The sequence below is a fragment of the Lactococcus sp. S-13 genome (genome assembly GCF_004210295.1).
Lineage (GTDB): Bacteria > Bacillota > Bacilli > Lactobacillales > Streptococcaceae > Lactococcus.
In genome coordinates this window covers 1,954,519-2,012,189 of sequence record NZ_SDAK01000001.1, presented here as the reverse complement: position 1 = coordinate 2,012,189, position 57,671 = coordinate 1,954,519, and the positions used below count along the sequence as shown (strand labels likewise).

Here is a 57,671-nt window from a genome sequence, read left to right as displayed (position 1 = left end):
AAGTGAGGCTTCATAAGCTTCCTCTTTTGTTGGTGGTTTCAAGCCTTTCATTTCTTTGTTTGTCAATTTTTCAATGGCACGCAAGTAGCCCATTTCATTGTAAGAAACAAAAGTCACAGAGCGACCAGATTTACCAGCACGACCGGTACGACCGATACGGTGAACGTAGCTTTCTTGGTCTTGAGTAATATCATAGTTATAAACGTGAGTTACGCCAGATACGTCAAGTCCACGTGCTGCAACGTCAGTTGCCACCAAAACGTCAATGTGTCCTGCTTTAAAATCGCGCAAAACAGCCAAACGTTTGTTTTGATCCAAGTCGCCGTGCATTCCTTCAGCACGGTAACCACGGAGTTTAAGCCCACGAATCAATTCGTCAACACGACGTTTTGTACGACCGAAAACAATGGCAAGTTCTGGACGTTCAACATCAAGCAAACGAGTCAAAACATCAAATTTTTCAAATTCTTTTGTTTTTACAAAATATTGATCAATACGGTCAGCCGTCATTTCTTTAGCTGCAATTTTGATGTGTTCAGGATTTTTCATGAATTTCACACCAATTTTTTTGATGTCAGCAGGCATTGTTGCTGAGAAAAGCAATGTTTGACGAGCTTCTGGTGTTTTTTCAATGATAAAATGAATATCTTCCAAGAATCCCATGTTGAGCATTTCATCTGCTTCATCAAGAATCAAAGTTTCAAGTTGATCCAATTTAATTGCTTTACGTTTGATCAAGTCCACCAAACGTCCTGGTGTACCTACAACGATATGCGCACCAGCTTTGAGGCCTTTAATTTGTTTTTCAATGCTTGAACCACCGAAAACAGTGCGGACTTTAAGTCCTTTTGATTTTCCAAAACGGAAAAGCTCTTCTTGACCCTGAACGGCAAGTTCACGAGTTGGAGCAATGACAAGCGCTTGGATTGCTGGATTTGAAGCATTGATTTTTTCAATCGTTGGAAGACCAAATGCTGCTGTTTTACCAGTCCCTGTTTGTGCTTGACCAAGAACGTCACGCCCTTCAAGCGCCAATTTAATGGTTTGTTCTTGGATTGGAGTTGGTTGCTCGTAACCAATCTCTGTAAGTGTATTTACGATTCCTTCTGACAGACCGAGTTCACTAAATTTCATTATTTACCTATTTTTTCTACTGCGTGTTCCCACGCCAAAATTTTTATTACAGGGTACGAAACCCTTGTTCCAGGCGAAATTTATGTGACTCGCCTGATGTAACTTATCTATTATAACACACTTTTTTCTCTGAAAATGCTTACGCCATTTAATTTTTTTATTTTTTTTCATAAAAAAACTTACTGACGTAAATTAAAATCAATTTCAAAGCTTCCAAAAAAGCATTTTTCCAGTAAAAATTTACGTCAGCATTTTCTCTCAATAAAAATTCACTGACGCAAATGCGTCAGCGAATTCTCTGCATTTTTAAACGGAAAATTGTTCCAACAATTCAACATCGGGGTACTTATCTTTGAACCAACGCATCGCAAATTCATTTTCAAACAAGAACAACGGATGGTCAAAGCGATCACGCGCTAAAATATTGCGTGAACTTGACATTTTTTCGTCCAAATCTTCTTCTCTAATCCAACGCACCGTTTTTGAGCCCATTGGCGTCATGACTGTTTCTGAGCTGTATTCCCGCTCCATACGATCTTTAAACACTTCAAACTGCAATTGCCCCACAGCACCAAGCATGACATCGCCAGTCGTGTAAGCCTTGTAGAGCTGAATGGCTCCTTCTTGAACCAATTGCTCAATCCCTTTTTGGAAAGATTTTTGTTTCATGACATTTTTCGCTTGAACACGCATGAAAAGTTCTGGCGTGAAGGTTGGCAAAGGCTCGAAAGCTTTTTTCAATTTGCCCGTTGCCAGCGTATCACCGACCTGATAAGTCCCTGTGTCGTAAACCCCAATAATGTCCCCAGCTACCGCATTTTCCACATTTTCACGAGATTCTGCCATAAACTGTGTCACATTTGACAACTTCATTTTCTTTCCTGTACGCACCAAATTCACATCCATGCCGCGCTCAAATTCACCAGAGACAATCCGCACAAAAGCAATTCGGTCACGGTGACGCGGATCCATATTCGCTTGGATTTTGAAAATAAAACCAGAAAAATCAGGATTCAAAGGTTCAATTTCTTCCTCATCTACTGTTTTATGCGAATGTGGCTCTGGTGCATAGTCCAAGAAGGTTTCCAAGAAAGTTTGTACCCCAAAGCTTGTCAAAGCCGAGCCAAAGAAGACGGGAGTCAATTGCCCAGCAGTCACTTCTTCTTTTGAAAATTGATTTCCAGCATCCAAAAGTAATTCAGCATCTTCCAAAGCTTGAGTAAAGAAAGGATTTTTTGTCAAAGGATGACTAGCCGGCACTTCCCCATTTTCATCAAATTCCACAAAGCGCTTATCATCCTCAGGCTGATAAACTTCCACACGACCATGTGTAAAATCATAGAGTCCTTGGAAATTTTTCCCCATCCCGATTGGCCAATTCATCGGCACAGAAGCGATCCCAAGAATCTCTTCCAACTCCGACAACAAATCCAGCGGTTCACGCCCGTCACGGTCAAGTTTATTGATGAAAGTAAAGACAGGAATCCCACGGCGTTTAACAACTTGAAAAAGTTTTTTCGTTTGTGCTTCAATCCCTTTGGCGCTGTCAATTACCATCACTGCAGCGTCCACCGCCATGAGCGTCCGATAAGTATCTTCTGAGAAATCTTCGTGCCCTGGTGTATCCAAAATGTTGACACGCTTACCAGCATAGTCAAACTGCATCACTGACGAAGTAACCGAAATTCCCCGTTCTTTTTCAATGTCCATCCAGTCAGATTTAGCAAAATTTCCTGTTTTGCGGGCCTTAACCGTCCCCGCTTCACGAATTGCGCCACCAAACTTCAGCAATTGTTCTGTAATTGTCGTCTTACCAGCATCCGGGTGACTGATGATGGCGAAAGTCCGACGTTTCTGTATTTCTTCTTGTAAATTCATAGTATTCTCAATTTCTTTTCTTATTTTTCATTATTTTATTTTCATCTTACATTGGCCAAGCCTCGCAAAAATTCTTCCTTTAATTATATCAAAAATCCAATAGATTTTCGATAGTAGAAGCGAAGTCTCTGAACAACCCCCTCCTCATGCTAACAAACCCTAAAGTCATAGCCTTTCACGAAAAAAGAGAACCCCTCATTACTGACGGATTCTCAAAAATCTTTTTCGATTCAAATTTGACACTCGAAGCACGCAAAGCAAATGCGTCAGCATTTTCTCTGTGAAAATCAACTTACAAACTTACATTTTTTCTGTAAATTTCAGCTTCAGCTTCAGTTGAAAATACAAAATGCCCTGGTGTAATCTCGCGCATCTCACGTTCCTGTCCATCCAATTCAGCCGTTGGATCATAGACAATAGGTGTCCGTTCCCGCTCAGAAATTGGGTCAGGAGAAGGAATAGAACTCAGCAAGCTCTTTGTATAAGGATGGATAGGATGATTATAAACTTCATCAGAAGTCCCAACCTCTAAAATTTTCCCCCAGTGCATCACGCCAATTCGGTCAGAAATATACTTAACCATTGACAAATCGTGAGCAATAAACAAATAAGTCAGATTTTCCTTAGCTTGAATATCTTTCATCAAGTTGACAACCTGCGCCTGAATCGAAACATCCAGAGCCGAAATCGGTTCATCTGCCACAACAAACTTCGGTTTTACAGCCAAAGCTCGCGCAATCCCAATCCGTTGACGTTGTCCACCTGAAAACTCATGAGGATACCGCGTCAAATGGTCGTCATTCAAACCAACCAAGCGCAAGAGCTCTAGAACACGCGCATCACGTTCAGCCTTATTTTTGACCAAACCATTGGCATCAAGCCCTTCAGCAACAATATCTTTCACACGCATCCGGCCATTCAATGAAGCCTGTGGATCTTGGAAAATCATTTGCGCTTCAGAACGATAATCCCGCAATTCTGAACCTTTTAAGTTACGAACATCTTTACCTTCAAAAAGAATTTCTCCTCCTGTGATAAAGTTATCATAAAGTTTCAAGATAGCACGACCAATCGTTGTCTTACCAGACCCCGACTCACCAACAAGCCCAAACGTTTCTCCCTCAAAAATCTCCAAAGAAACATTGTTGATTGCTTTATTCGCTCCTTTTTTGCCTTTATTAAAAGTCAAATCAAGGTTTTTAATTTCAATTACTTTCTTACGTTCAGCCATCAAAGCTCCCCTTTCAATTCTTCCCAGCGTTTCCAGCGCGCCAAGATATTATCAGAAGGCGTCACCTTTGGTGCTCGTGGATCCAAAAGCCACGTTTTAGCGAAATGAGTAGGTGAAACTTCAAAATAAGGAGGTTCTTCTTCAAAATCAACTGCCAAAGCAAATTTATTCCGTGCCGCAAAAGCATCTCCCTTAGGCGGATTCAACAAATCTGGCGGCGTCCCTGGAATCGAAACCAAACGATCCACACTTGAATCAACCGTTGGCATAGAGTCCAAAAGTCCCCAAGTGTAAGGATGTTGCGGATTATAAAAGATTTCCTCAACCGTTCCGTACTCTACAATTTCCCCAGCATACATTACCGCTACTTTATGAGCAAAACCAGCAACAACACCGAGGTCGTGCGTAATAAACACGATTGATGAGTTAATCCGTTCTTGCAACTCTGCCATCATATGCATGATTTGAGCCTGAATCGTAACGTCCAAAGCCGTTGTAGGCTCATCCGCAATCAAAATTTCAGGATCAGCAGCAAGCGCAATAGCGATAACAGCCCGTTGGCGCATCCCGCCTGACCATTGGTGTGGGTAATCATTGATGTGTTGCTCCGCATCTGGAATTCCTACTTGTTGCATCAATTCCAAGGCACGTTTCATCGCATCATCCTTACTCATCCCTTTGTTGTGTTTCAACATCGGCTCAGCAATCTGTCTACCAATACGCATGGTTGGGTCAAGAGAAGTCATCGGATCTTGGAAAATCATCGAAATTTCATTCCCACGAATTTTTTGCCATTCTTCTTCTTTAAGGTCCAGAAGATTACGCCCCTTGAACAATAATTCTCCCTTTGGAATCACAGCATTTTTGGCATTTAAACCCATCAAAGTCTTTGTTGTTACAGACTTACCAGAACCAGACTCACCAACAATCGCCAGAGTTTGTCCTTTTTCCAAATCAAAAGAAACATCACGAATCGCTTTCACATCTCCAGCGTAAGTGTGGAAATTGACATGCAAATTTTTAACTTCTAATACTTTTTCTTTTGTCATTTCTAATCCTCACTTGCTCTAGGGTCAAATGCATCACGCAAACCATCTCCAAAGAAGATGAATGTTAATGAAAGCACAGACAAGACAATAGCTGGAATAATTAATTGGAAAGGATAAAATTGCAAACTTGCAATCCCATCATTAATCAATGATCCCAAAGAAGATGTTGGTGGCTTAACCCCAAGGTTAATCGCCGACAAAACAGCTTCATACATAATCATACTTGGAATATCAAACATGATTTGAACAACAATAACACCAGAAACATTTGGAAGCAAGTGTTTCACAGCAATTTTCCATGTGGATTGCCCCAATGTTTTGGAAGCCAAGACAAAATCACGCTCTTTATAGGAAAGAACCATATTCCTTACCTGCCTTGCCATCCCTGTCCAAGCAAACAAACCAATCGCAATGATGATTGATGAAATCCCTTGTCCTAAAAGCAAAGCAAGCATCGTAACCACAACCAAGTTTGGCACTGATTGGATGATTTCAATAATCCGTTGCATGACCAGATCGACTTTTCCGCCCATCCAGCCAGAAATAATCCCATAAGTTACCCCAATAATTAAGTCAATCAAGGCGGCAGCCAAAGCAATAATCAAAGAAATACGCAAACCAACGATCGTTCGTTTAGCCAAAGAGCGACCGTATTTATCCGTACCAAAGATATAGTTTTTACCCTTTTCAACACCTTGTTCCTCATAAACATTAGAGCGTGTGCTAGAACCTGGTGCTTTAAATTCACCATTCCAGAAAGGCAAATCACCTGAAAGCTTAGGCGGAAGATTACCGTATACTTGTGTTTTGTTTGGATTGAAATAATTCGCTTTAGATTGAGGAACAACCACTGCCGAAATAACAGAGAAAGTTAAGGTAATAACAATAACCCACATTGCAACAAGTGCTACTCTATTTTTCTTAAAACGACGCCAAGCATCTTGGAAAAAGCTCAAGGCTGGTTTCGCAATTTTTTCTGTTGAATCTGAACCCTTTGAACCAACAAGGGTGAAGTCTTTATTTATATTTTCCATTTTCTTCAAACCCTCTCTATAAACGAACCCGTGGATCGACAATTGCCGTCAAAATGTCTGTAACTAAGATGAAAAGCATCAAGATTACAGCATAAACAATCGTTGTTGCCATAATGACCGGGAAATCTTTCGCTGGAATAGAATCAACAAACTGAGAACCAATCCCAGGAATTGAGAAAATTTTCTCAATCAAGACCGAACCTGTCAAGAGATTCGCTGCCATTGGACCAATCAAAGTCAACATTGGAATCAGTGAATTACGTACCGCGTGTTTGTTAACCACTTCTTTTTCAGACAATCCTTTAGCACGCGCCAGAAGAATATAATCTGAAGAAAGCGACTCAATCATTTCAGAACGGACAAAACGTGTTACTACTGCCATTGGAGCCAATGACAATGCCAAAGTTGGCATTACCGTTTGTGAGAAAGTACCCCAACCTGAAATTGGGAAAAGATTCAAATTGAATCCGAGGTAAAGAAGAATCAAAGTACCTATAACAAATGAAGGCACGGAAATCCCAAGTACTGATACGAATCCAAAAATCCCATCAAGCCATCCATTTTTACGACGAGCAGACGCTTTCCCCATGAAAGCTCCCAAGATTGTACCAACAATTAAAGCTTGAACACCAAGCTGCATAGAAACAGGGAGGCGTTGGGCAATCATTGTAATTACAGGTTGATTGGTATACACAAATGAAGTTCCGAAATTACCCGTAAACATATGACCGATATAGATAAGATATTGTTGCCAGAGTGGCTTATCAAGACCATAAGCGTGTTTCAAAATTTCCAGCTGATCTGGCGTTAATTTTGGATTGGAGAAAGGTGTTCCGGGCATGACTTGCATCATAAAGAAAGTCAATGTCACAATCAAGAATAAGGTTAGAAGCAACAGCCCCAAACGTTTAAGAATATATTTAACCATAAAAAATTTCCTAATCTAAGCGAAAAGATAGGGTTGGCAATCTGCCAATCCTAACTTTCCTGCTCTAAATATCTGTTATTATTTGAGGTAAGCCGTTTTGAAATCGTACATCAAACCAGTTGAACCGAAATGAACCCCTTTGAGGTTAGGATTGCGAAGAACTGGTGTGGTACGGAAATAAAGCGGATTGAGGTTTGATTCATTGTAGAGCGCTTCTTCAGCCGCTTTATAATCTGCATAGTGTTTTGCAGGGTCAAGGGCGTCTGTTGTTTCTGCTGCTTTAACGGCATTGTCGTAAGTTACGTTATTGATTTTACCGTTATTGTTTGGCCCATCTTTCACAAACAAATCAAGGAATGTTGAAGGTTCAGCGTAGTCACCGCCCCAGAGTGAGATGACCATGTCAAAGTTACCTGTTGTAGAGTCATTCAAACGTTGTTTGAATGGTACCGACTTGATATTGAGTGTCAAACCTGGAAGTTGTTTTTCCCAAGCTTGCTTAAGGAAAGTTGCTGAGTCCTTAGAGGCCGAGCTGTCATCAGTTGTCAACGTCACTGTGAGGTTTGTTTCACCGATTTCGCTCAACCCTTTTGCCCAAGCCGCTTTCGCTGCTGCTGCATCGTATTTGTATGGTTGAGCCGCATATTTTGCAAAGTCTTCACCAGTGTTGGTTTGGGCCATTCCTGCTGGTGTCAAGCCTGTAGCAGGATTAGAAGCTGGTGTTACTGTATCAACATATTGTTGACGGTCAGTAGCAAGGTTGAAAGCTTCACGGATATTTTTGTTAGCAAGTGCTTTATTTTTTCCAGATTGGTTATATTGGATATAAGCTGTTGTGGCTTCATGTAGTGAAGTAACATTTTTGTTATCTTTATTCGCTTTGAAGAGGTCTGGGTCACCAATACTTGCTTGGTCAATCTTACCTTGTTTGTAAAGGTTAAATGAAGTCTTGACATCTTGAACAACTTGGAAGTCAATGGCTTTTGTCTTCACATCCTTTTTATCCCAGTAGTCATCATTTTTAACGATTGAGAAAGTTTGATTTGAACCGTTCCAGCCTTTTGATTTTTCAAATTTATAAGGACCTGAGTAAACCATCTTTTCTGATGATGTACCATATTGTTTACCATATTTTTCAACAACTTTTTGGTTGAGTGGGTAGTAAACACCATTAGCAGTCAAATATTCAAAGTACGGTGTTGGTTGAGCAAGTGTTACAACAAGCGTTTTATCATCTGTTGCTTTAACACCAAGCGTTGATTTGTCCCCTTTACCAGAGTTAATATCATTCGCATTTTTAATTGCACCAAGAAGGTAACCATATTCTGATGCTGTCGCTGGGTCAACTGCACGTTGCCATGAGTAAACAAAATCTTTAGCTGTCAATTTATCGCCATTTGACCATTTCAAGCCATCACGAAGGTGGAAAGTATAAGTCAAGCCATCAGATGATACATCCACTGATTTTGCCAATTCTGGTTTTGCTTTACCATTTTTATCCACACGAGTCAAACCAGCATTAGTATTACCAATGATGATATTTGAGTATGTATCTGTAGCCAATGATGAGTCCAATGTTTGAATTGGTGATGACAAATTCCATTGAATGTCTTTTGACGATGATGATGAGTCACTGTTTCCACAAGCCGCGAGTACGGCTACTGAACCAAGCGCAACGGTACCTAAGGTAACCTTTTTCCAAGTCTTCATGTAATTTTCCCTCTTTCATGAATGATCTCTGACTTTGTAATTTTTAGTATTGTCAGAAAATTTATTATATTGGTATTATACTTAATTCAATCTAAATTGTAAAGTATAATGGCTAGATTTTCTCAAAATTATCATTTAAAAATTTTATAACGGAAATAATTCACAAATTTTCATCCAGATAAATTTTCTTGAAAACGCAATTTGATTTTTTACAGAAAACATTATTTTCAGAAAATTCTGCACTTCTATATTATACCTTCTCTTACAGCGAAATGTCAATAGAAAAAGATGAATTTTCAGAAAATCCATCTTTTTGTCATTTATTTAATATAAGCTGTTTTTAAATCAAAAGCTAGGCCTGTAGAATGGAAATCAAGTCCTTTGATTGCTGGATTCATTAAAGCTGGGTTAGCTTGAAAATCAATCGGATTAATATAAGAACCTTGATAGAGGAACGTTTCTGCAGCTTTGTAATGCGCATCAACTTTCGCTGGATTCAAGACGTCTGGAACTGTTGTTGCTTGTTTAAATGCTGTATCATAATCGGTACTTGAAAATTTCCCATCATTGTAAGATTGCCCTGTGGTGAAAAGTTGCAAGAAAGTTGAAGGTTCAGCGTAATCACCGCCCCAACCTGAAATTACCATATCGAAATTACCATTTTGTGCATCATTGAGACGTTGTTTAAAAGGCACAAGTTTCAAATTGATTTTCAATCCTGGTAGATTTTGCTCATAGGCCGTCTGCAAGAAATTCGCAGTTGCTTGTGAAGGCGCTAGGTCTCCTGCTGCTTCAAGACCAAGTGTAACTTTACTCAAGCCAACTTCCTCCATACCTTTTTTCCAAAGTGCTTTCGCTTTTGCTGGATCGTAAGTATAGCCCTGTTTTGCGTAAGTCGCAAAATCTTCCCCACTTGCTGTTTTGCTCATTCCAACTGGGGTGAAGCTCGTGGCAACACTAGAACCTGGCAGAGCAGCATCGACGACAGCTGAACGGTTAGTCGCCAAATTGATTGCTTCACGGATATTTGGGTTGGCCAGTGCTTTTTGCGCAGCGGGGCTAGAGGCATTTTTACCAGATTGATTGTATTCAATGTAATCCGTCCGGGCTTGTTTAAAAGTCGTGTAGCCTTTAGTTTTCTTATTAGCTTCAATCAAGTCTGTACTAGACAACAGCGTAAAATCGAGTTTCCCTTGTTTATAAAGTTGAGCTCCTGTGTTAGCATTCGAAACCACTTGAAAATCAATTTCTTTAGACTTAACTGCTGCTTTGTCATAATAGTTTGGATTCGCATAAATTGAGAAGGTTTTATTAGTGCCTGTCCATGCTTTTTCTTTCTTGAACATATAAGGACCGTTATAAACGGTTTTATCTGATGATGTTCCGTATTGTTTCCCATATTTTTCCACAACTTTTTGGTCTAGCGGATAGTAAACTGCTTGTGACAGGAGGAATTTGAAATAAGGCGTTGGTGACGCCAACGTAACAGTTAACTTGCTTTCACTATCAGCTTTGACACCTAGGCTATCAACAGCTGCTTTTCCAGCAATGATATCATTGGCTTTAGAAATAGCTCCCAAAAGGTAAGCGTATTCTGAACCAGTCTTAGGGTCAACGGCACGTTGCCAAGCATAAACAAAGTCTTTTGCTGTCAACTTATCTCCATTCGACCATTTTAAATCGCTCTTGAGGTTAATCGTATAAGTCAGTCCATCTTTTGACACATCAATAGATTTCGCCAACGCCAAATCTGGAACCCCTTTGTTGTTCACTCGTGTCAATCCTTCTTCAACATTCCCTGCCACATCATAAGAATACTGGTCAACTATAATCGTTGAGTCCAATGAGGCAATGTCTGTTGGAACTGAAAATTGAATATTTTTTTGTTGGCTCTCCTTAGCTCCGCACGCTACCAAAAGTAAACCTGATAGGACGGCGGTTGTAGTCAAAGCTACTGCTTTTCTCTTTTTCATGTTAAACTCCTTCAATAATTTCACAAAAAACGAATTTTCTTAGTTTTCTGAAAATTCATTATGGCGACTATTATACTATGCTGACCTTAAATTGTCAAGTGAAATTATATATTTTCTGATAATTTAACAAAAGAAAAAATCCTGATACTTACATCAGCATTTTCTCTTAATATCAAATCAATTTTTCGACAACTTCAGACAGTTTCATACTATTAGAACCCTTAAATAGGACTTGGTCTGTCGGTTGAAGATTTGCTGACAAGATTTCCGTCAGCATTTTTAAATCTGAAAAATGACTGACGGGCTTATCCGCAGCAACTTTTTCAAGGTTTTTCATCAGTGGACCATAGAGGTAAACCGCATCGAGTTTGGTAAAATCAAGGCTTTCCAAGACTTGCTCGTGCAGCTGCACTGCTGTTGGTCCAAGCTCCAGCATATCAGCAAGCACAGCAATTTTGCGCCCGTTTTTGTTTTTAGGAATGGCTTGGAAAGTTTCCAAAATCAAGCGCATAGCAGTTGGATTGGCATTATAAACATCACTGAGCAAGTCTGCACCATTTTTAGCTTTTTTCCACTCGGTGCGATTTCTAGTCAGCTCAACTTGTCCTAAAGCACTGCGAATTTCTGGCTCACTCAAGCTATAATGGCAGCCAACATAGGCTGCTAGCATCGCGTTCGTTGCATTATATTTTCCTGGAACAGGGATACTGATTTCGTCATTCAAAAAGTTAGTTTCAAAAGTCAAACAATCTTTGTGTTCAATCAATTTTGTGATGTACAATTCTTCGCCAGAAGCACCGAATCGCGTAATTTTTTGATTTTCTGGAATAAAAGTATTGATAATCGGATCAGCAGGTGCAATTAATTCGCCGTGTAGACCTGCTGTAATCCCCATTTTACCTTTGGCAATATTTTCCCGGCTTCCCATAAATTCGAGGTGAGCTTCACCAATCAGTGTGATGACAGCGAGCTCTGGTCGGGCGAGCTTTGATAGAAAATCAATGTCTCCTGGATGATCCATTCCCATTTCCAAAACCAATTTTTCTGTGTCGTCCGGCATATGCAAAACGGTATAAGGTAGCCCAATTTCGTTGTTATGATTGCCTTGTGTTTTATAGGTTTTGTATTTTTTAGACAATACAGCTGCAATCATATCTTTAGTCGTTGTCTTACCGTTCGATCCTGTCACAGCAACAACTGGAACTTGCGTTTTCTCAAGATAATACTGAGCAAGTTTTTGGAAAGCTTTGAGATTGTTCTCGACCAAAAGATGAGGCTGCTCAACTGTTTTTTCTGAAAAGGTCATGATTGCCCCTTTTTCAAAAGCAGTCGGGATAAAATCATGGCCGTCGCGCGCACCATGCAAGGGTAAAAAAATGTCGCCAGCCGTGATTAAACGGCTGTCAAATTCAATATTATTTACTGACGCATTTGTCAGCTGTGACCAATCATTTTTTGCGCCAATGACCTGAGCGATTTCGTGAATTGTGAGTTTCATAATAGCTCCATTATAACATTTTTACTGACAAAAAAGTCCGTCAGTAAAATGACAGACTTCTTGTCTTTAGGCAAGATGTGCTTCTCTGATTTCAAAGGCTGATTTTGCCAAATCCACCAATTTTTCAATCAAATCAGAATAGCTCAAGCCCATATTTTCCCAAAGTAATGGATACATTGACCATTGAGTAAATCCTGGAATAGCATTAATCTCATTGAGATAGACATTGCCGTTTTTGGTCACAAAGAAATCACAACGCGACAAACCAGCACCGTTCACTGCTTTGTAGGCTTGTGTTGCAAAATCTTGAATTTTTTGTGCCAAATCTGCTGGAATTTTTGCCGGAATATCCATTTGAATTTTATTATCAATGTACTTAGAGTTGTAGTCATAAAAAGCTACATCTTTGACTACTTCACCTGGTAAAGTCGCTGCAACTTCACCACCATTACCAAGAACAGCACACTCAATCTCACGCGCATCAACTCCTTGTTCAATAACAACACGGTTATCGTATTTATAAGCTTCCAATAGTGCAGGTTCCAGCCCAGTTAAATCATCAACTTTCGAAATCCCAACACTTGACCCCATATTTGCCGGTTTAACAAAAACTGGAAATTCAAGTTTTTCAACGACTTCTTCAGCAATTTCAGCCTGATTTTCGTCAGCAAATGCCGCTACATAAGGCACTTGAGGCACACCAACAGCTTCAAAAACGTGTTTTGCCAAAAGTTTATCCATCGTGCTTGATGCTGACAAAATGTTTGGCCCAACATAAGCCAAACGTAAAATTTCTAAGAAACCTTGGATAGAGCCATCTTCTCCCATTGGGCCATGCAACACTGGGAAAACGACCGCATCTTTTTCATAAATTGCCGCTGGTGAAATTTTTGGTTCAGCAGCTGCTTGATCATTAGACATCAATTTTTCATCGGCTGCTGGTAATTCTGTAAATTCTTGCGTTTTTACAAAATCGCCTGATTTGGTAATGAAATAAGTTTTAACTATAAAACGTTCATAATTGACCGCACGCATCACTGATTCTGCAGACAGAACAGAAACCTCATGTTCAGCTGAACGACCACCATATAACAAAATTAATGTTTCTTTTGACATAATCCATCCTTTTTTACTGACAGAACTGCCAGTAGCTTTTTCCTCATACGAATATTTTGTAACTTACAAAAAGCATCCGTATCGTCTTGTCCATTTTACCACAGTAAAATTTAAATTTCCAACCGGTTCTCTACCGCCTTAGACAATGTAACTTCATCAGCGTACTCAATATCTGAGCCAACAGCTAAGCCCCGCGCTAATCTCGTTACCTTAATACCTGCTGGTTTAATCATCCGTGCCAGGTACATTGCTGTCGCTTCACCATCAGAAGTGGCATTTGTCGCAATGATAATCTCTGTCACCTCTGAGTCCATGAGTCGTGTAATCAATGATTTAACATTGATTTCATCTGGAGAAATGCCATTCATTGGACTAATCGTTCCGTGCAAGACATGATAAAGACCACGATATTCTCGTATTTTCTCCATAGCAAGCACATCTTTTGATTCTTCAACAACCAAAATGGTTGACTTATCCCGTGTTGAATCCGTACACACGGCACAAGGATCATTTTCTGTTAAATTGCCACAAATCGTGCAAAAACGCAGATCTCGCTTTGCCGACAACAAATTTTTAGCAAACTCATTGACTTCTTGGTCGTCCATGCCAATCGTATAAAAAGCCAGTCGAGTAGCCGTTTTTTGTCCAATTCCAGGCAATTTTGAAAACGACTCAATCAACTTGGCAATAGGTTCTGGATAATACATAATTCACCAATTCTTCACTTGTTAATATTTTCTCTAGTTCATCCATTTTACTATAAAACATTTAAAATGAAAAGAAAACAAAACAGGGAAATTTTTCGTGATTCCCCTGTTCTCTTATCCTACTGTGCTTGATAGACTGGATTAGAATAATAAAGATTTGTTATTTCTGTCACGATATTCTGATTGGCCTTTGTTCCGCTGCTTGCGTTAGCTTCCGTGTTATCTGGTAAGACAACTGCAATCGCAATTTGTGGATCATCTGATGGCGCATAAGCCACAGCATTATTAGCTGTTACTGTGACTGTTGTTCCGTCCGGAAGCAGTTTATCTGCTTCGGAAGTCCCTGTTTTCGCTGAGATTGATACATTAGCAACACTCATTCCTCTACCTGTTGTATAACCTCCGCTACCGTGAACGACAGCATACATCCCTTGATGAAGGACATCCATATTATCTGGCGTAATGTTCACCTTGTCCATAATTTTAGGTGTGATATTTTTAACTAAATTTTTCATCGAACCATCTGAACTTCCTTCGTAGATTCCTTGGACGATGTGAGGGGATAGACGCGTTCCGTTATTCCCAATAGTCGCTGCATAAACTGCTAACTGTAAAGGAGTGTAGTTATCATACTGGCCAAATGCTTCAAACAAGACATTGACTCCCGCAGCAGCATCAGATTTTGCAGAGGGAAGATAACCTGTGGATTCCCCAGGGATGTCAAATCCTGTCGAAGCTCCTAGTCCATATGAAGCATAAGCCTTTCTGAGTTCCTCATAGGCTTTTTCTCGATTACTGTTATCAAAATATTGACCGGCTGCTGTGTAAGGTGCCCCCATCATTCTCATCGCTAGTTGAATCATGTAGGTATTGGATGAATATTGCAAGGCTTGAACTGCGGTCAAAGGCATTGGTGAGTAATCCCCCCACCAGTCATTGATTGGTGGAGAACCTTTAAATTGAATGGACTGAGCAGTCAAAGTATCATTTCCAGAAATCACTCCCGCATTCCAGGCGGCCGTCAATGTTCCCATCTTGACTACAGATCCTGGGACGAAGATATTTTGGAAAGTCCCTAAAACATCGGAAGTGATCACCCCTGTACTTGCATCACGATTGTAACCAGACATCGCAAGGACTGCTCCTGTCTTGGCATTCAAGACTACCGCATATGCCCCACGGTTGTACTGACCATAACCTTGTTGAATCAATTGTTGGAGTTGATTTTGGACAATATTGTTGACCCCATCTTCAAAGTCCATATTGATCGTTAATTTTAAATCATCCCCACGTTTACCCGCTTGGATTGTTTTTGTGCCTGAAACATCACCATTTTTGTCAAATTTGACTTTTTTGATGCTATGGGTTCCTTGAAGATCACTTTCATAACCTTTTTCTAAGAGCCCTGTTCCGACACGGTCATTACGCTGATAGCCTTTTTTCAGATAACTATCTAAATCTTCAGCCGGAATCCCTGCCTTAGAGCTTGTGATTTTACCCATAAGTGGCGTTAATGAATTTTGGGCATATGTACGATCCCAAGATGTTCCAATACTAATTCCAGGAAGTTCACTTTCTCGTTCAGCTATGGTCGCTTGTTGCTCTGCCGTGATACTACCAGATGCAATCATTGTGCTGTTATAAACCATTGTGCTGTTCATTTCTTTGAAAAGTTTAGCTGCAAATTCTTGCTCTGGTGTGAAATTCAAGTCGCTGTCTTTTACTTTAGACAATTCGACCTCATAAATATCGGTTCCTGATAAATCATTTCCTTGTTTATCGGTTTTTTCTTTTTTGGTTAAGCTTTCCGAAATCTTTTCAAGATTGGTAGCATCAGCTAAAAAATAGTCCTTTTTATCACGAGTTGTCAAAGTTCCAGCATCAATTGTATTTGACAATATGGTTGCTAACTTATCTGCAACTTCTCGCATCTCACTCGCTGTGGCATTTTGACTGCGGGTAAATTCAACGGCTTGCACAGGCACTGTACTTGCCAAGGGTTTTCCTGTCGCATCATAAATGCTCCCACGCGGTGCACCGCTAATAATTTGAACATTTCCTCCAGCGCTCACTGCTTTCTCTGCATAGTAATGAGGGTTCAGAACTTGCATATTAAAAAGTTTCCCAATCAAAATCATAAATAGAACAAAAATAACAAAGAATAGCAGATTGATTCTTGTTGGAATAGATTTTGTTGGATTTTTTAAGACTTTAGGTGCTTTAGTTGAAGGTTTGGTTTTATTTTGCTTATCGTTTTTTCTTTTATTTGACATTTCGTCTCCAAGAGCTTTGCTTACTCAAAATTTATACTTAAACATTTTAACATATTTATGCTCAGTTTACCTTACAATTTTTGTTACTTTAAGTTTAATCAAGAAAAAATATTTTAGCAAGTAAAATACAACAAAAAAAGGAAAAACTTTAAGTATTTCCTTTTACTCGTTTTTTTAATTTCGAATCAAATAATCAAAGGCACTAAGTGCAGCGGTTGCTCCACTTCCCATCGAGATAATGATTTGTTTATAGCGACTATCGGTGCAATCTCCTGCGGCAAACACACCATCAAGGACTGTACTTTCCGCTTTATCTGTAATGATTTCACCACGTGAGTTGAGTTCGAGGGTATCTGCCAACCAGTCTGTATTGGGAACTAAGCCAATCTGTATAAAAACCCCAGCTACTTCTAGATGAGTAAGGTCACTTTGACCACGCACTTGATAATCCAGTCCTGTCACTCTGTCTGTCCCTCTAATGGCTTTGGTTTCAACATTGGTCAAGACGGTCACATTTTTCAGACGAGCCAGACGTTCTTGCAACACTTTATCCGCCTTAAGTTCAGGTAAAAACTCAAGAACGGTAACATGAGCAACCACGCCGGCTAAGTCAATAGCAGCTTCAATACCTGAATTTCCTCCGCCAACTACCGCAATATTTTTTCCAGCAAATAAGGGGCCGTCGCAGTGCGGGCAATAAGCCACCCCTTTAGTCTTGAACTCTGCTTCACCTGGAACGCCTAAATCACGCCAGTGCGCACCAGTAGCTAGGATGATTGCTTTGGTTTTTAAAACCGCACCATTTTCTAAACTTAACTCGACGAGCTCTTTTTTTTCTAGTTTGACTGCTCGGTGTAAGTTCATGATATCAACAGGGTATTTTTTGAGATGTTCTTTAAGTTGTTGAGCAAGCTGTGTTCCTTCGATATAGGGTGTTCCAATCAGGTTTTCAATACCCAAAGTTTCTAAAGGTTGACCACCGAAGCGCTCAGCAACAAGTCCTGTGCGTATTCCTTTACGGGCAGCATAAATGGCTGCACTTACTCCAGCAGGGCCACCACCAACAACTAAAATATCATATGGGGCTTTGTCAGCGAATATATTATTTGTCTCTGGTCCACTAATCTTTTCAACTAATTCTTCGAGACTGGATCTGCCACTGTGAAATTCTTTCCCATTTTTAAAGACTGCTGGCACTGCCATGATGCCTTTGGCTTCAACCTCTTCTTGGAACATTCCGCCTTCAATCATTGTGTGGCTGATGTTAGGGTTGAGCAGGCTCATAATATTGAGTGCTTGAACAACGTCAGGGCAATTATGGCAAGTGAGACTGACATAGGTGTCAAAATGCATGGGTTCTTTAATTGCCCTGATTTTTTCAATGGTTTGCTCGTCAATACGTGGCGGGCGTCCACTCACTTGGACAAGCGCCAAGACAAGGGAAGTTAATTCATGACCTAGAGGCAATCCTGAGAATAGAATTCCCTCACTGCCTTCACGTTCAACGCTAAAAGCTGGTGTGCGACTTAATTTCCCTTCGGTTATCGAAAGTTCTGGTGACAGGTCTGCTAACTCTGTGACGAAATCTCGGATTTTTTTACCTTGTTCGCTCTCATCTGCATCTACCTTTAGAAAAATTGGATTTTCCAATAGTTCAAGGTAGGGGAGGAGTTGAGCGCGTGTTGTTTCATCTAAAAGCATCTGATTTCCCTCTATTTTTCTTAATCAAAAATAAAGTGAGTAAACACTCACTTTTAGTTATTAAATTTTACCGACGAGGTCAATGCCTACGTGGAGACTTTCTGCTCCTTCTTTCCATTTGGCTGGACAAACTTCGCCTGGATGGTTACGAATGTATTGGGCAGCTTTGATTTTATCAATCAATTGGCTGGCATCTCGACCAATGCCGTCAGCTGTGATTTCAACGGCTTGGATGATTCCATCTGGATCAATAATGAAAGTGCCACGTTGAGCAAGTCCTGATTCTTCATCCAAAACATCGAAAGCGCGTGAAATTTTTTGAGAAGGATCGGCAAGCATGGTGTAAGTGATTTTTGAAATGGCATCGCTATGTTCGTGCCAAGCAGCATGGACATAGTGGGTATCTGTTGATGCAGAGTAAACTTCTACACCAAGTGTTTTCAAAGTTGAATAGCTTTCCTCTAGGTCTTCTAGTTCAGTAGGACAAACAAATGAAAAGTCTGCTGGATAGAAGCAAAGGACATTCCATTTTCCATAGAAATCTTGATCTGTAACAGTGATGAATTTTCCACCAAGATAGGCGTCTGTTGAAAATTCTTCGATTTTTTTACCAACTAATGACATCGCATTCTCCTTTTGTGTCGCAATTTTACTCTTATATTATCTCAATATTTGAAAGCGTGGTCAAATTTTTTGATTAAAAGTATGAAAAAATAGCAAAAAAGGCACAAAAAATCACAGTTTCTACGAAATCTGTGATTTTAGGGTAATTATTTTGCTTTCAAGTAGTATTCGTCTTTAACGTTCAAGTTGTCATCAAATTCAAATACGAGTGGTGGGAAGTTAGGGATTTCAACGTCCATGATTTCGTCATCTGACAATTTTTTGATTTGTTTAACGAGGGCGCGGATTGAGTTACCGTGCGCACCAACGAAGACGTCTTTGCCTTCTTTCAAAGCTGGAGCGATTTGATCTTCCCAGAATGGAAGCGCGCGTTCCAATGTAACTTTGAGGTTTTCAGCGTTAGGGATGAGTGAGTCTTCAAGACCAGCATAACGACGGTCGCCGTGTGCTGAGTATTGGTCATCATGAGCCATTTCTGGTGGCAATGTATCGTATGAACGACGCCAGATGTGGACTTGGTCATCACCGTATTGAGCTGCAGCGTCAGCTTTGTTCAAGCCTGTCAAACCACCGTAGTGACGTTCGTTCAAGCGCCATGATTTTACAACTGGTACCCAAAGTTGATCTGAGTATTCAAGAACAAGGTTTGTTGTTTTAATTGCACGTTTCAAAACTGATGTGTAAGCAATATCAAATTCGATTCCTGCTTCTTTGATCAATTTACCAGCGTCAATCGCTTGTTGTGTTCCGTTTTCTGAAAGGTCAACGTCAGCCCAACCTGTGAAAAGGTTAGCAAGGTTCCATTCAGATTCACCGTGACGTGCAAATACTAATTTAGGCATTTTGTGAATTCTCCGTTTATTTTTTACTGAGCGAAATTGAGTTCGTTCGTTTACAAATTTAATTTTACTATAAATTTTGTTTTTTTTCTAGCCTTGATTTTCTGTAAGCCCTTTTATTTACTGACAAAATTGTCTTTTTTTACGTCAGTAAATTTTCGTCAGCATTTTCTCTGTTCTTTTTTTCTTTGGGTGTATTTTATGGATGCTTTTTTCTGACTCTTTTATTTCGTTCATGTAAAAAACATCTCTGTGAGATATATTTGAAAAGTTATTTTTTACAAAAATTTCGTATAATATAACAAGGAGCTTTGAATACGATATGAAAAAAACTTATTTATTTTTAATTGTGAATATTTGCTTATGGCTTTACAGTCTTTGCAGCCTTTTTAAAGTGCTGAGCGCACCAGCTAATTCGTTTGATTTGAGTCTGAAAAAAGGACTTACCTCTATCCGTTCTGCAGTGGGACTTCAGTGGTTTAATTTACGTCATTTTATTTTTAGTTGGCAGACAATCGTTTTCCTTTTAGGAGTGGCCGCTCTCGTTTTTGTGGTCTTTCGCTTATGGAGTATCACTTTTATCTTTCTTGCCATTCTGACGGTAATGACTGGACTTTGGACGGCTTATTATGTGGTCAATAATCAGTATATCCTGACGAATTATTTTACTTTGATTGTTTTGGCTATTTCTTTAGGAAATATCTGGCTATCAGCAAAAGCCTCTAATCTTTAAATTTAATAACAGAAAGTTGACGAAATGAAATCAGCTCAGGAAATGCAAGATTTTGCAAAACAATACAAACTCGGTCGCCATTTGCTCCCCATTTTGGGAAATTGGCTAGGAAATAAGCACTTCAAATTATTGGAACAGGCCTTGCTGGATGATGAGGAAGTTAAAATTTCATTTCTCATCCGTTTTCAATCAGCAGAATCCGCTTTAGACGAAGAGGGCAAAGAGCAGCCCAGCAAAATCAAATGGCGAACCACGCAAGGTTATTATGCCTTTGGTCTAACTAGCCTCAATCGCTTGATTTACGCACATTGGCAGCCTTTTAGACACACGAGCGAAAGTTTGATGTTCGACCGCTTAACAGATGTGAAAATTGCCACAAATTTATTCATGGGCTACGTCCACGTTGGCTCGATGAAAGAAGATTATTATCTTTATTACTTTTCAGGGGCCATCAAACGAATTGGAAAAATCCTTCAAACCGCAGCTATTGAGCATCGAATCATTGATTTTGCACCGGATGATGAGCTTGACGAAAGTGATGACGGAGAAAATGCTGACGACCCTGCAACAACCGATAATTTTGCTGATGACGAAGAAATTGAGCAGAATTTTTACTGACGGATTTCCTTTTTGAACTGAAAAGCCAGAGAATTTACTGACGGATTTCTTTTTTTGAAGAGGAAATCCTTTTTTTGTAGCCTTAATTTTCGTCAGCAAAAAAATCACTGTTTCGTCAGTGATTTCTCTATATTTTTACCTAAAACTTATAATTTTCAAAATAAACTTCCAGACTCCGTTTGTAAGAAGCTGCGGCGTTGGACAATAAATGACCGCGATGTTTGACCAAAATCAAACTATTGCCGTTGTCTCCGTCCATTGGCACGACGGTCACATTGTGCACACTCGCATCATCAATGAAGCCCAAACCAGTCGCATAAGCATCTGTCCGCTCCAAAATCCCGTTTAGACTGGCCCGGTCAGTCACATTGTAAATCAAAGTATTTTCAAAAGTCTCAACCAAATCCTCTGAGTAATACAAGAATTGTTCATTTTCCTGCGTAAACCGTACCCGGTCAAGTGGCTTCAAATCATTTGCCGAGATAGATTCTCGTTGAGCCAAAGGATGCCCCTTACGAATATAGATATGCGTTTGCGACAAGAAAATTTCTTCGTAATCCAGCTCCAACTTATTAAGCATCCGCAAAATTCCTGAGCGATTTTGCTTATTCAGATAAACCACGCCAAGCTCGCTGTGTCCTTGCGCTACTTCTTGCAAAATATTATAAGTCGTAGACTCAAAAATCCGAAAATTCTTGATTTCACGATTTTTTTTTCGCAAATTCTACCGCCACAGGTGCCAAGAAATCATAGTGCTGACTAGCAACAGAAAAAATCTTGTCTGATTCCTTCGGTTTAGAGTATTTTGACTCAAAAGATTCAAAATTTCGCAAAACCGTTTGCGCCTGCTCGTAAAAACGTTCTCCCTCAATCGTTAATGTAGCCCCCGTATTCGTACGCTCGAAAATCTGAAAACCAAGCTCTTGTTCCAAATCCTTAACAGCGATTGACATGGAAGGTTGGCTCACAAAAAGTTGCTCAGAAGCTTCTCGAAAAGTACCACTATTGGCGATTGCCACCACATAACGTAATTGTTTAATATTCATTTCATCAATCCTTCATATTGTATCAAAAAAAGTGTATAGCCTGATTATACACTTTTTTTCTTTTATTTTGTAGCATTGATGATAGCATCCGTATAAAGTGACAACTCCTTTTGTGACGCTGTTGGCCCACCAAAGAAATAAACTTTATCGTAGTCCATTGTCACAACATGACCCTCTTTAACAGCTTTAAGATTTTTCCAAGCTGGATTATTTTCTAAGGCTGCAAATTGCGCTTTATCTTTCTCAGCAAAATCAACAAAGAGATAATCAGCATCAAAAGCCGCTAAACTCTCTGCATTGACCTCAGCATAACCTGTTCCTTTAGACAATTCCGCCATCTTTTTCGATTGTTTAAAACCTAATCCTGTCGTCAAAGCTTGCCCGCCTCGCGCAAAATTATCACCAAAAGCATAAATCTTATCCCCTTGAAGCTCTAACAAAGAAATCGTATTTTCGCTTGGTTTTATATCAACTTTCTCCAACTTTGCTTTTTGAGCCGCTGCTGTTTTCTTGAAAGACTTCAAGAAATTCTCCTTCTCCGTTTCGCGATTGAGCAATTTTGCAAAATAATCCAAAGATTGGTTCATTCCTGAAAGTTTTTTATAATTCACAAGCACAGTTGGGGCAATTTTCTCATAATCTGCCACCTGATCCTTATCCACAGTGATGATTAAATCAGGGCTTTGCGCAATTAATTTTTCCAAATTAAATTTTGGCGCTCCCAAATCTATCATATTTTTCTTTTGATTTTTTGTCAAAAATGGATTAGGATAAGCCCACGAATCTGTCCCAACGACATTGCTACCAAGTGAAGCAACCTCATCAGGATAATTTTGCACAGCAATCCGCTTAGGATTAGCCGGCACCTTGACCTCCCCATTTAAAGCATGAAAAGTCACTGTTTTGTCATCAGAAGACGACTTTGAAGTGGAAGATGAACAAGCAGCTAAAGTCAATAAGGCCGCTCCTGCGATAAGAGTTGTGAGTACTTTTTTCATGTTTTCTCCTTAAGATGTGAGTTCAGTTGCCCAGAAACGACGAAACTTAGAAAAAATAGTGTGCTTGAAAAGATGCAAATTGCATTTTTTCTCTTTTTCATCAGTCTCTAGCCACTTGAACGCTGTTAAGTAACTTTGCCTTGGCAAATCACTGTTTTTAAGTTTAAAAGCTAAACTTTTTGAATGAGGTAAATATAATAAGGGGCGCCAATGAAGGCAACAACAAAGCCCAAAGGTAGACTTGACGGAGCGATAATCATCTGTGATACAAGGTCTGCAAAACATAGAATTATCATTCCAGAGAGTGCGGTTGCAAGCAATCTTCGTCGTGGTTTAAAACCCATGATTTCACGCGCAATATGTGGTGCAATCAAGCCCACAAAAGCCAATCCTCCAACCAGAAGAACACCTACAGCAGCAAAGAGCAAAGCTAGCAAATAAAGTTGAAGCTTCGTTTTTCTAACTTCCAAGCCGAGCGCTGTCGCCATCTCTTCTCCCAAAGTCAAAATCTCCAACTTTTTGAGAAAAAACGGTAAAACAGCCAATCCACCGAGCAATAACACCAAGCAAACTAGAAGGTAAGAACTTCCTGTTTGCCACACATCGCCCGACAACCAAACTGCAACCTTTTGAAAATCAAAAGCATTAACCGACAGTTGCCCTAAAGTAATCAACGCTTGAAAAAAAGCTGTAATCGCAATTCCCGTCAGAAGGACACGCACCGAGCTAACATTTTTTCGCAAAGCAAAGAGGTAAATCATTGCAAAAGCAACAAGCGCGCCAAGCAGAGCGAAAATAGGATAAGAAAAATTCCACATTCCTGTCAGATCAAAGCGATCCGCAATTAAAAGAAAAGCGACACTCCCCGCCGAAGCGCCTGACGTGATACCAATTGTGCCGCTATCTGCCAGTGGATTTTCAGTGATACTTTGGATGATAAATCCAGCAACGGATAAGGCCACACCAGCCGCTAAAACCGTCAATAAACGTGGCAATCGAAACTCAGGAATCAAAAGCGCTAAAATTTTTGCGTTCAGTGAGAACTGAGTCAAATTCATGATAATGAGCCAAATAAGAGCCAAGATCAATAAGGCAAAACGTTTTTTCATTTATTTCGCCTCCTTTGAAATCACCCAAAGAAAAAAGGGTGCACCAAGAAGCATTGTCACACTTCCTGCTGGAAATTCATAAGGTTTAAAAAGATTACGAGCAATCAAATCAGCACCAACAAGCAAAAACATTCCCACCAAAACCGATAAAAAAATGTTTTGCCAGAAGTTAGTCCGCGCGATTTTTTTGACGATATGCGGAGCAATCAGACCAACAAAACTCACCACCCCAACGGAAGCTACTGTCACACCCGAGGCTAAAGCGACCAAAGTCATAATCAACAAACGCACCTGATTGACCGACACACCAAGTGATCTTGCCAGTTCATCTCCAAAAACCAAAAGTCTGATTTGACTGGAAAAGATAAAAAGCAACAAAAGAAAAATTAAGCTAACAAGTGCCATTAACCACACTTTTACCTGAGTAATCCCTGAGAAAGAACCAACAATCCACCGAAAGTAAGCCTGAGTATCATGACTAGCAAAAGTCAAAGAACTTGCCAAACTCGTCGTAAAAAGTCCAACAGACGTGCCGACCAACACCACTTTGAGAGGTTGGAAATGAGTGCGCGCCGTCAATAGCATTACCAAACAAAGTGCCACAAAGGCACCAATTGCAGAGATAAGTACGGAAATCCCATCATTTGTCGATAAGCCCAACGTTAGCACAATTGATAAAGCAAGACTTGACCCACCAGAAATACCTAGCGTCGCCATTTCAGCGATAGGGTTACGCGTCATCAATTGAACCAGAAAACCACTAACAGCGAGCAAAAAACCCGTTAAATATAAGCTTAGGAGTCTTGGAAGGCGAAGTTGTGTGACCATCTTATTCGTAAAAAGCTGGTCTAGCGGAACATTTTGATTTCCCAACATCAGATAGAGTAGGGATAAAATGAGTAAAGAAAAAACGAGGCTTAACAAGACCGTCAAAAAACGTTTTTTAGGCATCTTTCACCCCAGTAATCATCAGACTTTTCGTAAAGGTATCACAGCCCAAAGTGACATCTAGGCCAAAGCAATCTTTCAAGGTTTTCTCGGTAAATAGTTCTTCTACTGTTCCCTGCCCCACAACTTGTCCATCTTTGACCAAAATAAGACAATCAGCAAAGCGAGCCGCTTGATTTAAATCATGAATTACATAAACGATTGTTTTATGCCGCTTGGTCGCCAAATCTTTGAGCAAACACAAGATATCTAACTGATGTGCCAAGTCCAAATAAGTGGTCGGTTCATCAAGCAAAATAATTTCGCTGTCTTGCGCCAAAATCATGGTAATAAAAACGCGCTGCCTTTGCCCACCTGAAAGTTCTGAAACCTTACTGTCTTTGATTTCCCACACAGAAGTTTCTTTCATCAGTAGTTCTACAAAAAGTTCATCTTTTTTTGATAAATGTTGTTGCATTAACTTTTGGTGAGGAAAACGCCCCAGACTGACTAATTCCAAAACCGTAATGTCCTCTGGTGCTGTGATGCCTTGAGGAAGAAGGGCTAAGATGCGAGCAATTTCACGATTGGTAAATTTTGTTAATTTTTGATTATCAAAAATTACCTCTCCTTCTATCTTAATCAAACGACCTAGTGCTTTTAAAATTGTTGATTTTCCAGAACCATTGACTCCAATAATCGCTGTCGTTTTTCCTTTTTCAATCGACAACGTTACGTTTTTCAATACCTGCTCTTTTCCATAAGACACATTGATATTTTTCGCACCAAAATACATCGTTTTCTTTCCTTTTTATGACTGCTGGTTGATAGCTAAATAGCTCATTAACCGTTGTCCCCAAAGTTTCTGCCAATTTGAAAGCTAGTAGTAATTCTGGGTCATACTTATCATTTTCAATAGCGTTGATTGTTTGCCTTGAAACATGAGCAATATGGGCAATGTCTTCTTGTGATAGATGTTTTTGACGACGCAATTCACGGATTCTATTTTCCATAATTATCCCTTCTAGTTGAGCTGAGAAAAATCATTTTCTCCCTCTTTTTCGTTAATTTTTAAATTTTATTTTTTTATAAATCATTTTTTGTAAAAAGTTTTTTACACTCCCTATTATGCCATTTTCCGGTCATTTTTGCAAGACAACAAAAAGCAGATTACTCTGCTTTCAGTGTGTAGACAAATTTAGTCTGCTCTATTTCACTTAAAGAAAAATGTTTCACGTCATCTTGACTATGGTAAGGAAATTTTTGGCTCTATTTTTAACGAAAAGGATTGAAAAATCGACCTTGATTGACAAAGAAAAGGGCAATCACTGTTAAAACGCCTAAAATTGCGATAAAGATTACAAAATAATCTTTTGCCTGCAATGGTTGATAGCTGTACCAGCTTCTTTTTTTCTTTTTACCAAATCGTCGGAGTTCCATTGCCGTTGAAATGCTATCAATTTGCTCCAAGCTTGAAAAAATGAGAGGGAGCAAAAGTTGTACGTTCAGCTTAATTCGTAAAAACAAGTTGACCTTTTTAGATAAATCCATTCCTCGAGCCTCTTGCGCATTACGAATTGCTATAAACTTTTCTTGCATATCTGGAATATAGCGCAAGGCCAGTGAAACAGAATATGAAGAACGATAAGGTAAGCCAATCTTATTCAGACTGCTTGCAAATTGGCTAGGATTTGTGGTCAAAATGAATAAAAGAGCAAGAGGAATCGTACAGAGATATTTAAGAACGAGATTGAAAAGATAGAAGAGCTCTTCACTACTCAATGGCCCAACCAACATCGTTTGAGAGCCATAAAGTCGTACACCATAACCAGCATCGAAAATAAAAACAAACAACAGGTTAAGTAGTGCAAAGAGAGCTGCAAATTGGGCTACCCGTTTAACTGAGGCAAACGGAATTTTTGAAAAACGGAATAAAATAAGTGAGAAAATAGCAACAAAAGCAAGGTATCTGGTGTCATAAGTAATCATGCTACTGATGGATATCAAAAGAAAAAACAAAAGTTTTGCTGTGGCATTTATTTCATAAATAACACCTGTTCCGGCCTTGAATCCCAAGACTTTAAGTTGATTATTCATGGACTGTCCTTTCTTTAGATTGATAGTTGATAAAAGCAGTTGTCAGCGCTATTGGATCAATAGCAGTCTGTTTTGCAAGCTCATACAGACTCGGTTGGGTGAGATTGCCGCTCATCACAAACTTCTCATTTTTAAGAATTTCGTAAGGTGTATCATCGGCGAGAATTGTTCCATCTGCAAAAACAAGCGTGCGATTGGTATATTCTGTGATGAGATACATATCGTGTGTAATCATAATCATGGTCAGATGGAGTTTTTGGTTCAGTTCATCCAAAAAATCCATGATTTCACGGTAGGATGTCAAATCTTGAGCAGCTGTCGGCTCATCTAGGAGTAAAATTTCTGGCTCTAAAATTAAAATGCTAGCAATGGTCACTCTTTTTTTCTGACCATAACTTAAAGAGCTGATGGGCCAATTTCTAAAGGGATAAAGTCCACAGACTTTCAGAATTTTTTCGACCTTTTCGCTGATGATTTCTTCGCTTATCCCACGCAAGCGAAGTCCTGAGGCGACTTCGTCACTGACGATATTTTGTGAAATCATCAGATTTGGATTTTGCATGATATAGCCAATTTTGGCAGCACGTTCTGAAATACTATCTGCTTTTATAGATTTTTGCCGGTAAAAAATCTCCCCCTCAGCCTCGACAAAATGACAGAGGGCATTGGCAAAGGTTGATTTTCCTACTCCGTTTTTACCGACAATCGAAATTTTTTCTCCCTGTTGAATTTTGAGGTCAATATTCTTTAAAACTTCACGCTGATCAAATTTGACCGTCAGATTTTGTACTGATAGAAGTTCATTTTCACTGGCAGCGACCATTGGTGTTTGATATTGCTTAGAAAAATTAAGAAGAGCTTGCTGGACTCCTTGATGATCTAAACTTTGGATATCAGAGAAATCGGTCAATGAATTAGCGCAATTCACGGCTTTGAGCGCCGAGAGATAAAGGGGTTCACGCAAACTGTTTTCTTCAAAAACAGTGGTGCGTAAAAGCTCATCTGGACTACCGATTGCCACAATCTCCCCCTCATTTACCACAACAATCTTGTCAATTCCTAAGCTGAGGACTTCTTCAATTCGATGTTCAATAACAATTGTTGTTACTTTATTTTCGGCATGAATTTTTTTGATTAGCTGCATGGTGTCCTTGCAGGTTTGGGGATCAAGATTGGCAAGAGGTTCATCAAAAAGCAAAATTGGAGATTCGTCAATCAAGACGCCCGCTAGAGAAACACGCTGCTTTTGCCCTCCTGATAAATCTTGTGGCCGTTGGGCCAAGAGCTTCTTGCTTTCAGTGACTTCTGCCCAATAATTCACAGCTGTGACCATGTCGGCTGGCTCTTTTCCATCATTTTCAAGCGCAAAAGCGATGTCTTCTGCCACAGTAAGCCCTATAAATTGGCCATCCGTATCTTGTAAAATCGTTGAAACTTTAGTTGATAACTCTGAAATCGAGCTTCCAAAGGGGAGACCATCAATAGATAAATGACCGCTCGCTTCGCCTTTATACAGGTGGGGTAAAATGCCGTTGAGGCACTGTCCAATTGTGGATTTGCCAGAGCCTGAAGGTCCGACAATGAGGACTTTTTCGCCAGCAAAAATATCTAAATTTATGTTTTTTAGTGTTGGATTTTTTTGTAAATCGTATTTGAATGTAAAATCTTTGAATGAGATGAGTGGTTCCATTTTTTTCCTTATGTTGAAGCTTTTTTTATTTCAGAATTATTCTAAAAAACACATCTGATAGTAACGCAAAAGCAGCAAATAATTGCTGCTTTTATTTTAGCATATCTTTGCTCTAAATGGATTTATTCTTTATCCAATGAGCCTGATTTTGTGCGTGTTGCGGCATAAAGTTTGAGCAATAAAGTTCCAGCGACCGCAATTGTCACGGCATTGACTAGGCCAGCAACAACCCCTTGAGTGAAAACTTTGTTGGCTGGTTCACTATAGACCAAAACATCTCCAATCGGAGCGATAATTCCCCAAACAACAAGGTTTGCAATGAGTTGGACGGCATTAAAACGAATCATTTCTTTATTTCCAAAAATTCCTTGGGTCAAACGAGCTCGATTGACACCAAATCCAAGAAAAAGCCCCATCAAGCCTGAGCCTAAAACCCAAGTCCACCAAGGAGAACCGTACAAAAACGAGTCTTTCAGGGCGTGACCAATAAAGCCAATCAAAAAACCAGCGAGCGGGCCAAATAAGGCTGAAAAAAGTGCTAAAACCGCATATTGAAGTTGAATGCTGGTGTTTGGGATAGGGGTCGGAATATTGATTAACCATCCAATAATGACAAAGAGCGCTGCACCAATTCCTGTGGCGACAACAACTTTTACAGAATTATTTTTCATTTTTTCTCTTTTCTAGCGACTCAATCACTTTAAATTTTAGTTTTTAAAATTAACGGTGTGAAACACGTTTAGCTAAGAAATCGCCAATGAGCTGGACTAACAGGACAAAGATAAGAATCAAAATTGTCGCAAACCAAGTCACATCATTAGCAAAGCGGTTGTAGCCGTATGATATAGCTGTGTTTCCTAAACCACCGGCACCGATAGCTCCAGCCATTGCGGTCAGACCAATCAAAGAAATCAAAGTGACAGTTGAAACACGAATCAAACTTGATAATTCTTCACGTAGATAGACGGTGAAGACAATGTCCAAGAAGTCTGCACCAACGGTTTGAGCGGCTTCAACTTTGCCGTGATCTACTGATTCTAGTGAGGCTTGAACTTGGCGAGCATAAAATGGAGCGACACCAAGTGACAAAGGGACGAGGGCTGCGGTCACACCGATTTGCGTACCAACCAAAATTTTGGTGAAAGGAGCAATCGCTGCAAGCAAGATGATAAAGGGAAAAGCACGACCAATGGAGACAATTTTGTCCAAAATCCAGAAGATTGGGCGATTTGGTGTGATGCCATCTTCGGCAGTCACAACAACTCCAATACCAAAAATCAAGCCTAAAAGACCTCCAACAATTGCTGAAATGAGGGTCATATAGAAGGTTTGGAAGATTGCTGTTCCCCAGCCTGTCTCACCTCCCCAACCAAGATATACCACGTTTGGAAATGTATGTGCAAACCATGCTATCATTATTTCACCGCCTTTCCGATTTTACCTAAAACTTCATATTGTAAATGGCGTTCTGCCAAGTAAGCTTTGGCTGCTTGCCGATGTTCTGTGGTTCCTTTAATGGTCAAAACGAGTGATCCAAAAGGTTGTCCTTGTAAAAGCTCAACGTTACCATAGAAAATATTCGTGGTCACGTCAAATTTTTTGGTAATGTCTGAAACAACAGGGTCAGCAAGTTCTGTGCCTGAATAGTCTAAGTGGATCAATTCTTCGTCGTCTTCTAGTTGTGCTAATAAATCTGTCTTCGAAAGTCCTGCAATGAAGCGGTTGACTGAGCTAGTCGTCTCGATAAATTGTTTAGTCAGGACTTCTTTAGGTTGGGCAAAAATATCAATGAGGCTATTTTGCTCAATGATTTCCCCATTTTGCATGACAGCAACTTTATTGGCAATCTCTTTGACGACTTGCATTTCATGGGTAATCAAAACCACAGTGATTCCTAGTTTTTCGTGTAAAGATTTGAGTAAATCAAGAATTTGATTGGTTGTTTTTGGATCAAGTGCCGATGTGCCTTCATCAGAAATCAAAATTTCTGGGTCATTTGCCAAGGCGCGTGCGATAGCAACCCGTTGTTTTTGTCCGCCTGAAAGTTGGGCAGGATATTTGTCGGCGAGGTCAGCCAAGTCTACCAAAGTCAAGAGATGATTGACTTTTTCAGCTTTTTCTTGCTTGGTCAGATAACGTTTTTTGCCGTTTTCCTCTTGGGTTTGCGTGTGTTGAAGAGCGAAAACAACATTTTCAAAAACGGTTTTTTCACTCAAAAGGTTGAAATGTTGAAAAATCATTCCAATTTTTTGACGAAATTCGCGGAGTTTTTGACCAGTGAATTGAACAGGATTTTCGCTGTCAAAAATAACTTCTCCGTTGACTACGATTTGCCCCGTTGTTGGTTTTTGAAGGAGGTTGATGGTGCGTACAAGTGTTGATTTCCCAGCACCTGAGTAGCCAATCACTCCGTAAATATCTCCTTTTTCAATATGCAATGTGGCATCTTTGACTGCTGTAATCAGCCGTCCTTTCTGGTGAAATTGCACAGAAAGATTGTTTAATTCAATAATTGCTGTCATATTTTATTTCCTTTATTTTTTTCTTCTCTGTCAATACTGACAAAATTTCCGTCAGTAATTTCTCTGAGAAAAATGATTTTCGTCAGTATTTTCTCTGGGAGTTTTGTTAGCATTGACAGAGAATCTCGCAATGGCGAGAACTCTGGTTTATAATTTTAGATTCCATGCGGGCAATTCGCCTGCGTCTGGATATTCTTTTTTGATGAGCGCTGAAATGTTGGCTTGCTCATAGGCTTTGACAACTTTTTTGTAAGTTTTGTTATTTTTGTCTGCTTTATTGGCGGCAATGAAATTGATCCATTGCGCAGAATCAGCGTTCAAAGGTTCAGCAAAAATTGAGGCATGAGCGGGAATTTTCGCCGAAATTGCAAAATTATAGTTGATGACTGAAGCCGCAACGGAACTGAGTGCACGCGCTGTTTGCGACGCATCAAGTTCTTTGACTTGCAGTTTTTTCGGATTGGCTACGATATCTTTGACTGTCGCCAAAGCACCGCGCGAAGTGTCAAGCTTAATCAAACCAGCATTTTTCAGCAGATAAAGCGCCCGACTTTCGTTGGTCACGTCGCTCGGAATCGCAATTGTACTTCCGTCAGGAATATCCGCCACTTTTTTGTATTTTGTCGAATATAAATGAATCGGTGTAATTATTGTATCACCAATGGACACAATATTTCCATTATTAACTTTATTCCATGATTTTAAATATGCATAATGTTGGAAAGCATTGAGGTCAATTTCGTGATTAACTAGCGCTTTATTGGGCTGATCTCCATCTGTGAAATTCACAAATTTTATCGTGATTCCATATTGATCTTTAGCATTTTTTTGAACTTGCTTCCAGATGATGTCTTCTTGTTTTCCCCCAGGCATCAGGCCCAATTTGACCGTATTGCTGGCTGCTGATTTTTTCGCCCCTTCCTGTCTTGAGACGAAAAGACCAACTGCCCCACCAACGATGACCAAAAGTGCAAGTCCCACAATGATTTTTCGAACTTTAGGATTCATCATTGTCTCCTTTTATCATTTTCTTCGACTTTTTTACTGACGAAATTTACGTCAGCATTTTTTCTGGCTCAAAGCATTTACGTCAGCAATTTCTCTTGCTCACAACTTCAAGTTCCATGCTGGAATTTCTCCGCCATCTGGATATTGAACTTTCATTTCTTTGGCTGTGGCTTTTGTGGCATAAGCTTTGGCGACTTCTTTGAAAGTTTTGTTGTTTTTTTGCTTACTTGTTGTGGCAATGAAGTTGATGTATTGCGCAGAGGCTTTGTTCAAAGGCTCCATGAAGATTGATTCTGATTTTGGCAAGCTGGCAGCTGTGGCATAATTGTAATTGACCACAGAAATAGCTACTGAATCAAGAGCACGTGGCGTTTGGCTAGCGTCCACTTCTTTGACTTTCAATTGGTGCGGATTTTCCGTAATATCCGTCAAGCTGACCAATTTGCTGACGTCTGTCGTGTTCAATTTGAGCAGACCAGCACTTTGTAAAACAAACAAAGCTCGGCTTTCATTTGAAGGATCGTTTGGAATAGCTACGGTTGAACCTGCTTTTAAATCAGCCAATTTTGTGAGTTGCTTCGAATAAATATGCATTGGCGTAATGAACGTATTTCCAACCGATACAATATCACTCTTATGCGCTTTATTCCATGTTTCAACGTAATTATAAGATTGGAAAGCATTCACATCAATATCGCCAGAAAGTAGGGCCTCATTGGGCTGATTATAATCCGTGAAATAAACAAATTTGAGCTTCAAATCATATTTTGCTTTGGCTGTGGCCGCCACAGTTTTCCAGATGCTTTGTTCTTGTTTATTACCGCTCATAATCCCTACGGTAACCGTTTTTTGCGTTGCTGCTTGGTTTGATTTGCCTTTATGATTTAGTGCGAAGAAACCACCCACCGCTACAATGACGACAACAATAATTGCAATAAGTAAATTCCGATTCCTAGGATTCATCTTTTTTCCTACTTTCCGTATTTTTTATACAACATTTTTGCTACTTAGGGCAAAAGTCCCTAAAACTAGGGACTTTTGTTTAAAATTTTACATGCTTATTTCAAATCCAAACCCCAAGCTGGGATTTTGCTTTTATCTGGATAAGCTTTTTCAATTGCTTTTTTCGTTGCGCTTGTTTCATAAGCTTTCACAACGTCTTTGTAAACTTTATTGTTGACATCTTTTTTGTTGGCAACGATAATGTTAATCCACTGTTGGCTATCTTTGTTGACAGGCTCAGTGAAAATCGCTTCTTTTGCAGTTAAATTAGCCGTTGTTGCAAAGTCATCATTGATGACAGCGCCAGCGACAGAATCAAGTGCGCGTGGTGTTTGAGCTGCATCAAGTTCTTTGATATTCAAGTTTTTTGGATTTGAGCTAATATCTTTAACCGTAGCCAATGTGCTTCCAGAAACATCCAGTTTGATCAAACCAGCTGCTTTCAACACGTAAAGTGAGCGGCTTTCATTTGACGCATCATTTGGTACTGCAATGGTATCACCATCTTTGATCTGATCCAAAGAAGTTAATTTTTTTGAATAAAGACGAATTGGTGAAATAACTGTGTCCCCAATCGCTGTCAAAGTTCCTTTGTTTGCTTTATTCCAAGCGTTCAAGAAAGCATAATGTTGGAAAGCATTCAAGTCAATTTCGCCATTTTTAAGGGCTGTATTTGGTTGTGTGTAATCTGTAAAATGCGTGAATTTCAAAGTGATACCATATTTGTCTTTCGCTGTTTTAGCCACAGTGTTCCAAATTGTATCATCTTCTTTTGTTCCAGTCATCACACCAATTTTGACTGTTTTATCAGCGCTTGTCGCCGTTTTGTTCGTTGATTTATGGCTCAAGCCAAAGAAAGCAGCAACCGCAATGATGACAACAACAACGGCAGCAATCAAAATATTTCGATTTCTTGGATTCATGTTTTTTCTCCCTTGATAATGCCTCGCACTATCATTTCCTATAATAAATTCTTATTTTCAAGAGCAACTGACCCTGCAGTTGTCAGCTTCTCTCCTACAAATCTCGTTAAGCAAAAGCAATCCACTGAATAAAAATAGCCCATTTCTAAATAAGAAACGAGCTAAATCGTGGTACCATTCTTGATTCCAGCACTTTGTCACTCACAAGCTGAATATTCGGTTGAACAACGGAAGTTCCCAACATTCATTTACTCGTAAAGCCAAACCATCACTGGAACAAAGGCAACTTTCAAGTTCAATAACGAGAACCAACCGTCGAAAATTTAGTATAAAACCTCATCTCCGCTGCGAAAATCAAGCCATTTTCACGATTTCCATTGTGCCTGTTTTCACCACCACAAGCTCTCTGTACCAATTTTCATCATTACTCACTCGATCGCATTTGCTATCCGAATTTGTCTATAAAGTAATTTTACCAAACTTTATAGACTTTTGAATTACGGATTTTTTATGTTGCCTTAAATATTTTTTAAGTTTAAAAAAAGAAAAGAAAAAAACAATAAAAATCTTAGAAAAAGTGATTTTTATTGTTTTTTCACCTCTTATATTTCAAGTTAAACAACCACTGTTATTCCACTGTAATCTATAACATAATAATTAAAAAGTTTTCCAGAGCGCTTTTCCGCAAAAAATATGCTAAACTTAAAAAGTAACCAAAACATTTGCACAATGGGTCTATTAACCAGGCAGTTAGCCAGTTAATAGCGAGAAATACCATCTGACCTGATCTGGGTAATGCCAGCGTAGGAATGTGTCAAGACAATTGTCTAATCTCAAACCCCTCCTTTTGTGCGCATCAAAAAGGAGTTTTTTTGACTTTTCGTCAGTATTTTCTCTACTGACAAAAAAGTTAAAAGCTCTAGGAGGAACTTATGTCTAATTCTAAATTCAACATCCGCCTACTGACGGAAATTGCTTTCATGGCAGCACTCGCCTTCGTGATCAGCCTGATTCCCAACACGGTTTATGGCTGGATTATCATTGAGATTGCCTGTATTCCGATTTTGCTTTTAAGCTTGCGGCGAGGCCTCGCGGCTGGAGCGTTCGGTGGCTTAATCTGGGGAATTTTAGCCCTTATTACTGGTCATGCTTATATTTTGACGCTCACTCAAGCCGGACTGGAATATCTTATTGCTCCAGTTTGCCTTGGATTAGCGGGACTTTTCGCTCAAAAAACTACAAAGCTCAAACTTTTTCCTGTCCTCAGCGGAATCTTCATCGCTGTTCTGGTCAAATATTTTTTCCATTTTTTGGCAGGGATTATTTTTTGGAGCCAGTACGCTTGGAAAGGCTGGGGAGCCGTTGCTTATTCTCTTGCTGTCAATGGAATCAGTGGCATCTTGACCGCAGTCGCAGCCGGTATCATCTTGAGTATTTTCGTCAAAAAATTTCCTAAAATCTTTCAAACAAAATAAATTGCGTCAGCATTTTCTCGAGCAAAAAATCTAGGAAACTTGTCAGCATCAGCAAAATCTTCTATAATAAAACTATGGCAAAAAAGCAAAAATTAAAGAAAACCCTTGTTGATCAAATTCTAGACAAAGCTAAAATTGAACACAGCAGTCTTGCAATCAATGCGCTAGAAGAAGGCGGATTACCCTTAAACATTGAACGCAGCGACATTTACAAAACGCTGGCGCTCATTGGCGACAAGACTGGCCCCATCATCGGCATTTTGCCTCTGACCGAACACCTCTCTGAAAAAAAATTGGCGAAAGTTTCCGGCAATAAAAAAGTCAGCATGATTCCGCAAAAAGACTTGCAAAAAACAACCGGCTATGTTCACGGCGCCAATAATCCTGTCGGCATCTGGCAGAACAAAAAATTTCCTATTTTTATTGATAATATCGCTCTTGAACACGATCTTATCATCTGCTCCGCAGGCGAAATCGGACGGAGTATCCAGATAGCACCACGCCTGTTAGGTGATTTTGTTCACGCCCAATTTGTTGAGATTCGCGAAATAAACTAAAAACATTACTGACCAAATTACTGACGGATTTAAGAAATCAATTTCGTCAGCATTTTCTCTATTCCCAAGAGCTTTTTTTAGCTCTTTTTTATTAAAAACACTCGGAAATTTGCAAAAAAAATAAATTTTTAGTATATTTTATTTCAACTATAAAATAAAGGAAAAACGAAATGAAAACTCAAACCCTCACTATCATTGCTCTTGGCACGGCAATTATTGCTGCCCTCTCGCCCTTAGCGATTCCTATTGGTATCGTCCCTGTCACTCTCCAAACCCTAGCCATTGGGCTTGTCGCCACTGTTCTCAAGCCTCGCGAGACTTTTCTTTCGATTCTCCTTTATCTCCTCCTTGGCTTCATTGGCCTGCCGGTCTTCACTGGAGGTGCTTCTGGGATTGCTGTTCTTTTTGGGCCAACTGGAGGTTTTCTGGTTGCTTTTCTCCTCATGGGAACCTTTATTTCTTGGGCGCTCCACAAAGTTCATTATAGCCCTCTGCCCGCTTTGATAATCAATATCATTGGTCACCTCCTCATGCTGGTTATTGGCACGATGTGGCTCAAATATTTCACCCAAGTAGACTGGACAATTGCTCTGAAACTTGGCTTTACACCGTTCATCATCGTTGAGATTGTCAAAGCCATTCTCGTCACAGTCTTTGGTCTAGCCCTGATTCGTGCCCTCTCACACACCAACAAATACTTTACAAACTAGCCCAAAACCGCTACAATTAAGCTATGTTTACAAAAGTTCTCATGGCGCTTTATCCTTTTATCACGTTTATTGCGCTCGTTTTCATCTTCAAATTTTTTCGGCTCCGTCGTTTGACGAATCGAAAATTGAAAATTCCAGACGTTTTGACCCTTTTTCTCATCTTAGGTATCCATCTTTTTTCTAAAAATATAACCAGCATTAGCATTTTGCCCTACTATATCCTCATCATTTCTGGCTTAGCACTGACCTTGCTGCTGCTTGATTTATTTTATTACAAACGGTTCACCTATCGCAGATTTCTCAAACTCTGGTGGCGCCTAACATTTATCATTACCCTGATCATCTATATTGTTCTCACCGTGATGATTTTTGTCTAAAAAATACTCCTGAAATCAGGAGTATTTTTTAATTCTTATTTATTTCCCAGCTCTTTCAAAAGCACAGCAAATTCCTCATCAGACAAAGTGATTCCCTTGCCCATTTTTTCGTGATCTGGTGACCAAGTGCGCAAATCATACTTCGGCTCAGCGTCATTCCAAGACACCCGGTTCAACTCTTTACGCCAACCTTTAGCATTCTCCGAAAGCACAATCAATTCTTCGATAATTTCAAATTTTAATTTATCAGCCATCTTTTTCTCCTTCACTTTTATATACGAAAAAATATTTACTTTGTCACAAATCAACCAGTTGAATATCCACACCAACCGCAGTTAATTTTTCAATAATATGATCATAACCACGCAAAATGAACTCAATATTCGTAATTTCCGTTTTACCCTGTGCAATCACACCAGCAGTTACTAAAGCTGCACCGGCTCGCAAATCCGTAGCTTTTACTTGATTACCTGTCAACTCATTTGGGGCTTCATAAATAATACGATCTTCCAAGACAGAAATATCGGCTCCCATACGTGCTAATTCTGGCACATGATTCACTCGTTTTTCATAGATCGTATCAACAATCCAACCACGACCCTTTGTTTGCAACAAAAGCGGTGTGATTGGCTGTTGTAAATCTGTCGCAAATCCAGGATAAGGCACCGTAGTGATATTTACCGCTTTAAGATTTTCTGACTTGTGAACTTCAATACTATCCTCACGAATCGTCATCCGCACACCCATCTCTTCCAACTTAGCAATGAAAGATTCCAAATGTTCATAGATGATATTCTCAATCACCACACCATCTCCCATTGCCGCAGCAAGTGCCAAATAAGTCCCTGCCTCAATGCGGTCTGGAATAACGGTATGTTGCGCGCCATGCATCGTATCTGTTCCAAGGATACGGATTGTATCTGTTCCCGCTCCTCGAACTTGAGCGCCCATATTATTAAGTAAAGTCGCCACATCAATGATTTCTGGCTCGCGCGCCGCATTCTCAATCACAGTCAATCCCTTAGCACGACTGGCTGCAAGCATGGTATTGATTGTTGCTCCCACCGATACCATATCCATATAAATCGTCGTTCCGACCAAATGATCGCCAATGACTTCCAAATGCTCCGCTTCTTCTTGTTGAAGTTTTCTTGCTCCCAAAGCTTTAAAAGCTTTATCATGCAAATCCGTTGGACGCGGCCCCAAATCACATCCGCCAGGTAACCCAACTGTCGCCTGACCAAAGCGTCCCAAAAGCGCACCATTGAAATAATAAGATGCCCGTAACGAATTGATTTTACCATAAGGCAAAGGACGTGAAACGACAGACCGTGTATCAATGACAAGCCGTCCTTCTTCACGATGTCGCTCAACTTTTGCCCCCATGATTTCCATGATTTCAATCAAGCTTTCCACATCAGAAATATCTGGAACACCTTCCAAAGTCACCACATCATTTGCCAAGATGGTTGCTGGAATCAGTGCAACCACTGAATTTTTCGCTCCAGAAATGGTTATTTTTCCCGAGATTCGCTTTCCGCCGTTAATTACTATTTTTTTCATTTTTTCATTACTTTTCAATTTTTTTCATGCAAGTGTAATTGCACCGCCCTTTATTTTATCAATTTTCAGGTCTTTTGACAAACTTCTTTATCAAAAAAGTGAAATAAATCCTATAAAAAAGCAATTTTTGAAGTTTTTCCCCTAAAATCAAACATCTGCTCTCGATATTTGAGCAAAAAAAAGACGCCGGAGCGCCTCTTTCTTATTCAAAGACAAACTGATTATGATAGAGTTCCGAGTAGAATCCACCTTGTGCAACAAGCTCATGGTGATTTCCTTCTTCGATAACTTCACCATCTTTAAGGACAACAATCTTATCTGCATTAAGAATTGTTTTCAAACGGTGGGCAATAACAAATGAAGTACGACCAGCAATAGCCGCTTCCATCGCCCATTGGATTTGTTGCTCAGTCACCGTATCCACATTTGAAGTTGCTTCGTCCAAAATCAAAAGTTCTGGATTCGTCAAAATCGTCCGTGCGATAGAGATTTGTTGTTTTTGACCCACTGAGAAGACAGATTCATCATCAGAAACGTGTGTGTTATAACCTTCTGGCAAGCTTTCAATAAACTCATGAATATGCGTTGTTTTTGCGACTGTTTCAATTTCTTCTTGCGTCGCATTGGGTTTACCAAACTTGATGTTGTCGGCAATCGTTCCATCAAAGAGGACGGACTCTTGCAAAACAATCCCTACGTTTGAGCGAAGGCTATCCAAATCAAATTCACGAATATCTGTACCGTCAAACTTAATCGCACCACCATTGACGTCGTAAAAACGATTCATCAAGTTCATGACAGTGGTTTTACCAGAACCAGTAGGACCAACAAGGGCAACCATTTGACCTTTTTTCACGTCAATATTAACATTCTTAAGGATTGGTTTTCCTGGCAGATACTCAAAGTCAAGGTTTTCAATTTGAATGCCTTGATTGATTGTTTCAAATTTCTTACCATTTTCAGGACGTACTTCTTCAGGCTCATCAAACATAACATTCAAGCGAGTCGCCCCAGTAATAGCAAGTTGAAGTTGACCAAAGTTTGATGAAATTTGCATGATTGGGTTGTAGTAACTTTGAACGTATTGAACAAAGGCAACCAAGAGCCCTAAACCTGTGGCGATTGACATCTTGTCATCATTAAGCACATAAGCTGTACCACCAAAGATAACAATGGCGATTGACAAGAGTTGGAAACCATTCATCAGTGGGAAAATCATACCAGACCATGCTTGCGCAGCAAAAGTACGTTTTTTCACGCTTTCGTTATGGCTCAAGAAACCATTGATTGAATCTTCTTGCAAACCTTCAACGATAATCGCTTTTTGGCCTGAAATTTTCTCATCCATGTAGGCATTAAGCTGCGAAACTTCTTCTTGTTGGGCATCTGTGGCTTTTTTCGATTGACGAATAATGATAATCGCAGACAAAATCGCAACTGGTGAAGCAGCAACCGTCAACCAAGCAAAAGTGATATCTTTATTGAAAATTTGGATAATCACACCGACAAAGACAGCGGCATTAGAAACGACGGAAACAAGGGCTTGGTTCAAGGTATTTTGAATGTTATCCAAGTCGGAAGTAAAACGAGCAAGGATGTCACCATCTTGATGACGGTCAAAATATGAAATAGTCAAACGTTCAAGTTTACCAAACAAACCTTTACGCATACGGTTTGTTGAATGCGCTACGATACGGCTAAAGAGCAATGTATAAAGCAACATTGATACACCAGTTGCGACGTAAACCGCAAGCAATTGCCACATTCCATTCATGAAGGTTGCTGTGCTTGCAGGTTTTGCTGCTGCAACGGCTCTAGCTTGATCAAGCGTCATCCCAGCTAATTGATTAAATTTGTCAGCCGAGAGGTGCATACTGCTGGCTGTTTGATGGGCCATTTGGAAAATTTCTGACATCTTTGTTGAGCCTGGCAAATGCGCTTGGTTAATCAAAGGCGCAAAACCTTCCAGCATTTTCTTGGTGCCGGCTGCGGCTTGATGAGTGAAGAACTCTCCAACATATTTACTCAGGTTTGTAATGGCATCTCCCAAAAGTGAAGGTGCGATAACTTGTAGCCAAGTTGCCAAGATGATGAAAATCATGATGACAAAGAATTGGAGTTTATATTTTTTCAGATAGAGGTAGAAAAAGCGAATGGCACGTGTGGTGTCAGACATTTTCTTTGTTGTTTTTGTATTTTCCATGTCTTAATCCTCCTGTGCTTTCTGTGTGGCGTAGATTTCTTGATAAATCGCGTTGTTTTCGACTAACTCTTGGTGAGTCCCTTGACCGACTAATTTTCCTTGGTCAAGCACGAGGATGTTATCCGCATGGACAACTGATGAAATCTTTTGAGCGATGATGATGGTTGTGGTATCTTTAAGGTCTTTGTTAAGCGCTTCTTGAACCAATTTTTCTGATTTGGCATCGAGTGCTGAGGTTGAGTCATCAAGAATCAAGACGTTGGGATTTTTTACAACACCACGTGTAATAGACAGACGTTGTTTTTGACCACCAGAGAAGTTATTTCCACGTTCTTCGACTTCAGATTCGTACTGACCGTCTTTAGTAGTGATAAATTCTGCGGCTTGGGCAATGCGTGCTGCACGAGTCATTTCTTCTTCGGTTGCATCAGCTTTACCTTGTTTGATATTTCCAGCGATTGTTCCTGAGAACAAAATAGCTTTTTGCAAGACAATAGAGATGTTTTGTTTCAAAGTGCCACGGCTGACTGTTTTGAGGTCTTTGCCACCGACTGAAACCGAACCTTCTGTTGGGTCAAACAGACGAGGAATAAGTTGAGCAAGCGTTGATTTACCAGCACCTGTCGCTCCAACGATACCAACCATTTGTCCGGGTTGAATCTCAAAGCTAATGTCTTTGAGCGTTGCTTCTTCATCATTAGGATAGCTAAATGAAACATGGTCAAATTTGACTGAACCTGAGAGAACTTCGTCTTGGGCATTCTCATCAAATTTCATGGCTGGATCAGTATTTAAAACTTCATTGATCCGACCGATTGACACCATACCACGTGAAGCAAACATGGAAATCATCCCACCCATGATAATAGCAAACATAATCATTCCCATGTAGGTCATGAATGTGGCAATTCCGCCGATGCTATCTTGTGCGACCGTTGGTGAATCAGTTACATAGGTTGAAACGAAATAAATCGCCAGCCAGATTGCGCCTTGGGCGATGACTGTAAAGAGGGGAATCATAGCTGAGAAGAGTTTCCCAACTGCCCAGTTGTGATCATAGAGTTCATCAGAGGTGTCATCAAAATCTTTGATTTGATTTTGTTCTTGAACGAAAGATTTAACGACACGTGCGCCACGCAAGTTTTGTTTAGCAATAGCATTGATACGATCCATCAATTTTTGGAAGGCCATGAAGTGAGGGCCCATGCGTCCCATCAAAAGTGCTGTCACAAGAAGAATGGCAACAATCAAAATCAGGGTAATCCACCAAAGTTTTGGCATTGTTGTGATTGAGAGAACCACAGCACCAATGAGGAGGACAGGGATTCGCATCAAAATTTGGAAAACCATCATCATCAAGTTTTGAATTTGAGTGACGTCGTTGGTCATACGGACAACGAGGTTTCCGGCATTGAATTTTTCGACATTTTCATAAGAAAATGAGTTGATTTTTTTGTAAGTTGCTTCACGGACATCAGCACCAATTTCTTGGGCAATGCGTGCTGCTGACAGGGTACTGAAAATGGCAAAGATAATCCCAATTCCCGCAACAACGAGCAATTGAACACCGTAGCCTGATACTTTGTCTGCCATCTCATGACGGCTATAAGTAGTAGAGGACATCACGGTCATGATGTGTTTCATGATTTGTGGCTGATAGAGTTGAACTCCGGCATAAATGAATGTTGAAATGATTGAAAAAAGTGCAATCCATTTATGTTTCATGATTGATTTGAAAATCATAAAATTCCTTTCTAAGTCTTAAATGTAAATTTTGTTTACATTCGTTAGTTTTTGATTTAATTAAGTGATAAATCATTAAGCAAATTATTATAACATTATTTTTTTAGTAAACAAGTAGTATTTACTAACACTGTTAAACATTATGGTTAGTTTTCTTTTGAACAAACTAATTAAAACAAGCTAATCTTTTTTACTGTCAAGCCCCTCTTTTTGAGCTTTGATATTTTCAATAATTTGATCAACTTTGGCCCATGATTCAAAGGCTAACTGTAATTTTTCCCGACCAAGTTTGGTCAAACAATAGTATTTGCGGCGACCGCCTTGGCTTTCATCACCCCAATATGAACTGATGATTCCGTCTTTTTCTAAGCGATGAAAGGTGGTGTAGAGTGTCGCTTCGTTGATTTCAAAAGCGCCATTTGAAGCATCTCGCACTTGCTTGATAATGCCATATACATAGTTGTCACCGGCTTCAAGAATGTTCAGCACAATCACATTGGTCTGCGCACGCAACATTTCCTTGGGTATTTCTGCCATTATTTGTCCTTTCTCTTATTTTTAACAAAGTATATTGTACTTCATATTACTATGTAAGTCAAGGTACTTGATTAAATTTAATAGTTTTTATTTTCGTCAGCATTTTCTCTCTATAAAAATGTCTTTTTTGAAAAGGCTGACTTCTGGAATGTGTTATAATTAAGGGATGAAAAGTCTGGAGGATCAAAATGACGAGTTCAAGTACACAAAATTTGAAACTTGCAGAAAGAGGCGTTTGGGTCTCCATTTTTGCTTATATTATCCTGTCAATCGGCCAAATTGCTTTTGCTACTATCGTACATTCGAGTGCGCTTCAAGCCAATGGTTTCAATAATTTGACTGATATTTTGGGAAATATTGCAATTTTGATTGGGCTTAGAATTGCACGGATTCCAGCCGACAGTGATCATGTCTATGGCCATTGGAAAATTGAATCCATTGCCAGTTTGATTTCAAGTTTTATCATGTTTTTTGTTGGTTTTGAAGTGCTACGCGAAACAGTGATGTCCCTTCTTTCTAATAAAACAGAAACGATTGAACCGCTCGGTGCTGTCGTGGGTCTGCTTTCAGCTTTTGTCATGGTTGGTGTTTATCTTTACAATCGTGACTTGGCGAAAAAGACAAATTCGCAGGCGCTATCTGCTGCGAGCAAAGACAATTTATCTGATGCGGTGACCTCGATTGGTACTGCGATTGCCATTGTTGCCAGCTGTATTGGTTGGAGTTGGCTTGATCCGATTATGGCCCTGATTATTTGTTTTTTCATCCTGAAAACGGCTTACGAAATTTTCCGCGACTCTGTTTTTAGCCTGTCTGATGGTTTTGATGAAAATCTTATTACACAATATAAGGAAGCCATCTGCCTTGTCCCTAAGGTCAAAGGTGTGAAAATGGTGCGCGGGCGAACTTACGGAAGTAATGTTTTTCTCGATGTTGTCGTTGAAATGTCGCCTGACTTGAGCGTTTTTGAGAGTCATGAGGCGACCGAATCCATTGAAAAACTTCTGATTGAAAATTTTGGTGTTTATGATGTGGATGTCCACGTCGAACCTGCGGCTCTGCCTGAAGAGGAACATTTCGCTAGCCGGGCTTTAGAGCTTTTGGCAAAAGAAGAGCAATTTTTGAACCGGGAAAACCTAGCCGCGTTGACCGAGCGAGATTTCCAAGAAATTTTACCTGACGGACGGCTGGTCACTGCGCAAGAGTCAGAGAATTTGCTGACGGATTCAGAAAAAATGCTGACGAAAAATACGTCAGCAATTCCTCTGGCGATTAAAAATTACAAATCACGTCAGGTCAGCAAAAAAACGTTTATTTTGACTTATAACTATTGGCAAAATGAACAAAATTTCATCGTGACAAGTATTTGGCGTCGTAATGATGTCTGGCGTTGCCTTTACCGCCAAACCACACCGAAGGCGGAGGACAAAACGCATGACTAAACAAGCACAAATCATGGCGAGTTTGACTGATTTATTCAATAAAATCAATGCCCACTATCGCCCGCAAATGGAGGCTGAATTTACAAATATTTCCCTCTCAGAGATTGAAACGATCGAATACATCGCCAAAAACCCGCAGGTCAACGTCACTCGTCTGGCGCAGCATCTCTACATGACCCGCGGCGCAGCAAGCAAAATCACCCAAAAATTGCTCAAAAAAGGGCTCATTGAACGTTTTCAACTTCCTGAAAATAAAAAAGAAATTTATTTTCGCCTGACTTCTGAGGGACAAAAAATCAATACACGTCATGAAAATTTACACCAAAAATTTTCTGAAAATGACCAAATTGTCTTTGACCAATTGACTGATGAATCCGTCAGCAATATTTTGGATTTTCTTGAGCAATACAATGCTCATCTGGATCAATCCATCAGAAAAAATTTGGAAAAATAATTTTCGTCAGTAAAATCTCTGACAGAATCACAAGTTTGACTTGTGGTTCTTTTATTTTGGACCCAGTCATCCCCTCCTTTTTTACTGACGAAAATTATTTCATTTATTTTTGTTGACAAAGAAACAAAAATGAGTTATACTAGTTTTTGTTTCCAAGGAAACTCAAAACAAGCAACAAAAAAACTTCTACGAAAACAACATTCCACCTCTCAGATTAGAAAGGAGAGCGTTCGTCCTAAAAATGAGCGAACGCATCACTTCATCATGAATACTACTAAAAAGAGCTTGGCCTTCGGGCTTATCACAACATTTTTGACTGGGCTTGGTTTTACAATCATCTCTCCTGTCGTCCCCGTTATAGTTGCGCCTTTCACCACTGCTCACAATCAAGCACTGATTGTGACTGCGCTTATGGCGACTTATGGCCTATGTACCTTCTTTTGCGCTGCTGGTCTTGGCTCACTTTCTGACCGCTTTGGTCGCAAACCAATCTTGCTCATTTCTCTGGCAGGCTCAAGCATTGGCTACCTCGTCTTTGGGCTAGCTGGTAGTCTTTGGATGCTTTTTTTGGGGCGCATCATTGATGGCTTAACTGCTGGCAACATCGTGGCCCTCTTTGCCTATTTTGCTGATATCACGAACGAAGAAAATCGCACCAAAGTTTTCGGTTGGGCAGCTGCTGCCGTTGGCATTGGAACCATTTCTGGTCCGACCATCAGTGGACTTCTCGCCCACTTTGGAAATAGTGTCCCCTTCTACTTCGGCGCTGTACTTTCTCTGGCAAATCTTTTATATGGCCACTTTGCCATGCACGAAAGTTTGCCTAGGACAGACCGGGTTTCTAGTCTTTCCCTCAAACAACTCAATCCCTTCAGTCAAATTTTTCAACTTTTGCGCCTAAAAAATCTGAGCCGTCTGCTCTTTCTAGGCCTCTTGCTCTGGTTGCCAAATGCTGCCCTTCAAGCAATCATCAGTCAGTTTTCATTAGATAACTTTGCTTGGACGCCTGTCTTTATCGGACTTGCCTTATCCATAATGGGCCTTATGGACATCCTCACCCAACTCTTTATTATGCCAAAACTCTTGACCGTTTTTAATGACACTCAACTCATCTCCTTGAGTGTCATCTGCGAAATCGCTGCTTATGCGCTTTTTGCCCTCACAGGTTTTCTTAAAATCTGGCCAATCTTTATTCTTGCCATGTTCATCTTTGCTTTTGGTGACAGTATTTTCGGTACGGCCTTCAATGGCAAACTCTCAAAAACTGCACGCCCATCTGAACAAGGAAAACTTCAGGGAGGAAGTCAAGCACTTCAAGCGCTCACGCGCGTTGTTGGCCCTTTGATCAGCGGACAAATTTACATTAGTCTGGGACACGCCGCTCCCGCCATAATGGGTGTGATTTTCCTTACCCTCGCCCTAGGTGTTCTTGCCTCCTCCCGTGAAAAAGTGACTCCTGCCAATTTATAACAAAAAACTCAACGCCCCTAAGAGGTGTTGAGTTTTTATCTCTGCATTTTAAGCGATTAGAGTTTTGTTGCAATATCAGCAATAGCTGATTCAACCGCTGATTTTTGGCTATCAATCAAAGCAACACGCGCTGTGATTTGTTTAATTGCCATTTCGATTGAACGTTTCAAACCTTGATTTTCAAGTTTTGGTTCAAAGAATGCTTTGTATTCAGCCAATTTCTCGGCAGTTTTGAAAACATTTCCTGGGTAAATGACAAATTTGTCATAGCTCATATCACCACCCAATTTTTCTTCAAGGAAGGCCCAATTCGCTTTTTCCCAAGCCCAAGCCGCATCTTGTGAAAAGTCTGTGCGCAAGAGATAGAACCAAGAAAATGCAATGTCTTGTGGTTTCACAATGTCCGCATTTTTGAAACTTTCCAGCAATTCGGCAATGACTTTTTCATCCTTAATCAAAGCCACAGCGCCTTCAAGTTCACGCTTAAGCTCTTGCAAACTTGTCTTGACATAAGTTTCACGATATTTTTTAACCAGTTCTGCTGAATTAGTCGTCTTGATTTCATTATTTAATACAATCGGACGAATATCAGCTGGAATGCTGGCAAGATTTTCTTTGTGTGCCACAAAAATTTCACTTGCTTTGGCTTTGGCATCCGCATTTTCAGCGTATAAAGTCTTGCTCAAAACAATTCCACGAAGACTCTCATCACCAGCAGATTCGCCAGCAACCTTATCCCAGCCCAAGCGTGCATAATTTTTTGCAAAAAGTTTTCCAACTAAGCTTTGGAACGCTTTTTCCGTTTCAGAATCTTCATCAACGAAAAGTTCCAATTCGCTAATAAGTTGGCTCAAACCAGTATTAACAATGTAAGACGCTTCATTAGCAAATGCTGGCAAGATATTCACCACATCTGCAAATGAAATCACACCTGCTTTAGCAAGCAATTTACGGTCTTGCAAGATTTGGAATTTTGTTACATCTTCCAAAGTATCAATTTCTGAAAGGAGGGCAGTCATCAACTCACCCTTGTAGTCAATGATATAATGCGCCATGTTTGCATCGTTCAAGAAAAGTGCTTTACCTTGATTTTTAGCTTTTAAAGCAGCAAATCCTGGAATTTCAACTTTTTCATCAGAAAGTAAATCTGGCAGACCTGTCCAATTTGTATTCAAAGGAACATTCCACAAACGTCCTTTATCCGCACCTTCACCGACAAAGAATTGTTTTTGGCTCAAAACTAAAGTATCATCAATCACTTCAGCAGTTACGACTGGATAGCCTGGTTGGTTAACCCATGAATGCATGAAACCAGCTACATCTTTACCAGAAACTTCAGCCAAAGCATCCCAAAGGTTGTCCCCGACAGTATTGCCATATTGATGACGTTCAAAGTAAAGGGCAAGACCAGCCGCAAAGTCTTTGTCGCCGAGCCATTTACGGAGCATCACCATCAAACGTGAGCCTTTGGCGTAGACAATCGCCGCATCAAAGAGGGTAGCGATTTCGTCTGGATGAGTTACTTCCACATGGACAGATTGGACACCGTCTGTGGCGTCACGGTTGAGCGCCATATTGGCTTCGGCGATTGAGAAGGATTCCCAAACATTCCAGCTCGGCTCCAAAGCATCCATACATACATATTCCATGTTGTTGGCAAATGATTCATTGAGCCAGAGGTCATCCCACCATTCCATCGTTACTAAGTCACCAAACCATTGGTGAGCGAGTTCATGGGCGATAACTGTCGCCACATATTGCTTGCTTTGTACTGTGGCATTTTCTGGGTCAACCAACATACAAACTTCACGATAAGTGATACAACCCCAGTTTTCCATTGCTCCAGCAGAGAAATCTGGCAGTGCAATGTGGTAGCTATGAGCCAATGGATAAGGTGTTTTATAATAGTCTTCATAAAATTCGATAGAACGAATGGCGATATCCAGTGGGAAATCAAGTGCAGCTTCACTATGTGCTTTGGTAGAGAAAGCACCTACTTCAACGCCTGATTTTGTTTTACCTTTTTTATATTGCATCTCACCAAAGACGAAGGCTAAAAGGTAAGAACTCATTTTAACTGTTCGTTCAAAAACGTGGATCCCGTCAATGTTCAGAAGTTCTGGCATATTGGATACAATGATGTCGCCTTCTTCTTCGTCAAATTTAACGGATAAATCAAAGGTTGCTTTTGCTTCTGGCTCATCAATAGATGGGAAGGCTTGACGCGCAAAATGGCTCTCAAACTGTGTTCCAATCAGCATTTTCTTTTCGCCGTTGACTTCATAATATGATGGGTAAATCCCCATCATATTATCTGTAAGCTCAGCTTCGTAGTCAAACGAAATTGTGACACGACCTGTTTCGCCTATTTTAACTACAATTTCTTCATCTTCTTCGTTTTCAATGAAGTTTGTATCAACGCTGAAGGCGCGAACTTTATTAAAATGCAAACCTTTAGCGTGGAAAGTCACTACTGTATCTTTTGCCTCACCAGTAATTGCGACTTGACCTTTGAATTTCTTTGCTTTACGGTCGATGTCAAGGAAAATTTTATAATTTTCTGGAACAAATGTTTCAATTAAACGTTTTACAGCCATAATTTCTCCTAATTTTCAGTATTGATATAATTATATCAAATTGAATAGAAAATTTCGAGTACTAAGAAGGTTTACATTGGTCAGTACTCAAAAAAACCGTCATGGACGGTCGATGTTTCATTTTTAACGGGTTGCTGCTAGCGCAGCAGCGTAGTTTGGTTCTTGAGTCAGCTCCGTTAAAATCTCTTCGTAAACAATTTCACCATTTTTGACGACAAAAACTGAGCGTGCCAAGCGTTGAGCAAGGGGGCCTCCGTCTAAAACTAAACCATAAGCTTGTCCAAAAGTCCCATCATCACTGAGAATGGTCATCTCGACACCTTCGGCAGCACACCAGTCGCGTTGCTCATCAGCGCTGTTATTAGAGATGCTCAAAAAATCAATTTCTGAATGTTGAGCAGCTTCTTGATTAAAATGTTTCGTTTGTAAGGAACAAACGGAGGTATGGATATCAGGAAAAACACTAATTAAGACTGGTTTTGTGAGTTTTGATAGTGTGATTTTATTGCCCTTCAAATCCGACAAAGTAAAATCTGGAGCTGCTCCTTTGGGAACTGGGTTGATTGTTGCTACTTTAGTACCGTGAGCAGAAATTTCAATAGGCATGGCTTTCCTCCTTTTTATTTGGATATTGTAATTTCATTTTATCATAGTTTTCTCATCTGACGAATCCTTTTGGCTTATTTTTCTGCGGGCTTTGAGTAAGTGAATTCGGAGTAGGGATGACGGCATTCTGCGGCTGATTTAAGGAATTGATAGTTGATATTTTTAATTTTAAATGTTGTTTTCATGAATACATCCTCTTTTCTTTTACGATGTACAAAGTATAACAAGCTTTTCTTGCAGAAATCTTAGCGCCTACTCAAATTAAACTTAAGTTCTTGGAAAGTTTACAAAATTCCATGGGCTGAACCTAAAGTATTGTTGTTTTCGCTTTCAGAGGTTATAATTAAAGTATGAAAAAAACAAAATTTACAGTGACTTTGATAGATAAAAATTTAGAAATTGCTCTTGCTTCTGGTGCCGTTCTACAACTTTTGGAGCAAAATCATCCGCGTTTTACCTTGCAAAAAGACGAGCTTTTCTTATTGCTCAAAAAAGGCCAGGTTAAAATGATTGGAGCTGATTTGGCGAGCATTCCTCAGCTGGAATTTGATCGAATTTTGATTATCAATAGTGCGGCATATGATTTAGAAGTCCTTTATTTGTGCCAATTTTTGACAAATTTGGCGCAGGAAAATGGCATCACACTGCGTGAAACGACAGATTCAGTGAAAATTCCCAAAAATATAGTTGGAGTTTGCTCGCGAGCAGTTGAGGAATTTCTGCCTGTCTTGTCTGCTTTTGGAATTAAATTTGAAAAGAAGAAAATTGTCTTGCCTAAGGCGCAACATCGCTGGAAAAAGGCATTGGCCGATGTGGAATTTTTCGTTGACTATCAAGGTAGTAAAGCGACAGTCATTTGGCAGAAATCAAACCAATTGGTCATCAAAGCTGGGGCAAAAATGCTGGAAAATGGTGGTATGAAAGCTGACGGAACACCTGGTTTAGCCTATCGTTTCACGCAAAGTTTACGCGAAGAACAACTGGAAAATTGGGACGCCAAGACCTTTGTGACCACCTCTGATATTATCTTGAAATCCGTCAATGAAGTTGGGCATTTTCTGTATTTTGCGGGAACAAATAGCTGGCTTGTGCTGACGGATGCTGACGGACGCTCGCTACATGAGCGGTCAGTTGTTTAGGGATTTTCACATTTACGTCAGTAAATTCTCTAGGTAAAAAACGTAAAAACGCTTACTTTTTCTTGCAAATTTATTTTCTTAAGTTTATAATGAAGGCATGAGAAGGAGGCGGTTATATGACAATCGCATATGTACTTTATGGTAATGACAAATCCTTAGAAACTCCTGCTGGAGCGCCGATTGGACAAATGTTTGGCTATAGTGAGATCGAGAAACCTTGGCTGAAAAAAGCTCAAAAGCTTGTTGGAGCTGATGTCAAACTCGAGAAAGTTTATCTTTCAGAACTCTTGACTAAAAAATCGGAAGCAATAGATTACATCTTTTGTTATCCTGCGCTTAAATTTCATCATTCCGAACTACAAAAAGATTTTCCTCAAGCAAAAATTTTAATGATTAACGAACTTTAAATCAAAAAAATTTACTGACGCATTTGCCAGTAAATTTTTTTATTGTTTTATCAATTTATCGTACAGTTGACCAACATTTCCAGTAAAGTCAACTTTTTCATCATTGATTATCAAGCTTTCAACCAGTATTTCATCAGCAATGACGTCGTAGTCACTTTGTTGAAGCGCCAAAAAATCGTTAATGCCGTCAAATTCCTCGGTGAAAGTAATGCCGTTTGACAACTTTCCAGTCAATTTCATCATTTTATAACTCCTCAAAAACTAAGCTCGGTTGAGCATTCAAGTCCAATCCCGCCGAACAATTTTCTAATCCTTTTTTCCATTCAACATAAGCTGCTGCTGCAATCATTCCAGCATTATCACCGCAAAGACGCAAAGGAGGAACAATCAATTTTTGCTCTGTAATCTCTGTGTTCAAGCGTTCGCGCAAGCCCCGATTAGCCGAAACGCCCCCGCCAATAATCAGCGTTTTGACAGGATATTTTTCCATGGCCAGTTTCGTTTTGGCAACCAGAACATCAATAACTGCCGCCTGAAATGATGCAGCTAAGTTTTCTAAATCATTGGCGACAACATCATTTCCTTTTTGATTTTCATTGTAGACAAGATTGATGAAGGCCGATTTCAAGCCAGAAAAGCTAAATTCAACCTCATGTGTTGCCATCATTGCCCGCGGAAAATGGTAAGTATCTTGACCCTCGTGCGCCAAATCATCGATCATTTTTCCACTGGGATAAGTCAATCCCATGACCCGTCCGACCTTATCGTAAGCTTCTCCAGCCGCATCATCACGGGTTTCACCAACTTTTTTGTAGCTGCCTTCTTTTTCAACATAAACCAGCTCACTATGACCACCCGAAACCAAAAGCGCCATAGCAGGGTATTCAATCGTATCCACCAAGCCCGCAGCCATCAAGTGTCCAGCCATGTGATTAACAGGAATTAGTGGCAAATGATTGGCCCAAGCGAAAGTTTTTGCCGCCATAATTCCCACCAGCAAAGCCCCATTAAGCCCCGGACCTTGCGTCACGGCAACGGCTGTCAAATCGCTTGCCGAAAGTTCTGCTTCTTCCAAAGCAGCTTCGATACAAACGGTGATTTGTTCCACATGATGCCGACTAGCAATCTCAGGAACCACTCCACCAAAACGCTTGTGGCTATTGATTTGACTTGCAATAATATTGCACAAAAGCTCTTGACCATTTTTCAAAATCGCCACTGAAGTCTCATCACATGAAGTTTCAAAGGCTAATATATAATTATCTTTCATTTTAAAATTGCTCTTTTCTCATTAACAATGCATCCTCAACCGGCTTTTCATAATAATTTTTGCGCCGGTGATAAATCACAAAGCCAAATTTTTCATAACATTTTTGGGCAGGCAAATTAGACGCACGGACTTCTAAAAATAAGCTCCCAGTGAAATTTTCTAATTCCGTCAGTAAATTCGTCGCAAAACCTTGCCCTTGAACATCGGGATGAACCGCCAAATTCGTAACTTCCAGCTCATCCATCAGCGTAGAAATTGCCAAAAATCCCAGCAATTTATCTCCCTCTTCAAGCACAAAATAATCCGAATGTTGCTGACGTAAATCCGCCAAAATATAAGCTTCTGACCAAGGCGACTGCCCGTAAACCACCGTCAGCAGCTCAAAAATCTGCTTGGACAAATCCGTCAGCATTTTCTCTGGCTCCGTCAGTGAATTTTCCACTTTCGTCAGCATTTTCTCTGATTTTGGTATGCGTTTAATTCTCATTTTGCAAATTTTTGACCATCCAAATCGCATCGCCACCGTCTTCATAGTAATGCGGCAACAGCTTATCTGTCGCAAAACCTTGACGACGGTAGAGTCCTTGAGCTTTCGTGTTATCCCGTCGAACCTCAAGTGTCATCTCATGTTTGCCCAGCGCTCCCATCAGTACAACCAACTGCTCAATCAAAGTCGAAGCAATTCGTTGCCCTTGAAAGGCCTTAAAAACAGCTAGATTCGTGATGTGAGCGTCCTGACCATGATGATTGATTCGCGTGCCAATAAAACCAACCACACGCTCCGAAATTTCCGCCACAATGAAAAAAGCATCATTATTTTTGACAATTTCATGTTCAAAATGCGAAAAAGTCCACGGAATATCACCATCATAAACATCACGCTCAATTGCTAAAAGCGCCACAATATCCGCACGTTCCGCCAACCGATAATGCACACCGTCTCTGTCATGTTCCAATTCCACGTCAGCCATTTCTAAATAACGACGTGGGTTAAATTTTTGACTACTAAACCCTTTGAACGTAGTCGTCAGCAGTGTTTTCAGCTTTTTCATGAGTTTCTAACCACTTTTCTTCAGCCTCTACTTTTTTGAGGTATTTTGGCACAAAAGCGTGCACATTTTCTGCGACCAAATCCTGAGCCAACTTTGCAAGTTCATAAGCTGACGGTAATTTAGTCAAACTGTCCGTGACAATTTGGCGACTAGAAAATCCAGCGGCCTCAATTTCTGCCACAAAATTTTCCGTCTCCCCTGTGAAAATCACTTGATCAAAAGTTGTCACTTTCTCAGATAAATCCACCAAGAATTCACTAAAATTACAGTGCTGATCCGCAATAATTTGCTGACCACCTTGATAGACTGCCGCATAAGCATTTCCCCGACGGGCATCCAAGACAGGCACAACAAAAGCCTCCTTATCCTGTACTCGACAAGCAATCGCAAGCAAGCTCGACAGGCCAACAAGTTCCTTATTCAAACTAAACGCCAAAGTTTTACCAACCGTTGCTGCAAGCCGCAAGCCTGTATAAGAACCGGGCCCTTGTGCCACAGCAATCCGATCCAAGGCGCTCGGTTCAAGTCCAGCCTGCGCCAATAAGAAATCAATCGTTGTCATCAAAGTAATACTGTGGTTTTTTTTCAAGTTTAAAGTCAGCTCACCAAGCAAGACCCCATCCGCAACCAAGGCTACCGATAAAGCTTTTGACGAACTATCAAATGCTAATATTTTCATTTTTTACCTATTTAATTTTCTCTAACATTTCTTAGCTACTTCCTTATATTTTACCACGCTTGGACGGCAAGTTCCACCCCTGCAAATTATGTAAGCGTTCCAAAAGTAAAAATAATAGCCCAACTTTCCATTTTCAATCATTTATGCTAAAATGATAGTAATTGCAAAGAACAGCAAACACGAACCACTAAGAAAGGAACGAGCCAAAGCTCGTACATACAAAAATGATTTTTAAAGTTTTTTACCAAAAAGATAAAAGCCGCTCACCACGTCGTGAAACGACTGAAACACTCTATCTCGACCTTGATGTAGAAACAAAAGAAGCAGGGATTATTGCCGCACGGACATTACTCGCTGAAAACACAGAATACCATGTTGAATTTATTGATTCACTTTCAGATGAATCTGTTGAATATGAAAAAGAAACTGGCGTATTTGAAATCACAAGTTTCTAATCCCCAATTAACTCATAAAAGCCACTTTAGGTTCTTGTCAAAGCTGACAATAATCTAAAGTGATTTTGTCGTACCTAAACGTATTATAAAAATTCCAAAGAACAGGAGAAATATGCCAAAGCAACTTAAAATAAAAGCTGATGAAGTCGCAGTTTACGCCATAGGCGGACTCGGCGAAATCGGTAAAAATACTTACGGCGTTGAGTATAAAGATGAAATTATCATCATTGACGCCGGAATTAAATTCCCAGAAGACGATTTATTAGGTGTAGATTACGTCATCCCTGATTATACTTACATCGTTGAAAACATCGATCGTATCAAAGGTCTCTTCATCACTCACGGACACGAAGACCATATCGGAGGAATTCCATTCCTCTTGAAACAAGCCAATATTCCTATCTATGCTGGCCCATTGTCACTTGCGCTCATTCGTGGGAAACTCGAAGAACACGGACTTTTACGTGATGCTAAACTTTATGAAATCCATGCCGATTCAGTCATTAAATTTAATCACTTAAGCCTTGATTTCTTCCGCACGACTCACTCAATTCCAGAGCCTCTAGGAATTGTTGTAAATACCCCTCAAGGTAAAATTGTCGCTACTGGTGACTTTAAGTTTGACTTCACCCCAGTGGGTGAACCTGCTGACCTTCACCGTATGGCTGAACTCGGAACAGAAGGCGTCTTGCTTCTCCTTTCCGACTCAACCAATGCTGAAATTCCAACTTTTTCACATTCTGAAAAAGTCGTTGGTGCAAGCATCATGAAAATTTTTGAACGCATTGAAGGGCGAATTATTTTCGCCTCATTTGCCTCAAATATTTTCCGTCTCCAACAAGCCGTTGATGGAGCCGTAAAAACAGGACGTAAAATCGTCGTGTTCGGTCGTTCAATGGAAAAAGCCATTGTTAATGGTTTGGAACTCGGTTATATTAAAGCTCCTAAAGGAACCTTTATTGAGCCAAACGAAGTCAATCAATACGCTTCACACGAACTTTTGATCATGTGTACAGGTTCGCAAGGTGAACCAATGGCTGCACTTTCAAGAATTGCCAACGGAATGCACCGTCACATTACCTTACAAATGGGTGATACAGTTGTCTTCTCATCAAATGCCATTCCTGGAAATACCCACGGCGTTAACCAACTGATTAACAAAATCGCTGAAGCTGGCGTTGAAGTTATTTATGGTAAGATGAACAACATCCACACCTCTGGTCACGGTGGACAACAAGAGCAAAAACTCATGTTGCGGCTCATCAAACCGAAATACTTTATGCCTGTTCACGGTGAATATCGAATGCTCAAAATTCACGCTGGACTCGCCCAAGACACAGGTGTTCCTAAAGAAAATTGCTTCATTCAAGAAAATGGTGATGTCCTTGCTTTGACCGCCGACAGTGCTAGATATGCTGATCATTTCCCAGCCGCTGATACTTACGTTGACGGCTCAGGAATCGGGGACGTCGGTAATGCTGTCTTGCATGACCGTCATGAACTTTCCGAAGATGGTATCGTTCTAGCCGTAGCCACAGTCGATTTTGAAAATAAAACCGTGCTGGCTGGTCCTGATATGCTTTCACGTGGATTCATCTACATGCGTGAGTCTGGTGATTTAATACGCTCTGGCCAACGTGTCCTCTTCAATGCGATTCGTGAAGCCATGTTAGAGGAAAATGCCAACGAAGCCTCAGTCGCTCGTGCGATGCGTGAAGCCCTCTCACCATTCCTTTACAAACAAACAGAACGCTCTCCATTGGTTGTCCCAATGATTATGACACCGGATAAAAAATAATAAAATAAAAAATCTCTGGCTAATCAGAGATTTTTTGATATTCCTTTGAGAATCGCTCATGTAGCGCTTCTTTTTCTACTTGTCCAATGAAGGCCCCATCAATCGCATAATGATTGATTTTTTCAAAATCAGCAAGAGAAAACTCTGGATACCAAGCTGAGATTTTCTCATATTCTTTCTGCAGAGTTGTCGCTGAAACACAGCGATTATCGGTATTTAATGTCACGTGTATTCCTTTGTCATAAAGTTCTTTAAAAGGATATTGCGCAAGCTCTGTCACCGCTTTTGTTTGAAAATTACTAGTCGGAGCCATTTCTAGAACGATTTGTTTTTCAATCATCATTTCTTGTTCGGCTTTGGACAGATTTTTGGTCATAATGCCATGACCAATGCGACTCGCTCCCATTTTGATTGAATCAAGTATATTTCGTTCACAATCTGGACATTCTCCAGCGTGCAAAGTAACCTGAACACCACGCATGGTAATTTTTCCTAACAAATCTCTAAACTTAATCTGCGGAAAATTCATTTCATCTCCAGCCATATCAAAACCAACCAGATGCTCATCTCTGACTTTGTCAAACACTGAAACTAGTTTATTTAATTTTTCCAATGGCTCTTGTTTAAGACCACAGACTAGCGCATTTGCTTTTAAATCAAAATCTTTTTCAGCTCGTGCCAAGCCAGCAACCACTGCCTCAACGGCTTCTTCAAGGCTCAACCCTTCTAATAAATGTTGGCTCGGTGCGAAACGAATTTCAATATATTT

The 57,671-nt window shown here is 40.0% G+C and carries 54 protein-coding genes, 1 pseudogene and 1 riboswitch (2 of these 56 only partly in view); of the genes and pseudogenes, 13 read left to right on the top strand and 42 right to left on the bottom strand.

The features are described 5' to 3' along the window. From EQJ87_RS10080 to EQJ87_RS10010, 15 genes are all read right to left on the bottom strand, one after another. On the bottom strand, positions 1–1,134 hold the 5' portion of the coding sequence (locus EQJ87_RS10080; RefSeq protein ID WP_130124461.1) for a DEAD/DEAH box helicase. The gene continues 510 nt to the left of window position 1, outside the view; only the first 1,134 of its 1,644 coding nucleotides appear in the window; its start codon is at positions 1,132–1,134; its stop codon lies off the left edge, out of view. A gap of 306 nt (positions 1,135–1,440) precedes the next feature. Next, entirely contained in the window at positions 1,441–3,012 is a 1,572-nt protein-coding gene (locus tag EQJ87_RS10075; protein WP_130124460.1) for a peptide chain release factor 3, read from the bottom strand. 292 nt (positions 3,013–3,304) lie between these two features. Continuing rightward, positions 3,305–4,243, bottom strand: a complete 939-nt coding sequence (locus EQJ87_RS10070; RefSeq protein ID WP_190289075.1) for an ABC transporter ATP-binding protein — start codon at positions 4,241–4,243, stop codon at positions 3,305–3,307. Further along, positions 4,243–5,292, bottom strand: coding sequence for an ABC transporter ATP-binding protein (locus tag EQJ87_RS10065; protein ID WP_130124458.1), 1,050 nt, complete (start codon positions 5,290–5,292; stop codon positions 4,243–4,245). The genes EQJ87_RS10070 and EQJ87_RS10065 overlap by 1 nt, the downstream gene beginning before the upstream one ends. A 2-nt stretch (positions 5,293–5,294) precedes the next feature. Beyond that, positions 5,295–6,326 (bottom strand): ABC transporter permease, encoded by a 1,032-nt coding sequence (locus tag EQJ87_RS10060; protein ID WP_130124457.1) that lies wholly within the window; start codon positions 6,324–6,326, stop codon positions 5,295–5,297. A 16-nt stretch (positions 6,327–6,342) separates the two neighbouring features. After that, the gene (locus tag EQJ87_RS10055) at positions 6,343–7,254 is read right to left on the bottom strand and encodes an ABC transporter permease (protein WP_130124456.1); all 912 of its coding nucleotides are present in this window, start codon (positions 7,252–7,254) and stop codon (positions 6,343–6,345) included. Between the two features lie 78 nt (positions 7,255–7,332). After that, on the bottom strand, positions 7,333–8,964 hold the full coding sequence (locus EQJ87_RS10050) for a peptide ABC transporter substrate-binding protein (protein WP_130124455.1): 1,632 nt from the start codon (positions 8,962–8,964) through the stop codon (positions 7,333–7,335). 320 nt (positions 8,965–9,284) lie between these two features. Continuing rightward, positions 9,285–10,937: a peptide ABC transporter substrate-binding protein gene (locus EQJ87_RS10045; protein ID WP_130124454.1), complete on the bottom strand. Its 1,653-nt coding sequence runs from the start codon at positions 10,935–10,937 to the stop codon at positions 9,285–9,287. 172 nt (positions 10,938–11,109) lie between these two features. Continuing rightward, positions 11,110–12,435, bottom strand: a complete 1,326-nt coding sequence (locus EQJ87_RS10040) for a UDP-N-acetylmuramoyl-tripeptide--D-alanyl-D-alanine ligase (protein WP_130124453.1) — start codon at positions 12,433–12,435, stop codon at positions 11,110–11,112. A 66-nt stretch (positions 12,436–12,501) separates the two neighbouring features. Continuing rightward, positions 12,502–13,551 (bottom strand): D-alanine--D-alanine ligase, encoded by a 1,050-nt coding sequence (locus tag EQJ87_RS10035; protein WP_130124452.1) that lies wholly within the window; start codon positions 13,549–13,551, stop codon positions 12,502–12,504. Between the two features lie 110 nt (positions 13,552–13,661). Beyond that, positions 13,662–14,258: a recombination mediator RecR gene (recR, locus tag EQJ87_RS10030; RefSeq protein ID WP_130124451.1), complete on the bottom strand. Its 597-nt coding sequence runs from the start codon at positions 14,256–14,258 to the stop codon at positions 13,662–13,664. A 119-nt stretch (positions 14,259–14,377) separates the two neighbouring features. After that, positions 14,378–16,531: a penicillin-binding transpeptidase domain-containing protein gene (locus EQJ87_RS10025; RefSeq protein ID WP_130124450.1), complete on the bottom strand. Its 2,154-nt coding sequence runs from the start codon at positions 16,529–16,531 to the stop codon at positions 14,378–14,380. A 174-nt stretch (positions 16,532–16,705) separates the two neighbouring features. After that, positions 16,706–18,232: an alkyl hydroperoxide reductase subunit F gene (gene ahpF, locus EQJ87_RS10020; protein ID WP_130124449.1), complete on the bottom strand. Its 1,527-nt coding sequence runs from the start codon at positions 18,230–18,232 to the stop codon at positions 16,706–16,708. A 60-nt stretch (positions 18,233–18,292) separates the two neighbouring features. Next, positions 18,293–18,856 carry an alkyl hydroperoxide reductase subunit C gene (ahpC, locus tag EQJ87_RS10015; RefSeq protein ID WP_130124448.1) on the bottom strand — a complete coding sequence of 188 codons (564 nt, stop codon included), beginning with the start codon at positions 18,854–18,856 and terminating at the stop codon, positions 18,293–18,295. 146 nt (positions 18,857–19,002) lie between these two features. Beyond that, a complete protein-coding gene (locus tag EQJ87_RS10010; protein ID WP_130124447.1) occupies positions 19,003–19,698 on the bottom strand; it encodes a phosphoglycerate mutase in 696 nt (231 codons plus the stop codon). Between the two features lie 319 nt (positions 19,699–20,017). Here EQJ87_RS10010 and EQJ87_RS10005 point away from each other — a divergent pair, with 319 nt between their 5' ends. After that, positions 20,018–20,428 (top strand): hypothetical protein, encoded by a 411-nt coding sequence (locus EQJ87_RS10005; protein WP_130124446.1) that lies wholly within the window; start codon positions 20,018–20,020, stop codon positions 20,426–20,428. A 24-nt stretch (positions 20,429–20,452) separates the two neighbouring features. After that, on the top strand, positions 20,453–21,046 hold the full coding sequence (locus EQJ87_RS10000; RefSeq protein WP_130124445.1) for a hypothetical protein: 594 nt from the start codon (positions 20,453–20,455) through the stop codon (positions 21,044–21,046). Positions 21,047–21,185: 139 nt separating this feature from the next. On the opposite strand, the pseudogene EQJ87_RS09995 reads toward EQJ87_RS10000, so the two are convergent. The 14 genes and pseudogenes from EQJ87_RS09995 to EQJ87_RS09930 form a co-directional block, all read right to left on the bottom strand. Continuing rightward, positions 21,186–22,092: pseudogene (locus EQJ87_RS09995) on the bottom strand (LysR family transcriptional regulator). A 62-nt stretch (positions 22,093–22,154) separates the two neighbouring features. Next, on the bottom strand, positions 22,155–23,090 hold the full coding sequence (locus tag EQJ87_RS09990; protein ID WP_130124444.1) for an iron-hydroxamate ABC transporter substrate-binding protein: 936 nt from the start codon (positions 23,088–23,090) through the stop codon (positions 22,155–22,157). A gap of 170 nt (positions 23,091–23,260) precedes the next feature. Continuing rightward, positions 23,261–24,199 (bottom strand): FecCD family ABC transporter permease, encoded by a 939-nt coding sequence (locus tag EQJ87_RS09985; protein WP_130124443.1) that lies wholly within the window; start codon positions 24,197–24,199, stop codon positions 23,261–23,263. Further along, complete coding sequence (locus tag EQJ87_RS09980) at positions 24,200–25,150, bottom strand: iron ABC transporter permease (RefSeq protein ID WP_130124442.1); 951 nt, start codon at positions 25,148–25,150, stop codon at positions 24,200–24,202. Beyond that, entirely contained in the window at positions 25,143–25,922 is a 780-nt protein-coding gene (locus EQJ87_RS09975; protein WP_130124441.1) for an ABC transporter ATP-binding protein, read from the bottom strand. Before EQJ87_RS09975 ends, EQJ87_RS09980 begins: the two co-directional genes overlap by 8 nt. Next, on the bottom strand, positions 25,846–26,139 hold the full coding sequence (locus tag EQJ87_RS09970; RefSeq protein WP_130124440.1) for a helix-turn-helix transcriptional regulator: 294 nt from the start codon (positions 26,137–26,139) through the stop codon (positions 25,846–25,848). Before EQJ87_RS09970 ends, EQJ87_RS09975 begins: the two co-directional genes overlap by 77 nt. A 262-nt stretch (positions 26,140–26,401) precedes the next feature. After that, the gene (locus EQJ87_RS09965) at positions 26,402–27,223 is read right to left on the bottom strand and encodes an energy-coupling factor transporter transmembrane component T family protein (RefSeq protein ID WP_130124439.1); all 822 of its coding nucleotides are present in this window, start codon (positions 27,221–27,223) and stop codon (positions 26,402–26,404) included. Then, on the bottom strand, positions 27,216–28,913 hold the full coding sequence (locus tag EQJ87_RS09960) for an ABC transporter ATP-binding protein (RefSeq protein WP_130124438.1): 1,698 nt from the start codon (positions 28,911–28,913) through the stop codon (positions 27,216–27,218). The genes EQJ87_RS09965 and EQJ87_RS09960 overlap by 8 nt, the downstream gene beginning before the upstream one ends. Positions 28,914–29,035: 122 nt before the next feature. Then, positions 29,036–29,584, bottom strand: coding sequence for an ECF-type riboflavin transporter substrate-binding protein (locus EQJ87_RS09955; protein ID WP_130124437.1), 549 nt, complete (start codon positions 29,582–29,584; stop codon positions 29,036–29,038). 49 nt (positions 29,585–29,633) lie between these two features. Continuing rightward, positions 29,634–30,329, bottom strand: a complete 696-nt coding sequence (locus EQJ87_RS09950; protein WP_130124436.1) for a methionine ABC transporter permease — start codon at positions 30,327–30,329, stop codon at positions 29,634–29,636. After that, on the bottom strand, positions 30,329–31,435 hold the full coding sequence (locus EQJ87_RS09945; protein WP_130124435.1) for a methionine ABC transporter ATP-binding protein: 1,107 nt from the start codon (positions 31,433–31,435) through the stop codon (positions 30,329–30,331). Before EQJ87_RS09945 ends, EQJ87_RS09950 begins: the two co-directional genes overlap by 1 nt. A gap of 147 nt (positions 31,436–31,582) precedes the next feature. Further along, entirely contained in the window at positions 31,583–32,443 is an 861-nt protein-coding gene (locus EQJ87_RS09940) for a MetQ/NlpA family ABC transporter substrate-binding protein (protein ID WP_130124434.1), read from the bottom strand. Positions 32,444–32,542: 99 nt separating this feature from the next. Beyond that, positions 32,543–33,406, bottom strand: a complete 864-nt coding sequence (locus tag EQJ87_RS09935; protein ID WP_130124433.1) for a MetQ/NlpA family ABC transporter substrate-binding protein — start codon at positions 33,404–33,406, stop codon at positions 32,543–32,545. Positions 33,407–33,501: 95 nt separating this feature from the next. After that, positions 33,502–34,368 carry a MetQ/NlpA family ABC transporter substrate-binding protein gene (locus EQJ87_RS09930; protein WP_130124432.1) on the bottom strand — a complete coding sequence of 289 codons (867 nt, stop codon included), beginning with the start codon at positions 34,366–34,368 and terminating at the stop codon, positions 33,502–33,504. Positions 34,369–35,087: 719 nt separating this feature from the next. Next, a riboswitch (TPP riboswitch) is annotated at positions 35,088–35,195 on the top strand. A gap of 105 nt (positions 35,196–35,300) precedes the next feature. On the opposite strand from EQJ87_RS09930, the gene thiT reads away from it, so the two are divergent. The 4 genes from thiT (at position 35,301) to EQJ87_RS09910 (ending at position 37,487) form a co-directional block, all read left to right on the top strand. Continuing rightward, positions 35,301–35,843, top strand: coding sequence for an energy-coupled thiamine transporter ThiT (gene thiT, locus EQJ87_RS09925; RefSeq protein ID WP_130124431.1), 543 nt, complete (start codon positions 35,301–35,303; stop codon positions 35,841–35,843). Between the two features lie 74 nt (positions 35,844–35,917). Continuing rightward, positions 35,918–36,400, top strand: coding sequence for an aminoacyl-tRNA deacylase (locus tag EQJ87_RS09920; protein WP_130124430.1), 483 nt, complete (start codon positions 35,918–35,920; stop codon positions 36,398–36,400). A 170-nt stretch (positions 36,401–36,570) separates the two neighbouring features. After that, entirely contained in the window at positions 36,571–37,110 is a 540-nt protein-coding gene (locus EQJ87_RS09915) for a biotin transporter BioY (protein ID WP_130124429.1), read from the top strand. Positions 37,111–37,133: 23 nt separating this feature from the next. Next, positions 37,134–37,487 (top strand): DUF3397 domain-containing protein, encoded by a 354-nt coding sequence (locus EQJ87_RS09910; protein WP_190289074.1) that lies wholly within the window; start codon positions 37,134–37,136, stop codon positions 37,485–37,487. A gap of 35 nt (positions 37,488–37,522) precedes the next feature. On the opposite strand, the gene EQJ87_RS09905 is transcribed toward EQJ87_RS09910, so the two are convergent. The 5 genes from EQJ87_RS09905 to EQJ87_RS09885 all read right to left on the bottom strand — a co-directional run bounded on the left by EQJ87_RS09905 (position 37,523) and on the right by EQJ87_RS09885 (position 43,533). Continuing rightward, positions 37,523–37,741 (bottom strand): YdbC family protein, encoded by a 219-nt coding sequence (locus EQJ87_RS09905; protein WP_130124428.1) that lies wholly within the window; start codon positions 37,739–37,741, stop codon positions 37,523–37,525. Positions 37,742–37,784: 43 nt separating this feature from the next. Continuing rightward, positions 37,785–39,050, bottom strand: a complete 1,266-nt coding sequence (locus tag EQJ87_RS09900) for a UDP-N-acetylglucosamine 1-carboxyvinyltransferase (RefSeq protein WP_130124427.1) — start codon at positions 39,048–39,050, stop codon at positions 37,785–37,787. Between the two features lie 202 nt (positions 39,051–39,252). Continuing rightward, positions 39,253–41,226, bottom strand: a complete 1,974-nt coding sequence (locus EQJ87_RS09895) for an ABC transporter ATP-binding protein (RefSeq protein ID WP_458351483.1) — start codon at positions 41,224–41,226, stop codon at positions 39,253–39,255. Positions 41,227–41,256: 30 nt separating this feature from the next. Continuing rightward, a complete protein-coding gene (gene lmrC / locus EQJ87_RS09890) occupies positions 41,257–42,978 on the bottom strand; it encodes a multidrug efflux ABC transporter LmrCD subunit C (RefSeq protein WP_130124425.1) in 1,722 nt (573 codons plus the stop codon). Between the two features lie 198 nt (positions 42,979–43,176). Next, positions 43,177–43,533 carry a PadR family transcriptional regulator gene (locus EQJ87_RS09885; protein ID WP_130124424.1) on the bottom strand — a complete coding sequence of 119 codons (357 nt, stop codon included), beginning with the start codon at positions 43,531–43,533 and terminating at the stop codon, positions 43,177–43,179. A 188-nt stretch (positions 43,534–43,721) separates the two neighbouring features. Here EQJ87_RS09885 and EQJ87_RS09880 point away from each other — a divergent pair, with 188 nt between their 5' ends. From EQJ87_RS09880 to EQJ87_RS09870, 3 genes are all read left to right on the top strand, one after another. Continuing rightward, complete coding sequence (locus tag EQJ87_RS09880) at positions 43,722–44,975, top strand: cation diffusion facilitator family transporter (RefSeq protein ID WP_130124423.1); 1,254 nt, start codon at positions 43,722–43,724, stop codon at positions 44,973–44,975. Continuing rightward, positions 44,968–45,429, top strand: a complete 462-nt coding sequence (locus EQJ87_RS09875) for a MarR family winged helix-turn-helix transcriptional regulator (protein ID WP_130124422.1) — start codon at positions 44,968–44,970, stop codon at positions 45,427–45,429. Before EQJ87_RS09880 ends, EQJ87_RS09875 begins: the two co-directional genes overlap by 8 nt. A gap of 264 nt (positions 45,430–45,693) precedes the next feature. Next, a complete protein-coding gene (locus tag EQJ87_RS09870; RefSeq protein ID WP_130124421.1) occupies positions 45,694–46,899 on the top strand; it encodes an MFS transporter in 1,206 nt (401 codons plus the stop codon). Between the two features lie 56 nt (positions 46,900–46,955). On the opposite strand, the gene EQJ87_RS09865 is transcribed toward EQJ87_RS09870, so the two are convergent. Both EQJ87_RS09865 and EQJ87_RS09860 read right to left on the bottom strand, forming a co-directional pair. Next, entirely contained in the window at positions 46,956–49,496 is a 2,541-nt protein-coding gene (locus EQJ87_RS09865; RefSeq protein ID WP_130124420.1) for a M1 family metallopeptidase, read from the bottom strand. 123 nt (positions 49,497–49,619) lie between these two features. Next, on the bottom strand, positions 49,620–50,102 hold the full coding sequence (locus tag EQJ87_RS09860) for a thiol peroxidase (protein ID WP_130124419.1): 483 nt from the start codon (positions 50,100–50,102) through the stop codon (positions 49,620–49,622). Positions 50,103–50,452: 350 nt separating this feature from the next. Here EQJ87_RS09860 and EQJ87_RS09855 point away from each other — a divergent pair, with 350 nt between their 5' ends. Both EQJ87_RS09855 and EQJ87_RS09850 read left to right on the top strand, forming a co-directional pair. Further along, the gene (locus EQJ87_RS09855) at positions 50,453–51,241 is read left to right on the top strand and encodes a hypothetical protein (RefSeq protein ID WP_130124418.1); all 789 of its coding nucleotides are present in this window, start codon (positions 50,453–50,455) and stop codon (positions 51,239–51,241) included. A 116-nt stretch (positions 51,242–51,357) separates the two neighbouring features. Then, entirely contained in the window at positions 51,358–51,648 is a 291-nt protein-coding gene (locus EQJ87_RS09850; RefSeq protein WP_223804529.1) for a hypothetical protein, read from the top strand. Positions 51,649–51,687: 39 nt separating this feature from the next. On the opposite strand, the gene EQJ87_RS09845 is transcribed toward EQJ87_RS09850, so the two are convergent. The 5 genes from EQJ87_RS09845 to tsaB are packed head-to-tail and all read right to left on the bottom strand — an operon-like array spanning position 51,688 to position 54,649. Further along, positions 51,688–51,891 (bottom strand): DUF4649 family protein, encoded by a 204-nt coding sequence (locus EQJ87_RS09845; RefSeq protein ID WP_130124417.1) that lies wholly within the window; start codon positions 51,889–51,891, stop codon positions 51,688–51,690. A 1-nt stretch (position 51,892) separates the two neighbouring features. Further along, positions 51,893–52,918, bottom strand: coding sequence for a tRNA (adenosine(37)-N6)-threonylcarbamoyltransferase complex transferase subunit TsaD (gene tsaD / locus EQJ87_RS09840; RefSeq protein ID WP_130124416.1), 1,026 nt, complete (start codon positions 52,916–52,918; stop codon positions 51,893–51,895). Between the two features lies 1 nt (position 52,919). Beyond that, positions 52,920–53,405 (bottom strand): ribosomal protein S18-alanine N-acetyltransferase, encoded by a 486-nt coding sequence (gene rimI, locus EQJ87_RS09835; RefSeq protein ID WP_130124415.1) that lies wholly within the window; start codon positions 53,403–53,405, stop codon positions 52,920–52,922. Next, the gene (gene rimI / locus EQJ87_RS09830; protein WP_130124414.1) at positions 53,395–53,970 is read right to left on the bottom strand and encodes a ribosomal protein S18-alanine N-acetyltransferase; all 576 of its coding nucleotides are present in this window, start codon (positions 53,968–53,970) and stop codon (positions 53,395–53,397) included. Before rimI (EQJ87_RS09830) ends, rimI (EQJ87_RS09835) begins: the two co-directional genes overlap by 11 nt. After that, on the bottom strand, positions 53,924–54,649 hold the full coding sequence (tsaB, locus tag EQJ87_RS09825) for a tRNA (adenosine(37)-N6)-threonylcarbamoyltransferase complex dimerization subunit type 1 TsaB (protein WP_130124413.1): 726 nt from the start codon (positions 54,647–54,649) through the stop codon (positions 53,924–53,926). Before tsaB ends, rimI (EQJ87_RS09830) begins: the two co-directional genes overlap by 47 nt. A gap of 224 nt (positions 54,650–54,873) precedes the next feature. Here tsaB and EQJ87_RS09820 point away from each other — a divergent pair, with 224 nt between their 5' ends. Together EQJ87_RS09820 and rnjA are read left to right on the top strand one after the other, a co-directional pair. After that, positions 54,874–55,104, top strand: coding sequence for a DNA-dependent RNA polymerase subunit epsilon (locus EQJ87_RS09820; RefSeq protein WP_130124412.1), 231 nt, complete (start codon positions 54,874–54,876; stop codon positions 55,102–55,104). A gap of 112 nt (positions 55,105–55,216) precedes the next feature. Continuing rightward, a complete protein-coding gene (gene rnjA, locus EQJ87_RS09815; protein ID WP_130124411.1) occupies positions 55,217–56,902 on the top strand; it encodes a ribonuclease J1 in 1,686 nt (561 codons plus the stop codon). Positions 56,903–56,921: 19 nt separating this feature from the next. Here the strand turns inward: rnjA and add are convergent, their stop codons facing one another. Beyond that, positions 56,922–57,671: the 3' portion of an adenosine deaminase gene (gene add, locus EQJ87_RS09810; protein ID WP_223804528.1), read on the bottom strand. 285 nt of this gene lie beyond the right edge of the window; 750 of the gene's 1,035 nt are visible here — the last part of the coding sequence; the start codon falls outside the window, past its right edge — the gene reads right to left on this strand; the stop codon is at positions 56,922–56,924.

Bases quoted from the DNA above. Each gene is read 5' to 3' on its own strand.
- EQJ87_RS10075 (WP_130124460.1), bottom strand. From the start codon at position 3,012: ATGAATTTACAAGAAGAAATACAGAAACGTCGGACTTTCGCCATCATC.
- EQJ87_RS10070 (WP_190289075.1), bottom strand. From the start codon at position 4,243: ATGGCTGAACGTAAGAAAGTAATTGAAATTAAAAACCTTGATTTGACT.
- EQJ87_RS10065 (WP_130124458.1), bottom strand. From the start codon at position 5,292: ATGACAAAAGAAAAAGTATTAGAAGTTAAAAATTTGCATGTCAATTTC.
- EQJ87_RS10060 (WP_130124457.1), bottom strand. From the start codon at position 6,326: ATGGAAAATATAAATAAAGACTTCACCCTTGTTGGTTCAAAGGGTTCA.
- EQJ87_RS10055 (WP_130124456.1), bottom strand. From the start codon at position 7,254: ATGGTTAAATATATTCTTAAACGTTTGGGGCTGTTGCTTCTAACCTTA.
- EQJ87_RS10050 (WP_130124455.1), bottom strand. From the start codon at position 8,964: ATGAAGACTTGGAAAAAGGTTACCTTAGGTACCGTTGCGCTTGGTTCA.
- EQJ87_RS10045 (WP_130124454.1), bottom strand. From the start codon at position 10,937: ATGAAAAAGAGAAAAGCAGTAGCTTTGACTACAACCGCCGTCCTATCA.
- EQJ87_RS10040 (WP_130124453.1), bottom strand. From the start codon at position 12,435: ATGAAACTCACAATTCACGAAATCGCTCAGGTCATTGGCGCAAAAAAT.
- EQJ87_RS10035 (WP_130124452.1), bottom strand. From the start codon at position 13,551: ATGTCAAAAGAAACATTAATTTTGTTATATGGTGGTCGTTCAGCTGAA.
- recR (WP_130124451.1), bottom strand. From the start codon at position 14,258: ATGTATTATCCAGAACCTATTGCCAAGTTGATTGAGTCGTTTTCAAAA.
- EQJ87_RS10025 (WP_130124450.1), bottom strand. From the start codon at position 16,531: ATGTCAAATAAAAGAAAAAACGATAAGCAAAATAAAACCAAACCTTCA.
- ahpF (WP_130124449.1), bottom strand. From the start codon at position 18,232: ATGCTTTTAGATGAAACAACACGCGCTCAACTCCTCCCCTACCTTGAA.
- ahpC (WP_130124448.1), bottom strand. From the start codon at position 18,856: ATGTCATTAGTTGGTAAAAAAATCGAAGAATTTTCAACAGACGCCTAT.
- EQJ87_RS10010 (WP_130124447.1), bottom strand. From the start codon at position 19,698: ATGCCTAAATTAGTATTTGCACGTCACGGTGAATCTGAATGGAACCTT.
- EQJ87_RS10005 (WP_130124446.1), top strand. From the start codon at position 20,018: ATGAAAAAAACTTATTTATTTTTAATTGTGAATATTTGCTTATGGCTT.
- EQJ87_RS10000 (WP_130124445.1), top strand. From the start codon at position 20,453: ATGAAATCAGCTCAGGAAATGCAAGATTTTGCAAAACAATACAAACTC.
- EQJ87_RS09990 (WP_130124444.1), bottom strand. From the start codon at position 23,090: ATGAAAAAAGTACTCACAACTCTTATCGCAGGAGCGGCCTTATTGACT.
- EQJ87_RS09985 (WP_130124443.1), bottom strand. From the start codon at position 24,199: ATGAAAAAACGTTTTGCCTTATTGATCTTGGCTCTTATTTGGCTCATT.
- EQJ87_RS09980 (WP_130124442.1), bottom strand. From the start codon at position 25,150: ATGCCTAAAAAACGTTTTTTGACGGTCTTGTTAAGCCTCGTTTTTTCT.
- EQJ87_RS09975 (WP_130124441.1), bottom strand. From the start codon at position 25,922: ATGTATTTTGGTGCGAAAAATATCAATGTGTCTTATGGAAAAGAGCAG.
- EQJ87_RS09970 (WP_130124440.1), bottom strand. From the start codon at position 26,139: ATGGAAAATAGAATCCGTGAATTGCGTCGTCAAAAACATCTATCACAA.
- EQJ87_RS09965 (WP_130124439.1), bottom strand. From the start codon at position 27,223: ATGAATAATCAACTTAAAGTCTTGGGATTCAAGGCCGGAACAGGTGTT.
- EQJ87_RS09960 (WP_130124438.1), bottom strand. From the start codon at position 28,913: ATGGAACCACTCATCTCATTCAAAGATTTTACATTCAAATACGATTTA.
- EQJ87_RS09955 (WP_130124437.1), bottom strand. From the start codon at position 29,584: ATGAAAAATAATTCTGTAAAAGTTGTTGTCGCCACAGGAATTGGTGCA.
- EQJ87_RS09950 (WP_130124436.1), bottom strand. From the start codon at position 30,329: ATGATAGCATGGTTTGCACATACATTTCCAAACGTGGTATATCTTGGT.
- EQJ87_RS09945 (WP_130124435.1), bottom strand. From the start codon at position 31,435: ATGACAGCAATTATTGAATTAAACAATCTTTCTGTGCAATTTCACCAG.
- EQJ87_RS09940 (WP_130124434.1), bottom strand. From the start codon at position 32,443: ATGAATCCTAAAGTTCGAAAAATCATTGTGGGACTTGCACTTTTGGTC.
- EQJ87_RS09935 (WP_130124433.1), bottom strand. From the start codon at position 33,406: ATGAATCCTAGGAATCGGAATTTACTTATTGCAATTATTGTTGTCGTC.
- EQJ87_RS09930 (WP_130124432.1), bottom strand. From the start codon at position 34,368: ATGAATCCAAGAAATCGAAATATTTTGATTGCTGCCGTTGTTGTTGTC.
- thiT (WP_130124431.1), top strand. From the start codon at position 35,301: ATGTCTAATTCTAAATTCAACATCCGCCTACTGACGGAAATTGCTTTC.
- EQJ87_RS09920 (WP_130124430.1), top strand. From the start codon at position 35,918: ATGGCAAAAAAGCAAAAATTAAAGAAAACCCTTGTTGATCAAATTCTA.
- EQJ87_RS09915 (WP_130124429.1), top strand. From the start codon at position 36,571: ATGAAAACTCAAACCCTCACTATCATTGCTCTTGGCACGGCAATTATT.
- EQJ87_RS09910 (WP_190289074.1), top strand. From the start codon at position 37,134: ATGTTTACAAAAGTTCTCATGGCGCTTTATCCTTTTATCACGTTTATT.
- EQJ87_RS09905 (WP_130124428.1), bottom strand. From the start codon at position 37,741: ATGGCTGATAAATTAAAATTTGAAATTATCGAAGAATTGATTGTGCTT.
- EQJ87_RS09900 (WP_130124427.1), bottom strand. From the start codon at position 39,050: ATGAAAAAAATAGTAATTAACGGCGGAAAGCGAATCTCGGGAAAAATA.
- EQJ87_RS09895 (WP_458351483.1), bottom strand. From the start codon at position 41,226: ATGTCTGACACCACACGTGCCATTCGCTTTTTCTACCTCTATCTGAAA.
- lmrC (WP_130124425.1), bottom strand. From the start codon at position 42,978: ATGAAACATAAATGGATTGCACTTTTTTCAATCATTTCAACATTCATT.
- EQJ87_RS09885 (WP_130124424.1), bottom strand. From the start codon at position 43,533: ATGGCAGAAATACCCAAGGAAATGTTGCGTGCGCAGACCAATGTGATT.
- EQJ87_RS09880 (WP_130124423.1), top strand. From the start codon at position 43,722: ATGACGAGTTCAAGTACACAAAATTTGAAACTTGCAGAAAGAGGCGTT.
- EQJ87_RS09875 (WP_130124422.1), top strand. From the start codon at position 44,968: ATGACTAAACAAGCACAAATCATGGCGAGTTTGACTGATTTATTCAAT.
- EQJ87_RS09870 (WP_130124421.1), top strand. From the start codon at position 45,694: ATGAATACTACTAAAAAGAGCTTGGCCTTCGGGCTTATCACAACATTT.
- EQJ87_RS09865 (WP_130124420.1), bottom strand. From the start codon at position 49,496: ATGGCTGTAAAACGTTTAATTGAAACATTTGTTCCAGAAAATTATAAA.
- EQJ87_RS09860 (WP_130124419.1), bottom strand. From the start codon at position 50,102: ATGCCTATTGAAATTTCTGCTCACGGTACTAAAGTAGCAACAATCAAC.
- EQJ87_RS09855 (WP_130124418.1), top strand. From the start codon at position 50,453: ATGAAAAAAACAAAATTTACAGTGACTTTGATAGATAAAAATTTAGAA.
- EQJ87_RS09850 (WP_223804529.1), top strand. From the start codon at position 51,358: ATGACAATCGCATATGTACTTTATGGTAATGACAAATCCTTAGAAACT.
- EQJ87_RS09845 (WP_130124417.1), bottom strand. From the start codon at position 51,891: ATGATGAAATTGACTGGAAAGTTGTCAAACGGCATTACTTTCACCGAG.
- tsaD (WP_130124416.1), bottom strand. From the start codon at position 52,918: ATGAAAGATAATTATATATTAGCCTTTGAAACTTCATGTGATGAGACT.
- rimI (WP_130124415.1), bottom strand. From the start codon at position 53,405: ATGAGAATTAAACGCATACCAAAATCAGAGAAAATGCTGACGAAAGTG.
- rimI (WP_130124414.1), bottom strand. From the start codon at position 53,970: ATGAAAAAGCTGAAAACACTGCTGACGACTACGTTCAAAGGGTTTAGT.
- tsaB (WP_130124413.1), bottom strand. From the start codon at position 54,649: ATGAAAATATTAGCATTTGATAGTTCGTCAAAAGCTTTATCGGTAGCC.
- EQJ87_RS09820 (WP_130124412.1), top strand. From the start codon at position 54,874: ATGATTTTTAAAGTTTTTTACCAAAAAGATAAAAGCCGCTCACCACGT.
- rnjA (WP_130124411.1), top strand. From the start codon at position 55,217: ATGCCAAAGCAACTTAAAATAAAAGCTGATGAAGTCGCAGTTTACGCC.